Genomic DNA, 57,671 nt, shown 5'->3' on the forward strand with positions numbered 1-57,671 from the left:
CACGTACCGAATAATTGCGTGGAAGAGGTTTGGGCGAAGGAAGAAATCAATGCATATTTCGGAAGGGATTTGTGGCCTGTGTATATTCCCAATGGGCTAGGAGAATCGCCTAATAATGATAAACAAAGCGTTCTTATGTTGGACGGCAAGCTATACTTGGATGAAATTTCTTTGGATTTTTACCATAGTTTTTATGAGGACGGTATGCCTATGATGACAAAAGGCGTGAATGCCGAGAGGGGATTTACTTTGAGTGCATGGAAAAAAGGGATGAGCAGAGACTACATGTGGATTAGTGAGGAACAGCAGCCTAAGACTTCCCTCATTGGAAATACGGAAGTCACCTTTGGGCACAGGGAGATGGAGTATGGACCTTATGATGAAAATACCCATGCGCCGGAGGGAACTTATGATTTATACGTAGCAACCTTCATAATCGATGATGTTCACTACGAGTTTGTCAGTCATCAACTGCCGCTGTCTGAACTGGTGAAGGTGATTACATCTTTTATCTGTGAAACAGAGCAGGTTGTGGTGGAGTAGTGAGAGATTTGACGTCTCGTGCACTGGTGCCGAAAAAGCCCGTTTTAGGTTAGGGGCTGTGCCGATTAGGCGACTTTATATAAGTAAATTGGAAGTGGGTTTTCATTGACTTTTCAGTTAAAAAAAGCTATAATAAAACTGTAATTCGATACAATCTCATGTTCCTTTTTGCGATAGATTCTGATGCGCAAGGAGGCTAAGAGGGAAACAGGTGCAAATCCTGTGCGGTCCCGCCACTGTATTGGAGGAGTTTCTTCTAAGGTGCCACTGGAATATTTCTGGGAAGGCAGAAGAAATGCTGAGTCCTGAGTCAGGAGACCTGCATGAGAGGAATTTCCGGATTCGGCGGTGAACCGAACCTGAAAAAGAACAGCAAATACGGGCTGTGGGTTATCCACAGCCCTTTTTTTAAAGCGTGGATGACCGGCTTTTCATTCTTTTTTCATACAGATTGAGGCAGGTGTCGTCAGCCTGCCTCAACTATTTTTTGAAAGGAACCTAGAAGGTATGAAGGATAAAATTTATATCGCGACATTTTCGGAAAACGCTGTAGAGGTGATTGCCAGATATGGTCTTGGAATAGAGCTTAACGACATTTGTATATCAGAAGCGTTGGACGCCGACCAGGAAGAAAATACTATCAGAGCAATGAGAAAGGAAATCTCTGACTCACAGGCAAAAAATGTAATTATGCACGGACCGTTTACGGAGATTATTCCAGCTTCTATCGACCACAGAGCGGTGGAGCTGGGACTTACCAGGCTTAATGAAGCCTACCGAATGTGCGAAAAATTGGGCGTGAATCGAATGGTTGTGCACAGCGGATATCAGCCGCTTCTATATTTCAAAGAATGGCACCACGAGAAATCTCTTTATTTCTGGAAAAAGTTCTTAGAGGATAAGTCAGAGGATTTTACTATTTATATCGAAAATGTTTTTGAAGATGAACCGTATATGATGAAGCAGCTGTTAGAGGAACTTGACGACCCGCGGGCACGCATTTGTCTTGATGTAGGCCATGCCAATGTCTGCACCCTGCCGGAATACGATATCTTTGACTGGCTTTCCGTGCTGGGACCTTATATCGGGCATTTTCATCTGCATAACAATGATGGAATGGCAGATTCCCATGGACCTGTTCATCAGGGGGCTATGGATATGAAAAAAGTTTTGCAGGAAATAGCAAGGCACTGCGGGCAAGATGTAACCATGACCATTGAAAGCAGGCAGTGTGCGGAAAGTGCTGCATGGCTTTGTCAATATTTTCGTGCATAGAACGTTTGTTTGTGGTAGAATAAAAGAGCATTTAAAATAAGGAGAGTTTACATAGATGAGTTTAGACAGATTGAACGACAAACAGAGACAGGCAGCTATGATGATCGAAGGACCGCTGCTCATTCTGGCTGGCGCCGGATCCGGCAAGACCAGCACCATGACAGAGCGTATCGCTTATATGATAGAGCAGGGGATATCCCCTTATCACCTTCTGGCTGTAACCTTTACCAATAAGGCGGCAGCTGAGATGAGGAGCAGAGTAGAGGATTTAGTAGGCAGCTGCAGGGACATGTGGATCATGACATTCCATTCTATGTGTCTTCGGATTTTGCGGTATCACTGTGAGATCATCGGCTATGATCATAACTTTGTCATCTATGACAGCACAGATCAGAAAACTATCGTCAAGAATATCATCAAGGCACAGAATATCAACGATAAGGAGTTCGGTGCGCCGTATCTTCTCAGCATTATCAGTTCTTTTAAGGAAAAAGCTGTGGACGCAGAGGGTTACCGAAAGACCATGGAGGATAACTTCAAGACGAAGATTATTTATAACGTGTTTAAGGCATACGAGGAGGAACTTAGGAAGAACAACGCCATGGACTTTGACGACCTGCTCTTAAACACAGTCAGACTTTTTGAAGCGGACGAGGCGATTTTGCTCAAGTATCAGAATCGGTTTCGTTATATCATGGTAGATGAATATCAGGATACGAACCATATTCAGTATAAGCTGATAAAGATGCTTGCTGAGGGCCATCACAATCTTTGCGTAGTAGGTGATGACGACCAATGCATCTATCAGTGGAGAGGTGCGGATATCAGGAATATTTTAGACTTTGAAAAGGACTTTCCTGAGGCAAAGGTGGTCAAGCTGGAACAGAACTATCGCTCCGTAGGCAACATTTTGGCGGCAGCCCATTCCGTGATCGAAAACAACCACGGCAGAAAAGGTAAGAAGCTGTGGACCGAAAAGGAAGCTGGAGATAAGATCAAATATTACCGCGCCGACACGGAAAAGGACGAGGCTCGTTTTGTGGCGCAGCAGATCGACCTGATGAAAACCAGAGAGCGGAAGTTCAGTGATTTTGCCATTCTTTACAGAACCAATGCCCAGTCCAGACATTTTGAAGAGGCACTGACTGCAAGAGATATCCCATACAGAGTACTGTCGGGACTGCGTTACTACGATAGAAAAGAAATCAAGGATGTGATGGCATACATGCGCCTTGTGGTAAATCCGTACGACGACCTTTCCTTTAAGCGAGTAGTCAACGAGCCGAAGCGGGGCATGGGAGATAAGTCAGTGGAAAAGGTTGAGGCATTTGCCAAGGTCAGAGGGGAAAGTCTGCTGCAGGCTTTGTCTGATGAAGAGGTGCTTTCCACCCTTCCGGGAAAAGCGTACGCCGGCGTCAAGGCGATGGTAGAATGTATCAACCTTTGCAGAGCCGAGAGGGAGAACCTTAGGGTGTCTGACATTTATGACAACCTCCTTGTAAAAACCGGATACATGAAAGCCCTGGAAGATGCAAATACTGTAGAGGCAGAGGGACGTATCGAAAACTTGATGGAATTTAAATCGGTTATTTACGATTACGAAGATGAAGCCGAGAATCCGACCATCGAAGAGTTTATGGAGAAGATCACTCTGATGGCAGAAGTCGACAACCACGATGAGAGTCAGGATGCAGTAGTGCTCATGACCATGCACAGCGCAAAGGGATTGGAATTTCCGGTCGTATTTTTGCCGGGACTTGAGGACGGTCTTTTTCCGGGGCACAAAGCCTTTGATACGCCGACAGGTATGGAGGAGGAACGCAGGCTTTGCTATGTAGGCATGACCCGTGCAAAGGAAACTCTAATCCTGTGCAGCGCAGCTATGCGAACACTCTACGGACGGACGGACTATACCAGAGAGTCCCAGTTTTTGCGGGAGGTTGATAAGAGACTCCTTGAGGGAGACGCTGTGTATGTCAGAAAGTCAAGAGATAGCGGTCTAGGTGTATCCACCGGATCTATCGACGGTTATGCAGCAAAGGAAAGCCCGAAACCTTACGATGCGCTGCGCTTTGCAAAAGCAGCCACCCGTGCCAATGTAAGCGCTGCGGCAGGCGGTGAAGATTTTGCTATCGGAGACAGAGTGCGCCATGCTAAATTTGGAGAGGGACTCGTCATCGATCAGGATGACAAGACGATGACTGTTATTTTCGATGCTGCTGGACAGAAAAAAATGGCGAAGGGTATCGCTCCGCTAAAGAAAATTTAGGAGATAAAATGACCATGGAAGACAAAAAGTCTTTAATGAAAGAGAAAATAGAGATTTTGAATAGAGCCAGCAAGGCGTACTATCAGGATGCTGAGGAGATGATGTCCAACTTTGAGTACGATAAGCTTTACGATGAGTTGGCAGCTTTGGAGGCGGAAACCGGCATGATTCTGGCAGGCAGTCCTACGCAGAATGTGGGATATGAGGTGCTTTCGGATCTGCCGAAGGAGCGTCATCCGGAGAGAATGCTGTCGCTGGATAAGACAAAGGACAGACAGGCGCTGGCAGAGTGGCTGGCGGGACAGAAGGGGATTTTGTCCTGGAAACTGGATGGACTTACCATTGTACTGACTTACGAGGAAGGAAAGCTGGTTAAGGCGCTGACTCGGGGAAACGGGGATGTTGGCGAAGTGATTACAAACAACGCCCGCGTCTTTGCCAATGTGCCTGTGGAAATTCCGCATAAAGGCAGACTGGTTCTGCGTGGAGAAGCAGTAATCAAGTACAGCGATTTTGAGAAGATCAATGCTTCTATCGGGGATGCCGATGCTAAATATAAAAATCCGAGAAACTTGTGCAGCGGCTCTGTACGTCAGCTGAATAATCGCATTACCGCTGAGCGAAACGTCAATTTCTTCGCTTTTAGTCTGGTGGAAGCTGCAGGCGTAGATTTTGCGGGCAGCCGGCAAAAGCAGATGATGTGGCTTTGTGACCAGGGCTTTGATGTTGTGGAATACAGGATGGTAGACGCAGAAAATGTGGTAGATGCCGTTGGATATTTTGAAGCAGCAGTGGCAGATAACGATCTGCCGTCGGACGGGCTGGTTCTGAGTCTGGATGACATCCATTACAGCCGCAGTCTGGGAACTACTGCAAAGTTTCCAAGGGATTCCATTGCATTTAAGTGGCAGGATCAGGTCGCAGAGACGACTTTAAAGGAGATTGAATGGAGCGCATCAAGAACCGGTCTGATTAATCCGGTGGCAATCTTTGAACCGGTAGAACTGGAAGGAACCACAGTGAGCCGGGCATCGGTTCATAACATCAGCGTGATGCGGGATCTGAAACTGGGACTTGGCGATACCATTACAGTATACAAGGCAAACATGATTATTCCGCAGATTGCAGAGAATCTGACGGGAAGTAATGATATAGAAGTGCCGGAGAATTGTCCGGTCTGCGGAGAGCAAACCACAGTGAAAAACGACAATGGCGTGGAAACCTTGTACTGCACCAACGAGGCATGTCTCGCAAAGCAGATCAAACGGTTTACATTGTTTGTTTCTCGAGACGCGATGAATATAGACGGTTTGTCCGAGGCGACCATCGAAAAACTGATCGCAAAAGGGCTGATTCGTGAGTTAGCGGATCTGTTTGCGCTGGAACAGTATCGGGAACAAATCACAGCAATGGAGGGTTTTGGAGAAAAATCCTTTGAGAATTTGGCATCATCCATAGAAAAAGCGAAGGATACGACGCCAGAACGGCTCCTTTACAGTTTGGGCATTCCGGGCATCGGTGTTGCCAATGCCAAGGTAATTGTCAAAGCCTGTGGTCGCAAGTGGGACAAAGCAGTGGCACTGACCCGTGAAGAACTGATTGAAATTGATGGAATCGGCGAAATTATGGCAGATGCCTATGTATCGTATTTTGACGATGACACGAAGCGAAAGGAAGCGGAAGATGTGCGTGCCATGGTGCGTCTCGATGAGACGGAAGAAGAAACGGCAGATTTTCTGGAAGGAAAGACATTTGTGATTACAGGTTCTTTGCAGCACTATGAGAATCGGGATGCACTGAAAGCAGAAATTCAGCGGGCTGGCGGCAAAGTAGCAGGCTCTGTCAGCGCAAAGACCGCATATTTGATTAATAATGATTTGCAGTCCACTTCCGGAAAAAACAAGAAAGCAAAGGAACTTGGTATTCCTATTATAGATGAAGAAACAATCAAGACTTGGATTGAAACAGGGGTGATAGAAGATGTGTAAGGAAGAAGAGTTGGCGAGGTCGGCTAAAAAAATGACGAGGTGTGTAGAGGCATCGCCGCTGGAAGCAGAGTTAGCATCTGGCGGAACGCAGGCCCTCGCTCCACTGAAAGTCGGCAAGTTGGACAGCGATGTACTGCAGGAAATCGTACTGGACAGGATTACCTACCGCAGACCTGAAGTGAAAACTCGTGCAGGTGTGGGAGAAGATTGTGCCGTTATCGATTTCGGATCATATGATTGTGTAATTTCCACTGATCCAATTACGGCAGCTGTTTCTGAAATTGGCCGTCTGGCTATTCATATTTCCTGCAACGATATTGCCAGTAACGGTATAGAACCCCTTGGCATTACCCTGGCAGTCATGCTGCCTGTAGGAACAACCATTGAAGATGTAGCAACGATCATGAAGCAGGCGGGAGAAGCGGCAGAAGCTTCCGGTGTTGAGATCATCGGCGGTCATACCGAAGTGACGCCGGCGGTGAATCAGCCGGTTATCGTCTCTACTGCTTTTGGCCGGGCGATTTCCGGAAGCTGCCAGTCAGCAGGCGATATGCGTCCGGGCGATTATGTGCTTCTGACAAAATGGGCAGGTCTTGAAGGCACCGGCATTATAGCAGGCGATTTTGAAGCAGAACTTTCCGGCGTATTGACTGATGCAGAGCTTGCCTATGCAAAATCGCTATTAGACGATGTAAGCGTTGTGAAAGAGGGCGCTGCCGCCGGAAAGATTGGAACTGGCGGTATGCACGATGTAACTGAGGGCGGCATTCTGGGAGCAGTCTGGGAGATGTGTCATATCGCAGACCTTGGTGTAGAGCTTTGGGAAGAAGCCATTCCGGTGCAGCCGGTTACAAGAAAAATCGCAGACCACTTTGGAATCAATCCGCTGCGGCTGATTTCCAGCGGCTGTATGATGATCATTGCGGCGCCGGAGAAGAAGGAGGCGCTGCTGGAGGCGATTACAGCGGTAGGTGTGCCGGTTTGCTGTATTGGGCGGATTTGCGCCAAGGAGGCAGGGCTTGTGCTGATTGGAGCAGACGGTGAGCGGTCTGAAATCACGCCGCCAGAGCCGGATGAGTTGTATAAGGTGGTAAAATAGCAAAGCTTTTAACCTATAACGATAAAATCGCGAGAAAATGTATAAGAGAATCGGCAAATCTTAACCGAATATGAAAAAAATAGAGAAAAGTGTATAAGAAAGATTGTGCAGCAGTGTGGATTTTGTAAAAATTGTTTAAATGCAGGGTTGATTTAGAGGATTTTAAGAGTTGAATGCAGGGACTTTGCGCAAACTTGAGAGATTTTTATACATTTTTTCTTGAAAATCAAATTATAGGTTAAGTTTTCTCTGCTGATAAGCGAGGAAAGGGGATCAAGATGTACGAGTTGATACAGATAGGTGAACGGACTTATTACATAGAGTGCCCTGCAAAAATGGGACTCTTCAGGATTAATCAAGAAGAGGTTTGTCTCATTGACAGCGGCAATGATAAGGATGCTGCCAAAAAAGCCCTGCGCATCATCGAGGGGCAGGGTTGGAAGCTGAAGATGGTAATCAATACCCACTTTCATGCAGATCACATTGGTGGAAATCAACTGCTGCAGCAGCGGACCGGCTGCACCGTGTGCAGCCGTGGCAGCGACCGCGCCTTCGTGGCGCGGCCGCTGCTGGAGCCGGCGTTTCTCTTCGGCTCCTGTCCGCCGCACGAACTGCAGAACAAATTTCTGATGGCAAAGGAAAGTGTGGTTACGGAACTGACAGAGGAACTGCTTCCAGAAGGTTTATCTATGATAGAACTTCCTGGACATTCCGATGCGCAGTTTGGACTTAGAACCTGCGATGATGTAGTCTTTCTGGCGGACTGTCTTGTAGGACAGGAAACTTTGGATAAATACCGAATTTCTTATATCTTTGATATGGGAAGATATCTGGAGACATTGGAAATGGTCAAAGGAATTTCTGCCAAAGTCTTTGTGCCAGCCCACGGCGCAGCCTGTGAGGATATCGTACCCCTTGCCCAGGCAAATATTGATAACGCTATGGAAATCATGGACGACATTCTGAATCTTTGTGCTGATAAAGCGCTGATTTTCGATGATATTATGGCAGCCCTCTTTGAGAAATATAACCTTCGCTTTGATTTGGGGCAATATGTACTCAACGGAACTACAGTGAAAGCTATGCTGACCTATCTTCACGAAGAGGAGAAGCTGGAGATTGTAACAGAGGGAAATTATATAAAATGGAAGGCTGTTTACTAAAACGCCGTTCGTGGGCGAGAGATTATCATGTAAGTTTTATGCAGGCAGCATGTGGAAATAGCCAAACTCCTCAGTCTCTCCTAAATACTATTTGACAATCCCGTCCAAAACCCATATAATAATATGTGCGACTAAAACGTACAAACTTTGTAGAGAAAACTGAATCATTGCCCTTTTATAGCTTCGCCTGGTATGGTTTGGGTCCTGCGCAATGGGATGCCGTGAACCTTGTCAGGTCCGGAAGGAAGCAGCAATAAGCGGAAGTTCTTATGTGCCGCAGATAAGCCTTCTCCAACGCCTGCGGAGCTATAAAAGGGCAATTTTTTTATAACATAGGAAATATCCACTGGTCGATATTTCCATATGTTTCGAGAAAAGCACTTTGTGAAGCGTCGCCGCGAGGCAGACGCCATGTGTGCATAGGAATTTATAATTCTGTCATGTACACTTTTCTTATTCGGAAACAGTCAGAGCAGTGTGATGTGCATATATAATAAAAAAGTATCGAAAATATGCACACCGGTGTGCATATTTTCGGCAAAATAGAGAAATTTATGCATATTTGCTCGGATAAAGGCTGAATTTTGTAGCGTATTTCGGTGTAATTCCTTGATTTTGGAAGGGGAATGTGCATATTTTCAGGTATTTTTTGAGAAATATGCATAAGGGAGCGATAACTTGTGCATATTTTAGGGATTTTTTTAAAAAATATGCACAACGAGCCAGAGAGCAGGCACGCTGCGCGGGGCACAACGAGCCGAGCCGAGTCAGGAAGCAGCAGGCACGCTGCGCGGGGCACAACGAGCCGAGCTGAGCCAGGAAGCAGCAGGCACGCCTCCTACCACATTAAGCACCGTTAAAAAACAAGGAGAGGAACTTCATGTACACAGCTTTATATAGGGCGCAGAGACCGGAGGTCTTTTCCGAGGTGATCGGGCAGGACCACATTGTCAGGATCTTAAAGAATCAGATTCAGACCGGAACGGTCAGTCACGCATATTTATTTTGCGGGACCAGAGGGACGGGTAAGACCACGACTGCGCGGATTTTAGCTAAGGCAGTTAATTGTCTTACAGAGGAAGAAAAACCCTGCGGTCACTGTGCAAACTGCATGGCGATTAAAGATGGAACTTTTATGGATGTCATTGAGATTGATGCGGCGTCCAACAATGGGGTGGATAATATTCGAGAACTCAGGGAAAGTGTAAAATATCCGCCGGCAGTGGGACGGAAAAAAGTCTACATTATAGACGAAGTTCATATGCTGTCAACAGGCGCTTTTAATGCACTGCTGAAGACTTTGGAGGAACCGCCGGAAAATGTAATTTTTATTCTTGCAACCACCGACCCGCAGAAACTGCCTCAGACGATTCTGTCAAGATGTATGCGTCTGGATTTTAAAAGAGTACCGGAAAAAGTGCTCATCGACCATATGGGTAGAATTTGCGCAGAGAAGGGAATTGAAATTACAGAGCGGGCGTTGCGACTTCTGGCAGCCAATGCAGATGGCTCTGTCCGTGATGGACTCAGCATCTTAGACCAGTGCCTGTCAGCAGGTGATCGTAAACTTGACAGAGACATTATTCTGGAATTTCTGGGAACGGTTTCCGAAGAATTCTTTATCAATCTGACAGACAAAGTTTCCCTTCATGACGTTGCAGGGGCGCTGGTGATTCTGGATGAAGCGCTGCAGGAAGGTAAGGATGTCAAACAGCTGATGAAAGACTGGATGAGTCACTACCGAAGCCTGTTGATTACAAAATACATTAAGAATGCAGAAGACATGCTGAACATGTCTACAGAAAATATAGAAAAGCTGCGGGCTCAGAGCGGTCAAATCTCTTTGGATGAAATTAACAGCGGAATTGTTACTTTGTCACGAACTATCAATGACGCAAGATATTCCAGCCAGCCGAGGATACTGCTGGAGCTTGCCATCGTAACAATTGCTTCAGGTCTGACGGAGGCAGCGCCTATAGGCAAAAGTGTTCGTCAGGTGCAGCAGGCAAGCGTAAGACCGCAAGGGCAGCCACAGATGGCACAGCCAGCGCCAGTGGGAGCAGCAGCAGCACCGTTGCAGCAGCCTCAGGCGGCATCAGTGCAGGCAGCAGCCTCAGCGCAGGTAGTTTTAGAAGAAAACGGTGCAGGCAATGCACTGCAGCAACAGCCGCAGACCGTGCAAATACCCAATTACGATTTGGATGAAATCTGGGAGCGCATTTTTGAAGAGGGCGAGGATATTAAGGGTAGCTTTAACCTGATTCGTACCGGTGCAGTACTGGCAGAGATAAATGACAGTCAGTTTAAGGTTATCGCACAAAACGCTTTCACCAAACAGTATGTAGAGAGTAATCAGCAGCAGATTTGTCAGCTGATGGAGAAGATTACGGGAAAGAACCTGAAACTGGTCTGCAAGACAGAGGAGCAGAATGAAGAAGTATCACCTCATAGACAGGAAGCGGAACAGCTGGCATCAGAGGTTCGCAGCAAACTGGATTTGGGTGTGGACATCACGATTAAATAAAGAGTAAACCATAGGAGGATAAAGACATGGGAAAAGGAATGAGAGCAGGAAAGAAACCGAAAGTTGGCGGAGGAGCAGGCAATATGCAGAAGCAGCTTGCGCAGATGCAGCAGATGCAGCGCCAGATGGAGCAGATGCAGGCAGAACTTGAAGAAAAGGAAATTACCACAACTTCTGGCGGTGGTGCAGTGAGCGTAACTGTAAACGGAAAGAAAGAAATTGTCAGTCTGAATCTGGATAAAGATATTGTAGATCCTGATGACGTGGAAATGCTGCAGGATTTAGTGATTGCCGCTGTCAACGAGGCAATGCGCCAGATTGACGAGATTTCTAATACTGAAATGAGCAAGCTGACCGGCGGGCTCAACATTCCGGGATTGATGTAATGAGACAGTATCCAAGACCATTGGGAAAACTGGTCAATGAACTGTCCAAATTGCCAGGAATCGGCGGAAAAACAGCACAGCGCCTTGCATTCCATATTCTGTCGTTGACAGATGGAGAGGCGCAGGGGCTGGCGCACTCTATTCTGGAGGCAAAACAGACGATGAAATATTGTTCTGTCTGCGGAAATCTGACCGATCAGGATCCGTGCAGCATTTGTACTGACCAAAACCGCAGACAGGATGTGATTTGCGTAGTGGAAAGTCCGAAAGACGTAATGGCGATGGAGCGTATCAAAGAATTCGACGGGCTTTATCACGTGCTTCATGGAGCAATCTCTCCTATGGATGGCATAGGACCTGAGGATATCAACTTGAAGCAGCTGATTGTAAGGCTGCAGAACAGTCAGGTCAAAGAACTGATTTTGGCAACAAATCCTAATATCGAAGGGGAAGCGACGGCTATGTATATTGCAAGGCTGATTAAACCCTCCGGAATCAAAGTCAGCAGAATTGCTAACGGTATACCTGTAGGCGGCGATTTAGAATATGCTGACGAAGTAACACTTTTGAAAGCTATGGAAGGGCGCAGAACATTATAAAGGGACAGATTTTTGGAATCTGTCTCTTTTTTTGGATTATGAAGGTAAAGGGGCAAAAGGGGCAGACTGGTGCAATGAGACTTCTGCACTGCGCAAAATTGCCGAGCCGACTGTCATCCTTGCACCCGCAGCCCTTCTTCCTTTGCAATCTGCATAAAATAGTTATATTTCTTTGTTGCCGCAAGAAGACTGTAAGCAGCACAGTCGATAGCGGCAGTATCGGTCAATTCATTGAAAAGGTTTGTCGCTGCTTCCATTTCGGAGCGGGCGATTTTGATACAGGACAAAATTTGGTTCTCTTTGTTTTTCAATGGAATCACATCCTTTGTAGTTATTTTATTCTATTTTATTCCACCTGCGCATATTTTATACAACGAGTACATTATTTTAGGCGGAGGATTTACTATGGGCACAGAACTGAGCGTATTTTTGACTTTTGGCGGTACGTTGATTTTAATCTTTTTATTGGGAAAAGCACTGCTTGTTCCAGTGAAAGTAATTTTGCGGCTGCTGGCGAACAGTCTGATGGGTGCTGTTTTAATTATTGTAATAAATTACATTGGAATGAATTTTGGAATTCTCGTCCCTATTAACGTTGTTAATTCTTTAACAGTGGGTGTTTTAGGGGTTCCTGGCGTTGTCACATTGCTTTTGTTATGCAATTAAATGTATATTTTGTGCATATTTATATGTATATTGTATTTTTAGTTGTACAATCTTGACAAAGTTACTTTTCTGTATTAAAGTAGATACATTACGATTTTTATTACAAAAAATTAGAGTTTAAAACTATTTTTTAGAAATGAGAAGAGAGAATGGGAGGAAAATCTTATGACTAAAAAAAGAATGAAAACTATGGACGGCAACACCGCAGCAGCGCAGGTTTCCTACGCTTTTACCGATGTGGCGGCTATTTACCCGATTACACCTTCATCGACAATGTCAGAGGTGGTAGATGAATGGGCAGCATATGGCAAGAAAAATATTTTTGGACAAACTGTCAGAGTTGCGGAAATGCAGTCTGAGGCGGGCGCTGCAGGAACAGTGCACGGCTCTCTTTCATCAGGCGCTTTGACGACTACATATACTTCGTCACAAGGGCTGCTTTTAATGATTCCAAATATGTACAAGATTGCAGGCGAAATGCTGCCGGCAGTATTTCATGTAGCAGCAAGAACTGTTTCCAGTCATGCCCTTTGTATCTTCGGCGATCATTCCGATGTTATGGCAGCAAGACAGACAGGCTTTGCAATGCTGGCTTCAAGTTCTGTGCAGGAGGTTATGGACCTGGGTGCTGTAGCGCACCTTGCGGCAATCAAAGGCAGTCTGCCTTTTGTACACTTCTTTGACGGTTTCAGAACTTCTCACGAGATTCAGAAAATCGAAACCATCGAGTACGATGAACTGCGAAAGTTAATCGATTTAGATGCAGTCGATAAGTTTAGAAAGAGAGCGCTCAACCCGGAACATCCGATGATTCGCGGTACTGCACAGAATCCGGATATCTTCTTTCAGGCAAGAGAAGCTTCCAACAAGTTCTATGATGAGCTGCCGGAAATCGTAGTAGAATACATGGATAAGATCGGCGAGGTAACCGGTCGCAAGTACAAGCCTTTTGACTATGTCGGTGCGCCTGACGCAGAGAACGTAATCGTGGCGATGGGATCTGTCTGCGAAACCATCGAAGAATCCATGGAAAAACTTCTTGCGGACGGTCACAAGGTTGGTCTGATTAAGGTTAGACTTTACCGTCCTTTCGTAAAGAAATATTTTATGGATGTTCTGCCAAAGACTGTTGAGCGAATTGCAGTGCTGGACAGAACCAAGGAACCGGGTGCCATCGGCGAACCTTTGTATCAGGATATTAAGACCATGCTTTACGGCGAAAAGTATGCACCGGAAGTTTACGGCGGCAGATACGGTCTGGGCTCCAAGGATGTAACGCCGGGTATGATTCGTGCGGTCTTTGATAATCTGTATCACAAGCATCCGAAAGACCACTTTACCGTAGGAATCGAAGATGATGTAACCGGGCATTCCCTGGGATATACCGTGGGCATTTCCAGAGAACCGGAAGGCACCATCAAATGCAAATTCTGGGGTCTGGGCTCTGACGGTACAGTCGGCGCTAACAAGACAGCCATTAAGATTATCGGTGATAAGACTGACTTATATGCACAGGGATATTTTGCGTATGACTCCAAAAAGTCCGGCGGCGTAACCATTTCTCATTTGCGTTTTGGTAAAAATCCGATTAAGTCGGCTTACGGCATTAACAGAGCGGATTTCGTTGCCTGTCATAACCAGGCATATCTGAGACAGTACGACATGCTGAAGGATCTGCAGAAGGGCGGCACCTTCCTGCTCAACAGTTTGTGGGCACCGGAGGAAATGGACGAACATTTGCCTGCAAGCGTAAAGCGCGCACTGGCAAAGAAAGAAATCAACTTCTATACCATCGACGCATGGAAAATTAGTGAAGCCATCGGTCTTGGCAGCAGAATCAACATGATCATGCAGGCAGCTTTCTTCAAACTGACGGAAGTAATTCCTGTAGATGATGCGATCAAATATCTGAAAGAAGGTATCGAAAAGACATACAAGAAAAAAGGTCAACAGGTCATCGAGATGAACTGGAAGGCTGTTGATGAAGGTATCAACGCAATTCAGAAGGTCGAGATTCCGGCAAGCTGGCTGGATGCAGAAGATCCGAAAGAAAAGGTTCTGGATCTGCCGGTATTCGTAGAAGAAGTGCTGATTCCGATGAATAAACAGGAAGGCGAAGATCTTCCGGTCAGCACCTTTATCAATCACCCGGATGGCTCTTTCCCTCTGGGCACCAGCAGATACGAAAAACGCGGCGTAGCTGTACATCTGCCGAAGTGGGATATAACAAAATGTATCCAGTGCAATCAGTGCTCCTTTGTCTGCCCGCACTCTGCAATCAGACCTGTGCTGCTCAATGATGAGGAACTGGCAGCAGCGCCAAAAGGTTTTGAGACCATCAAAGCGCAGGGCGCACAGCTTGACGGACTGCACTACAGGATGCAGCTTTCTGCTCTTGACTGTATGGGCTGCGGCAACTGCGCAGACATCTGTCCAGCAAAGGAAAAGGCACTTAAGATGGAAGCTTATGCCGATGTGGTTCACGAAGCAGACAACTGGGATTATGCTATGACCATCAAGAAAAAAGACCTGCCAGTTGAAAAGACCAGCGTAAAAGGCAGTCAGTTCTTCCAGCCTTACTTCGAGTTTTCCGGCGCATGTGCAGGCTGCGGTGAAACGCCTTATCTGAAGGTTATCACACAGCTCTTCGGCGACAGAATGATGATTGCCAATGCGACAGGCTGTTCCTCCATCTGGGGCGCATCTGCGCCGTCCATACCATACTGCACGGATGAAAAGGGACACGGACCTGCGTGGGCAAACTCCCTGTTTGAAGATAATGCAGAATTTGGATACGGTATGGTTCTGGCAACCAAACAGATCCGCGACAAGATTGAAAGCAACATGAAAGCGCTTCTCGAGCTGGATATCGATGACGAAATGAAAGACGCTTTCAAAGACTGGTTAGAATACAAGGACCACGGCGAAGAATCTATTGCAGCCAGCCAGAAGGTTCTGGATGCAATAGAGAATATGAAGACTACCGACGAAGTGCTGAAACAGCTTTGTGACAGAATTTTAAGATACAAGGATTACCTCGTAAAGAAATCTATCTGGGCTATCGGCGGTGACGGCTGGGCTTACGATATCGGCTACGGCGGTCTGGATCACGTACTGGCTTCCGGCGAAAATATCAACGTACTGGTATTCGATACAGAGGTTTACTCCAACACTGGCGGTCAGGCATCCAAGGCGACACCGGCAGCAGCAATTGCAAAATTTGCAGCCTCTGGTAAAAGAATCAAGAAGAAAGACCTCGGCATGATGGCAATGTCCTACGGCTATGTATACGTAGCGCAGGTAGGCATGGGCGCTGACAAAGCCCAGTTCATGAAAGCAATCGCTGAAGCTGAAGCTTACGATGGACCATCTCTGATTATCGCTTATGCGCCTTGTATCAACCACGGCATCAAGAAAGGCATGGGCAAATCTCAGGAGAACATCAAGGACGCTGTAGAATCTGGCTACTGGCATCTCTACAGATACAATCCTGATTTAAAGAAAAAGGGCAGAAATCCGTTTATTCTGGATTCCAAGGCGCCTAGCAAACCGTTCAAAGACTTTATCATGGGTCAGAACAGATATTCTTCCCTGGCGAAGGAATTTCCGCAGAAAGCGGATAAGCTCTTTGAAATGACAGAACAAGACGCTCGTGAAAAATACGAAAACTACAAAAAATTGTCGGAAGAATAATCTCTAAGGCTTTCGATAAAAAGAGAATCGATGACGGCATCAGCCGAATCATCGGTTCTCTCTTTGGTTCAAATCTATTTTACCCCTTTCTGCCAACTTTCGCTGACTGCCGCTGCGATGTATTCTGTAACTTTCGGGTTAAATACATCTGGGATGATATAGTCAGCGGATAGTTCTTCTTCGGGGATAACTGCTGCAAGCGCCTGAACTGCTGCTATGCACATCTCTTCTGTGATTTTTTCCGCACAGGCGTCGAGCGCGCCGCGGAACAGAGCAGGGAAAACCAGCACATTGTTAATTTGATTGGGAAAATCAGAACGGCCTGTACCGACTACGGCAGCGCCGGCTTTTTTTGCTGCATCCGGGTGTATTTCCGGATTTGGATTTGCCATAGCGAAAATAATCGAATCCTCTGCCATGGAAGCTGCCATTTCTTCAGTAACGCAGTTTGGCGCAGAAACACCGATAAAGACATCGCTTCCACTCAGTGCGTCTGCTAGAGTGCCGGACTGGTTTAAAGGGTTCGTAAAGGTCAGCAGTTTTTCTTTTGCGGGATTAAGCGGGCGACTGGCAGAAATAATGCCCTTACTGTCGCAGACTAATATTTGTGAAAATCCAAGCTTTGACAGCATTTCAGCGATTGCGCAGCCTGCAGCACCGGCACCGTTTATGACCACTTTGGGTTTTTCAGGAGTACGGCCGGTAACTTTGAGCGCGTTGAGCAGGGCAGCACAGGTTACAATAGCAGTTCCGTGCTGATCATCGTGAAAGACAGGAATGGAAAGCTCTTCTTTTAATCGCTGTTCGACTTCAAAACACGCGGGTGCAGCGATGTCCTCCAGGTTAATACCTCCGAAACCCGGCGCGATATTTTTGACGGTTGCGATGATTTCCTCCGGATTCTGCGTCGCAAGGCAAATGGGAAACGCGTCCACATCAGCAAAGCGTTTAAACAGTACGGCTTTTCCTTCCATAACGGGAAGTCCGGAAAGGCTTCCGATATTGCCAAGACCTAAAATAGCGGAACCATCCGTTACAACAGCGACAGTGCGGGGTTTTGCCGTGTATTTGGACGCCAGCTTTTCGTCTTCTGCAATTGCAAGGCAGGGTGCGGCAACGCCGGGTGTGTAGTAAACAGAAAGATCTTCTCCGTTCTCTACTGAAACAGTAGGCGTGATTTCAATTTTTCCATGAGCGGCCTCATGAAGGCGCAGTGACTTCTCACCGTAATTCATAGTATTAGCTCCTTTCCGTGTATCGGATTTATTTGCCTATAGTATAGTGCTATCTGCTTTTTTCGTAAAATACCGAAAAAACAGTTTGCCATAATTAAAAATTATGGCAAATCAAATTTTTAGTATTTTACAAATATTAAAAGCAGAGGCCTAATAGAATCGTAAAAGGAATTATCAGACAATTCAAAAGAAAGGTGGAGCAATTATTATGAAAGAAACAAAGAAACGTTTTAAGGTGCCGCATACATATGTAATTCTGTCAATTGTTGTTTTGATTATGACAGTCTGTACGTGGATTTTACCGACGGGTGAATACGATCGTGTAGAGGTTGATGGAAGAACGGTTGTGGATGCAAGCAGCTATCATGCAGTTGATGCTAACCCAATCGGATTCTTTGACTTATTTAAAGAAATCCCGAAAGGCTTTAACGATGGTGCGAATGTTATCTTCTTTATCTTCTGCACTGCCGGTATGTTCAACATCATTATGGCATCAGGTGCTATTGAGAGAGGTATCGGCAAGCTTGCACTGGCAACCAGAGGAAAAGAAAAATTACTGATTCCGGTAGTTATGGCAGTATTTGCTCTGGCAGGTGCTACATTCGGAATAAATGAAGAAACGATTATCTTTGTGCCGGTGGGAATTGCACTTGCAAGGGCACTGGGGTATGATGCCATCGTAGGCATGTCGATTGTTATGCTGGGGGCATCCATCGGATTCAGTTCTGGTATCATGAATGCATTCACTGTAGGTGTAGCTCAGGGTATTGCAGAATTGCCGATTTTCTCTGGATATGGCCTCAGAATAGCAGTTTGGGTTGTGATGTTGATAGTTACAGTGATTTATGTATCTCGCTATGCAAAAAAAGTGAAGGGGAATCCGACTTTGTCTTATGTGCGTGATTTGGAAGTGGAAGAGCATGGACAGAGCATGAATTTGGACACATTAGAAAAAATGAACAAGAGGGACATTCTGATTCTTCTGTGGGTGTCAATCTGCTTTAGCATTATGATTTTTGGTACATTCAATTATGGCTGGTACATGACAGAACTGTTTGCTATGTTTGTCATTATGGGAATCGGTGCCGGAATTTTAGCAGGCTTCGGTCCAAGTAAAATAGCGACAGAATTTGTCAATGGTGCAAAGAGCATTGTTTTCGGCGCGCTGGTCGTAGGTGTTGCCAGAACTATTCTGATGGTCATGAGCGACGGTATGATTATCGACAGCGTATTACATGCGTTGTCAGGTGTGATTGCATATTTGCCAAAGAGCGTTGCTGCGGTAGGAATGCTTTTTGTGCAGGCAATTACCAATTTCTTTATCCCGTCAGGAAGCGGACAGGCAGCAGCGACGATGCCGTTGATGACGCCGCTTGCCGATGTATTGGGACTGACAAGACAGACCGCTGTACTGGCATTTCAGTTTGGCGATGGCTTTACCAACAATATCATTCCGACTTCGTCTGTTTTGATGGGATGTCTTGCTGCAGCGCACATTCCTTATGAGAAATGGGTGAAATATATTGCGCCGCTGATGGGCATTTGGGTTTGCATTTGCGCGGTATTCATGATCATCGCTACAGCGATAAACTATGGTCCGTTTTAAGCGTAGGTGTGAATAAATCTTCGGAGTGCGTACCGATATAGTGATAAAGCTGGGAGGCGCCTTTTGCCAGGCGCTTTCCCTTTTTCTTAATCAGGCAGATCGGCAGCGGAATATTGTCTGAGAGGGGAACAGCGGTAATCTGCGGGTAATGGGCGAAAGCTTCCGGAAACTGCAGGGTTGACGCCAGATTGGCAGCTAGATAATTGCAGATTGTCAGCATTTGATTGGACTTCAGAATATATTTTGGTGTGACGGAATGACGCTCAAAGGTTTGCTGCATCAGTTCGCCAGGATAAAAGAAAATGATTTTTTCATCTGCAAGCTGTTCGATTTTGATTTGCTTTTCTTTTGCTAGGGGATGGTTGATGTTGGTGCAGAAGCAGAGAGATGTATCTTTTAGCACATAATACTCCAGCATCGGATATTCCTGATCGCCAAGAAGACAGATTGTAAAATCCAGGTTGTCATTTTCTATTGCAGTGAGCGCATCATAGGAGGAGAGCTCAGAAATTTCCAGCTCCAGTTGGAACTGCTCTGCGGCAATGATAGGCAGGCGTGGTAAAATCAGCGTGCCAATAGTTGGCGGCACACCGATGCGAATGCTGGTGCGGCGCAGATATCCTAAATCACGCATTTCATCGGTCAGTGAATCGAGGTTTGACAGGATTTCGGAGGAACGGTACAAGAACAGCTTGCCTTCGTTAGTTAGAGAAACATTTTTGTTGGTACGGGTGAATAAAGTGACGCCCAGTTCTTCTTCCAAGTCATGGATGGAACGGGTGATGGCAGGCTGCGAAATATGCAGCTCTTCCGCGGCTTTTGTGATATTGCTGTGTTTGCACACACATTTGAAGTAGTACAGCTGATTGAGTTTCATATTGTTTACCTCCTAAAAGGAGTATATAATAAATTTTGAAAAAAGGAAAGGAAAAAGTATATGTGGAATATGGAACAATTCCGCAAAGAACTTGCGGAAATCGTAAATTTGGACAGCAGCAGCGAGAATTTGCAGGATATTGCCGTGATAGGCAGAATGCTCGCGAACCGATTGAGAGACGAAGGCTATCTGGTGGAAACCTTCGATGAGGATACACGCATTGAGGCAAGGACACATTCGGAGAAGGATTTTGATGTGATGTTTGTCGGTCACATGGACACAGTATTTCCGAAAGGAACTGCAGCAGAAAGACCGTACAGAGAAGAAGGTAATCTGGCTTATGGACCGGGCGTTGCTGATATGAAAGCGGGGCTGATTTTAGCCATACATCTGGCGCAGCGCCTTCGGGAGGAAAGACCGGAACTTCGAATCTGCTTTGCATTTAACAGTGATGAGGAAATCGGTTCAGGGCGTTCTAAGACTTGGCTGCAGGGACTGGCAAAACATACCCGATATGCCTTTGTTTTTGAGCCGGGAAGATTAAACAACGGCTTTGTCAGAAGCAGAAAAGGCGGCGCAGATTTGGAAGTGTCTTTTCAGGGGATTGCTGCCCATGCCGGGGTTGCGCCGGAAAAAGGGGCCAATGCCCTTGTGGAAATGGCACGCTGGATTACAGAACTGACGGCGCTGCAGGATTTTGACGCAGGTACATCGATTACAGCGGGAATTGCGTCCGGCGGCACGGCAGTTAATGTAGTAGCTGAACATGCACAGGTAAAGCTTGACATTCGTTTTAAGAACCCTGGAGAGATTGAGCGGATTCGCGAGACGGTTTCTCGTTTGCAGCAGAATCCTGTGGTTTCCGGTGTGAGTGCGGGGGTGGTGTTTAAAGATGTGGTAATGCCGATGAATCCGTCGGAGGTAACAGAGCATCTAATGCAGAAGATGAACCAGGCAGCGTCCGGTTTGGGGCAGAGTATTTGCTGGATAGATACCGGCGGCGTATCAGATGCTAATCACATCGCAAGTTTGGGTGTGCCGACTCTTTGTGGATGCGGACCTGTGGGTAACGATATGCACAGCAGCGGAGAGTATTTGGAACTGGACACCATCGAAAAAAGACTGGAACTGATGTATCGACTGATTGTACAACTATAAATATCCTAATTAAAAAAATGCCGCGTCGGTTTTCAACCATGCGGCATCTTTGTGGTCTATATTATGAGAAAATACCCATTTTAAAGAAGGTATCGATTTGTCCCAGAAGAACCAGAACCATCAGCAGCGGCGCTGCGAATTTGATGCAGAAATCGAAGAATTTCTGGGTTCTGAACTTGTTGCCGTTCAGGGTCACTTCTTTGTCTACCAGTTCTGTCGGCAGGATGATTGCCATGTAGCATGCGCCCAGCGGCATGAGAATACCCTCGGATACTAAGTCGAAGGAATCAAGCCAGGTGCTCTGACCAAAAATCTGCGGGAATCCATTGCCGCCAAGTCCATCCAGCGCTACGAAAACGCCTTCCAGACCTACGATAATACCCATAATAGTTACAACCAGTTTTCTGTCAATCGGTTTGCCTTTTTCTGCGCGCTTGTCCATGACGGTGGAGCTGACAGCTTCCAGCAGAGCGATGGAAGAGGTGATAGCTGCGATGAATACCAGACCGTAGAAGATGAATCCGAAGATTGGACCAATTCCTCCCATTGCAGAGAATACAGTCTGCAGTGTTACAAAGAGCAGACCAGGACCGCCTTTAGGATCAAGACCGGAAGCGAATACTGCTGGCATGATGGCAAGTCCTGCCATGATGGCGATGATCGTATCTGCAAGTGGAATAATCAGTGCGCTGCGTTCCAGACTGGCGTCCTTTGTCATATAAGAACCGTAAGTAACAGTGATGCCCATGCCCAGCGACAGGGAGAAGAACATCTGACCGCCTGCTGCGGCAAGAACATTGATAAAGCCTGCGCCCTGGAATACGTCCCAGTTTGGTTTAAACATAAATTCCAGACCTGCAGCTGCGCCCGGCATGGTAACGCTTCTTGCGATAACAATGAGCAGACATACGAATAGCGCCGGCATAGCCACTTTGGTAAACTTCTCAATACCGCTGGAAACGCCGCCGCGAACGATAAAGATAGTCAGCGCGACGAAGATAATGGTGTAAACAGAACTTTGCACCATATCGGTGGAAAATGTACCGAAAAATTCACCGCTATCTGTGGATCCAACGCCAAAGCCTGCACCAAAGAGATCTCCGATATTGGCAATCGCGTATTTCAGACAGTAGCCGCCCAGCATGCAGTAAAAGCCCAGAATCAGCAGCGGAGAAATCCATCCGAACCATCCGATAAACGCATATTTTTTACTTAATGCTTCGTAAGCGCCGACAACACCTTTGCCGGAGTTTCTTCCCAGAGAAAGCTCACCAAGGCAGATTACGTAGCCTACCAGTACGACTAAGATTAGATACAGGATGAGGAAAGCAAATCCTCCACTGATTCCCATCTTGTACGGGAATCCCCATAAGTTGCCAAGACCAACAGCGGAGCCGATTGCGGCCATTAGAAAGCCGAAATTGCTCGCCCATTGACCTTTACCTTGTTGTTGTGTCATGAGATAAAGTCCTCCTAATTGATAATTGCAAATATATAGTTTGTCCTACCATTATATCTGGCTGTAGTGAAGTTGTCAATCATAACATAAAGCCTTTTGGAAATTTGTTATATGACATAAAAAACTGAATAAAATTGGATTCCTTTTAATGTATGAAAATAGACGAAAGAAAGCAGAAACCGGGATTGAGAAGAATCCCGGTTTCTGCGTCGTTTATGCAAATCGTGCATATGTATGTGGTCTTATTAGAATAAATCTGTGAAGTCGAAGAATCCGTCTAGAGATACGATAATCAAAATACCGCAGATGATTGGATCCAGCCATTTTAGACAGAAATGTACGAAACCTTTTGTTTTGAAGTCGGAACCTTCTGAAACTTCCTCGTCGAGGAATCTCAGTCTGGTCCAGCCAAGCATGACTGCCATACCGGTAGCACCGATTGGCATCAGCAGACCTTCTGCAAACAAATCGAAGAAGTCCAGCCATACCTTATCAGCTTCAGGCCCAAGGAGTGCAGCCAGCGGATTCCACCAACCGGAAGAACCAAGACCATCACCGGTTACGATTAAGTTACCAGCAAGAGCAATTACTGCAGTCAGGGCAACGCATTTTGCTCTTCCGCCCATCTTGCCTTTTCTTTCCTGTGCGTCTACCATAGCCTGGATACCGCCTTCCATCATACCGATGGAGGAAGACAGTGCTGCGAAGAATACCAGCAGGAAGAAGATTACGCTGAAGATAGGACCGATTGCGCCCATGTTCTGGAATACAGTTACCATAGTGGAGAACAGAAGCCCAGGACCTGCACCCGGTTCCAGACCGTATGCGAATACTGCAGGGAAGATGCAGACGCCAGCCATAACCGCAACCAGAGTATCTGCAACAGCTACGATTGCTGCGTTCTTTTCTAGGTTTTCACTCTTGTTCAGTTTAGCACCATATGCAATCAGACAACCGGATGCCAGTGACAGTGAGAAGAAGCACTGATTTCCTGCAGCGCCCAGAACACCAATCCAGCCAGTGCCTTTAAATGCGCTCATATCAGGCTTGAAGATGAAAGCGAGACCTTCGCCTGCGCCTGGCAGAGTAACTGCTCTGATAATGATGATAATCATGCATACAATCAGGGCAGGAATGGCTACCTTACAGAATTTCTCAATACCGGATGTACCCAGATAAACGATAAGTACAGTCAGTGCCCAGAAAGCTACCATGTAGAGAATTGCCGGCATACCGCTGGAAATGAAACCGCTGAAGTATTCACCGGCATTAGCGGTACCAAGATCGCCGGCACCCACTAACCAGCCGATGGATGCAACCAGATATTTGGTGATGTATCCGCCGAATGTGCAGTAGAATGCAACCAGGAAATAAGGTACGATTGTTTCAATGATACCAAAAATCTTGAAACTCTTGTTTGTGTTTTCAAAGCCCTCAATTGCAGCTTTGCCTGTTTTACGACCGATGGCAAATTCACCCATCAGCAGCGGATAACCTACGACTACCAGGAAGAACAGATAACAGAGCAGGAATACAAATCCACCCATGTTACCCATCTTAAACGGGAAGGACCAAAGGTTACCCAGACCTACAGCCGATCCGATGGAAGCCATCAGGAATCCAAAGTTACTGTTAAAGCCTTTGTTGTTCTTGTTGTCCATTGAACTACCTCCTAATTAGGATAAAATAAATGCATAAAAATAACTTATACAGCTTCATTATATGTGAAAGATGGGTAAAAAGTCAACATGTATACACATCTGAACAAAGAAAAATCTGATAATTGAAAAAACACCACCAAAAAAGAAAGGTTTTTTGGTTCGGTGACACAAAAATGCACAATCTGGCATATATTACATGTAATATGACTTTAGGACAAGAAGGTTTGATATGGGAAACAGAAATTTTCTGATTGGTAACTATTGAGATTTAGATAGATTTCACGTATACTAATTAGAAAGCTTTTTATAGGAGGTATACTTGTGGCAATAGAGAAAGTGAGAGAATATTTTGGGCAATATGGACTAGAAGATAGAATTCAGGAGTTTGACGTTTCTAGTGCAACTGTGGAATTGGCGGCTCATGCGGTAGGTGTTTCGGGCGCAAGAATTTGTAAAACGCTGTCTTTCAAAAGTGAAGACGGCTGTATTCTGATTCAGATGGCGGGAGATTCGAAGGTAGATAACCGGAAGTTTAAGGACTATTTTGGATTTAAGGCAAAAATGCTGTCTGCTGAAGAAGTGGAATTCTATACAGGACATGCCGTTGGCGGCGTTTGTGCTTTTGCTGTCGAAAATCCCAAAGTGCGGATTTTTTGTGATGTGTCTATGAAACGATTTGAGACGGTGTTTCCTGCCTGCGGCAGTGCAAACAGTGCCATCGAACTGACTTGCGATGAGATTTTCGGGTTTTCCAAGTCAGAAGCGTGGATTGATGTAAGCAAACTGCCAGAGGAGGAGTAAACTGCATGGAACTGACAAAAAAACAGAGAACAAAAAAAGAATTACGAAGAATTCTTTTCTGTACGGCAGGGGCACTCCTTTACGCTTTTAATCTGAGAAGCTTTGTTCGAACCGGGGGATTGTTTCCTGGAGGCTTTGCGGGAATTACGATTCTGCTTCAGCAGATTGCGGATACATTTCTGGGACTGTCCATTCCGTATACGGTACTGTATATTCCGCTGAATTTGGTTCCTATTTATATAGGTATTAAGTATCTGGGAAAACGATTTACATTTTATTCCGTTTATGTGATTGTATTGAGCAGTTTCATGACGGATATTCTGTCAGCTGTGACAATTACTTATGATGTACTTCTGATCTGCATTTTCGGAGGCATTCTAAACGGTGTAGCAATCAGTCTGGCGCTTTACGTGGGGGCCAGTGCAGGTGGTACCGATTTCATATCCATTTACTTCTCTCAGAAGAAAGGCATTGACGCGTGGAACTATATCTTTATGGGCAATGTGTGTATTCTTGTTGCGGCAGGCATTCTTTTCGGTTTTGATAAAGCATTGTACTCAATTATTTTTCAGTTTTGCTCTACGCAGGTTATACAGATGCTGTACAAAAGATATCAGAAGCATACGCTGCTGATTATCACGGAGCAGCCCAATGTAATTTACGGTAGGATCAAGGCGATTACCAACCATGACGCAACCCATTTTAAGGGAATTGGGTGTTATCAGGGAACAGAACGGAATATGCTGTATTCTGTGGTTTCCAGTGAAGAGGTAAACAAAGTTCTTGCAGCGATTATGGATGCTGATCCGGGCGCGTTTGTTAACGTGATTAAGACGGAACAAATTGGCGGCTGGTTCTATAACAGACCTAACGACTAACATATATTTAAATACAAAAAAGGGATGCATGACTGCACCATTTTCCTTAAACGGTATCCGCACCATTTATGAACCAATAAGGTCTTATGGTGCGGATTTTTACGTTCCACTTTGAGATGGCTTCCTTTAGAGCAAATTGAAAGAAAAACGAACATTTGTTTGCAAAGGCGATGAGTTTATGGTATAATAAACTCATTCTTGCAAAGAATTTTTTATTAGATTAAGATTAAGAAGGAACTCTTTTGGGTAAACAGATTAAATTGCTGTTTTTTACAGTAGTTCCAAAGATATTCAAGACAAAGACTGATTCATAGGGGAGGAACTTTCATGAGTCAATTCAAATTAGTATCAGAATATAATGCTATGGGTGACCAGCCACAGGCAATAGATAAGCTGGTCAGCGGGATTCTGGACGGAAAGAAGCACCAGACACTCATGGGCGTCACCGGTTCCGGAAAGACCTTTACCATGGCGAACATCATAGAAAAGGTACAGAAGCCGACCCTTGTTATTTCTCATAACAAGACGCTGGCAGCTCAGCTTCACGGTGAGTTTAAGGAGTTTTTTCCAGAGAACGCGGTAGAGTATTTTGTGTCCTACTACGATTACTATCAGCCGGAGGCGTATGTGCCGTCTACCGATACCTATATTGAGAAGGATTCCGATATCAACGACGAAATAGAAAAGCTGCGCCACTCGGCAACAGCAGCTTTGGCCGAGCGGCGCGATGTCATCATCGTGGCATCTGTTTCCTGCATTTATGGACTGGGAAGCCCTTTTGATTATGAAAATCAGATGATTTCATTGCGGCCGGGGATGGAGAAGCCCCGCAATGAAATTTTGCGCAAACTGATAGACATCCAGTATGCCCGAAACGATTTGGAATTTGAGAGAGGCACCTTCCGCGTGCGGGGAGATATCATCGATATCTTTCCGGCAGGGTCCGATAAGGCAGTTCGCATAGAACTCTTCGGTGACGAGGTGGAGAGTATTAAAGAGATGAATCCGCTGACAGGAGAAATTCTGGGACTTAGGAACCACATCGCAATTTACCCGGCATCCCATTATGTTACCTCCAAGGAGAACATGGAGCGGGCGCTGGTTACCATAGAAGACGAGCTGGAGCAGAGAGTGCGCTGGTTTAAGGATCGGGGCAAACTGCTGGAAGCCCAGCGAATTGAGCAGAGAACCAGATACGATATGGAAATGCTCAGAGAAATCGGCACCTGCAAGGGAATCGAAAACTATTCCCGTCATATCAATGGCCTTGCGCCGGGCACCAGACCGTATACTTTGATAGACTATTTTCCCGATGATTTTCTGCTGATGATAGACGAGTCTCATGTCATGCTGCCGCAGCTTCGTGCCATGTATGCAGGGGATCGATCGCGGAAATCATCGTTAGTAGAGTACGGATTCAGACTGCCGTCAGCGCTGGATAACAGACCGCTGCAGTTTGAAGAATGGCAGGGACTTGTCAATCAGGCAGTGTATGTCAGCGCCACGCCGGCACCTTATGAAAAGGAAATGGCCGGCGGCATTACAGCAGAGCAGATTATCAGACCGACAGGTCTTTTGGACCCGCCGATTGAAGTGCGAAAGACCGAAGGACAGATTGACGACCTGATTGGCGAACTGAAACAGACTGCTGCCAGGGGAGAACGTGCCTTTGTCACCACTTTGACCAAGAAGATGGCAGAGAGCCTGACAACCTATTTGACCAATGCTGGAATCAGAGTCAGATACCTTCATTCGGAGGTGGATACTTTGGAACGCCTTGAGATTATCAGGGATTTACGCCTCGGAGAGTTTGACGTGCTGGTTGGCATCAATCTGCTGAGAGAGGGACTGGATATTCCGGAGGTATCGCTGGTGGCAATTTTGGATGCCGACAAGGAAGGTTTCCTCAGAACGGAGACTTCACTGATTCAGACCATCGGCCGTGCCGCTCGTAACGTAGATGGCAAGGTTGTTATGTATGCAGATTATATCAGCAAAGCTATGAAGGCGGCAATCGACGAGACGCAGCGAAGAAGAGGCATTCAGGCGAGGTATAACGAGGAACACGGAATTACGCCGAAGAGTGTACAGAAATCAGTCCGCGCGGTCATTGAGGCAACCAAACCAGCAGAGGATGAGGGCAGATATAAGGGCAAGAAGCCGATAGAAATGACCCAGAAGGAACTGAAGGATTACGTAAAGGAATTAGAAAAAGAAATGAAGGATGCTGCGCAGAACTTGCAGTTTGAACGTGCGGCGCAGCTGCGTGACCAGATATTTGAATATAAGAGCCGGCTGTCATAAGGTTGGCGTGATTTGCGGCGCAACCGTCGGTATAGACTAGACGTAACATAGAGATAATTTTACAGAAACGGAGTTAGATATATGGCAAATGAAATTATTGTAAAAGGTGCCAACGAGAATAATCTGAAACACATCGATGTAAAAATCCCGAGAGATAAGATGGTGGTTTTGACCGGTCTTTCCGGTTCAGGAAAATCTTCGCTGGCATTTGATACGATTTATGCAGAGGGACAGAGACGATATGTGGAGAGTCTTTCTTCCTATGCGAGACAGTTTCTGGGACAGATGGATAAACCGGATGTAGAGCTGATTGAAGGGCTTTCACCTGCGATTTCCATCGACCAGAAGACCACCAGCAAGAATCCCCGCTCCACAGTGGGAACGGTGACAGAAATCCACGATTACCTGAGACTGCTTTATGCGAGAATCGGACAGCCGCACTGCCCGGTCTGCGGACAGCCTATCACCAGTCAGTCTGTGGATCAGATGGTGGATACGATTATGGAATTCCCGGAAGGCACCAAACTGATGATTATGGCGCCGGTTGTCAGGCAGCGTAAGGGCGAGCACGAGAAGATTCTGGAGCGAATTCGCAAAGAGGGATTTACCAGAGTCAGAATCGATGGGGAAATCAGGCTAATTAATGAAGAAGAAATCAAGCTGGACAAAAAGTTCAAGCATACCATAGAAATTGTCGTCGACCGTATCATCATCAAAGACGGACAGGAAAGCCGTATTTCGGAAGCAGTTGAATTGGCAATGCATCAGGGTGACGGTCTGGTTGTGGTGCAGTTTGTGGACAAGGATTATTCTGTAGAGAAGACCTTCTCTACCAAGCTGGCGTGTCCGGAACACGGTGTCAGCATTGAGGAACTGGAACCGAGAATGTTCTCTTTTAACAGTCCCTTCGGGGCGTGTCCGTCCTGCAACGGGCTGGGATTTACCCAGAAAATTGATCCGGAGTTGATTATCCAGACGGACAAGAGCATTATCAAAGGAGCCCTCGGCAATATTTTTGCGTCCATGGAATTTTCTGGGTTTTACAGACAGATGATTGATGCTTTGGCAAGAGACCACGGTGTGGATTTGAATACCCCTTATGAGGAACTACCTGAGAAGTTCAAGAAAGAACTGCTCTATGGCACAGGTACGCGCCACCTGAAATACACTTATGTCAGCAGAAGCAGCGGAAGCAAATCCGAAAGAGATCATCCTTTTGAAGGGGTAATCAACAACTTAGAGCGGCGTTATCGTGAAACTAATTCTGATTTCATGAAAGAGCGTATGGCAAAATATATGACAGTGCGGGATTGTCCCGACTGTAAAGGAAAGAGGCTGAAACCGGAGGTTCTTGCAGTTACTGTAGGAGGAAAGAATCTGGCAGAGCTTTCCGACCTTTCTATTCGTGAAGCTTACGAATTTATTGATCAGCTGCAGCTGACCGAAAAGGAAGCAATCATCGGCAGACAGATTATCAAGGAAATCAAAGAAAGACTGAATTTCCTGATTAACGTAGGACTGGATTACTTGACCCTTTCACGGGCAGCGGGGACCCTTTCCGGCGGTGAATCCCAACGAATCCGTCTTGCGACGCAGATTGGTTCCAGCCTTATGGGTGTGCTTTATATTCTGGATGAGCCTAGTATCGGGCTGCATCAAAAAGATAATGAAAAGCTGCTGGCAACATTGCGGGAGCTGACTGATTTAGGAAATACCCTGCTGGTCGTGGAACACGATGAGGATACTATGTACGCCGCGGATCACATCATCGATATCGGACCTGCGGCAGGCGTTTACGGCGGTGAACTGGTGGCGCAGGGAACAGTCGAGGATATCATGGCGTGTCCTGACTCCATTACGGGGCAGTATCTATCCGGCAAAAAATCCATCGCTGTACCGAAGTCAAGAAGGGAAGGAAACGGTAAGTGTATCACCATCAAAGGTGCTGAAGAAAACAACTTAAAGAAAGTAAACGTGGACATACCCCTTGGGAAATTCGTCTGCGTCACTGGGGTTTCCGGTTCAGGCAAGAGCAGCCTTGTCAACCAGATTCTGTATAAAGGCGCGGCAAAGCTGATTAACAGAACAAAGGACGAAGCTGGCAAGTTTAAGAATATGACCGGACTTGAACACATCGACAAGGTCATCAACATTGACCAGTCTCCAATCGGAAGAACTCCTCGTTCCAATCCGGCGACATATACCGGCATGTTCACCCACATCAGAGACCTCTTTGCAAGCCTTCCGGAATCCAAAATCCGCGGTTTTGAAAAAGGCAGATTCAGCTTCAATGTAAAAGGCGGCAGATGTGAGGCGTGCAGCGGTGACGGTATTATCAAGATAGAAATGCACTTCCTGCCTGATGTTTATGTACCTTGCGAAGTGTGCAAAGGGAAGAGATATAACAGAGAAACATTGGAAGTGAAATATAAAGGCAAGAGCATTTTTGACGTGCTGGATATGAGCGTATCCGAGGCTTTGGACTTTTTCAAAAACCTTCCTACTATCAAACGACAGCTGGATACTCTCAACGAGGTGGGACTCGATTATGTCAAACTGGGACAGCCATCAACCCAGCTTTCCGGCGGTGAAGCGCAGAGAATCAAGCTGGCGTCGGAACTTTCCAAGAGGAGTACGGGAAAAACACTGTATATTTTAGACGAGCCAACTACAGGGCTTCATTTTGCTGATGTAGATAAACTGATTGCAGTGCTTGATAAGCTGGTGGACGCAGGCAATACTGTGGTTGTCATTGAGCATAATTTGGATGTCATCAAGAGGGCGGACCATGTAATCGACTTAGGACCGGATGGTGGAAACCGTGGAGGCACCATAGTTGCTACAGGAACTCCGGAGGAGATTGCAGCGTGCAAAAAATCTTATACTGGAGAGTTCTTGAAGAAAATTCTGAAATAGTGTATAATACTAAATTGTACCTTTCGATACGTGCCTGTGGCGGGCAGAGAAAGGCATAGATATGATTTGGATTGTATACTAAAGGAGATTATCCCAATGATGAAAAATGAAAACCTGACGATGCTGACGGATTTCTATGAAATCACTATGGCAAATGGATATTTTCAGTCAGGTAATGTAGAAGAAGATATCGCTTATTTTGATATGTTCTTTAGAAAAGTGCCCGATGGCGGCGGCTATGCAGTGATGGCGGGAGTGGAACAACTCATTGACTATTTGAGAGATTTGCATTTTACAGAAGAAGACATTGTCTATTTAAGAGAGAAAGGAATTTTTTGTGAAGATTTTCTGGATTATCTGAAAGACTTTAAATTTTCCTGTGATGTCTGGGCGGTACCGGAGGGAACACCAATTTTTCCCCATGAACCGATTTTGACGGTGAGAGGGCCTGTAATTCAGGCGCAGTTCATTGAAACAATGGTGCTTTTAATCATTAATCACCAGAGTTTGATTGCAACCAAGGCAAATCGTATCGTCAGAGCGGCACAGGGAAGACCTGTCATGGAGTTTGGGACGAGAAGAGCCCATGGCACTGCAGCAGCGGTCTACGGCGCTCGTGCGGCATATATCGGAGGCTGTGCAGGAACAGCATGTGCCATCGCAGACAGAGATTTTGGCATTACAGCCCTTGGGACTATGGCTCACAGCTGGGTCCAGATGTTCCCGTCCGAATACGAGGCATTTAAAAAGTATGCCGAAATTTATCCAGAAAATTGTACCTTGTTGGTGGATACCTATAATGTGCTGAAGTCCGGCGTGCCTAATGCAATCAAGGTGTTCAAGGAAGCACAGCCAAAGAAGATGGGCATTCGTATCGACAGCGGCGATGTGGCTTACCTGACAAAGAAGGCCAGGAAAATGCTGGACGAAGCCGGTCTTACGGATTGTACTATTACGGTATCTAATTCGCTGGACGAGTACATCATTAGGGATGTCATTATGGAGGGCGCACAGATTGATTCCTTTGGCGTGGGTGAACGACTGATTACAGCCAAGTCAGAACCGGTCTTTGGCGGTGTATATAAACTGGCGGCTTTGGAACAGGAAGGAAAAATCATTCCTAAGATTAAAATTTCTGAGAATGTGGAGAAGATTACGAATCCTGGCTTTAAGTCTCTGTTCCGACTCTTCGACAAGGAGACAGGAAAAGCTTTGGCAGACGTTTTAACTGTAGATGGTGAAGAAATTCCTGAAGTAGACGGATATGAAATCTTTGATCCAAATGCAGTATGGAAAAAGAAAAAACTTTATAATTTCTACGTAAAAAATCTTAGAGTACAGCTCTTTGACAAGGGGGAATGTGTATATGAAAACCCATCTATCGAAGAGATTAGAACGTATTGCTCACAGCAAATAGAGACGCTTTGGAGTGAGACACTGCGTTTTGAAAATCCACAAACATATTATGTGGATTTATCCCAGAATCTGTGGAATATGAAGAACCAGCTTCTGGAAGAACATACTGTGCGGTAGACTGTAGAATCGGACAATAAATTTTTTAAAGACCAGCATATTTTTGCTGGTCTTTTGGTATATTCCATAGTAAAATAAATAAAAGTAAGCTTTTGGATAGAGAGGATCTTGTATGCGACATGTTATTGTCTTTCTTTATATATTTGCAATTCTGATAGGCGCCTGCGGGCTGACCATACAGTGGCTGGCAGGAAAAGGAGATAAAGAAAAGCAGTTTGCTTCCATGAAACCCTTTGTAATCATGCTCCTGTTCATGAATGTTTATGACTTTGTGATTTACTACTGTGATAACATTATACACATAGAAACTTCCTTGCTGATTAGTATCGGCGATTGTTTCATTGCAGTTCTGGTATATCTGTGGCTCCGGGTCAGCAACAGTATTACCGGCGTAGAGGAAGAGAGCCGGTTTACGGGTTTTGCGTCGGTCTACGTGTTTTTTTATGGAATTATCTGGATGGCGGCGATCATTCTGTTTAGAGAAATTTACTGGATTAGACTGATTATTGATGTGCCTCTCATTGGTCTTCTGATTGTGGGCAGTATCAGCAGCATTTTAAACAGTGTTCGCAGCAAAGCGCCTAAACGATTTATCGCCTATAAGATCGTTATTACGTTTTTTATGACGGTAAACTATATCAGCTATTTCATCAGTGAAAGCGGCTGGATTGACGGTGATAAAGAGGTGGTTATGAATATAACCATCTACTATTGGCTGGTAATCAACGCAGCAAATATGGTACTGCAGTACAAGAGGGATTTCAGAAGTTCTTATACGTCTGAGGCGCCGGTAGTAATGGAACTTTCTGAGGCGCTTGCCAATGTGCAGAACAAATATGAATTGACTAAAAGAGAGATTGAAATTCTCGAAGAAATTTACAGCGGCAAGACCAACACACAGATTGCCGAAGCTCTGTTTATTTCAGAAAGCACCGTAAAGGCGCATGTCTACAACTTATTTAGAAAGCTTGGTGTTAAGAGCAGAGTAGAAGCGGTGTGCATAGTAAGAGAAGAAAAAGAACCGAAAGCATAAAAGAGGCTGTCTCAGACAGCCTCTTTTTCTACATTTTACATTTTTCCTGATGCGTTAAGCATATCTCTGATTTTGTGCTGTACCATTCTAGTGATAGCGTCTCTTCCTGGTCCCAGATATTTTCTTGGATCGAATTCTCCTGGATTTTCTGCGAGAACTCTTCTGATTTCAGCGGTCATGGCAAGACGCAGGTCGGTGTCTACATTGACTTTGCAGATACCGTACTTAACGGCTTCGTGGATCATATCCTCAGGAACGCCCTGAGCACCCGGAATTTCTCCTCCATACTGATTGCATCTATCGACAAATTCTTTCAGGACAGAGGAGGCACCGTGAAGCACCAGTGGAGTATTTGGAATCAGTGAATGAATTTTCTTCAATCTTTCGTAATCCAGATAAGGTTCTCCCTTGAATTTGTATGCGCCGTGACTGGTGCCGATGGCGATGGCGAGAGAGTCTACGCCGGTCTTTTCTACGAATTCTGCAGCTTCATCCGGGTCTGTAAAGGTTGCAGAACGAGCGTCAACCTTGATATTGTCCTCCACTCCTGCCAGTTTGCCTAGCTCAGCTTCTACCACAACACCGTGTGCATGAGCATATTCTACCACCTGTTTGGTCAGAGCGATGTTTTCTTCCAAAGGATATTTGGAGCCGTCAATCATAACAGAAGTAAATCCGTCGTCGACGCACTTCTTGCAGATTTCAAAATCTTCACCGTGGTCCAGATGCAGTGCAACATCTACACCGGTATCATCGATGGCAGCCTCCACCAGTTTGGTTAAGTAAGATGGTTTTGCATATTTTCTGGCACCTGCAGAGACCTGCAGAATCAGCGGTGCCTGTTCTATCTGGGCCGCAGCGACAATACCCTGAATGATTTCCATATTGTTTACATTGAAAGCACCAATTGCATAGTCACTGTTAATTGCTTTTGCGAACATTTCTTTTGTTGTTACTAAAGCCATGTCATACCTCCTTAAAATGTATATGTCTATTATACACTAAAGCGGTAATTTTTCAACGATTTCCATCATTTTTTTCATATCAGGAAGGCTGCCTTGCCCGCTGACCTGGGCAAAACCGCGGAGTTTTTCGATGGTATGTATCATGGAATGAGCATTGTCCAGCATGGATTCCAGCTCCAGGGTATTCATAACCGGTGGTCTGAAACCGGTTCCAGTATTTTTGGATTTTAAAAGAAACAGCACAGCCAGAATGGGAATAGGGTTGTTTGCCATATGTCACCTCCGTAATTTCTATATCATATTATGAAATACCGGCGCATTTGGTGCATATAGTGTAGTAGAAAGGAGTGTATTCATGCAATTAGACGATAAGACCATTTTAGATTTGGCAGGACAGCTGGGAATTTCCGCTGATAAGAAAACCACTGTAGCTAAGGCTAAATCCTACGAACAGAAAAGCGACGCTGAACTTGTATCAGAAATTATGAAAATCAAGAATCAGCTCGAAGCAGCTAATATTCCTTATGAGAAACAGATGGCAGCGGTACAGAGCTTAATGCCCATGATGAATGGACAGCAAAAAGCTCGATTGACAAGAATCATCGAGCTTTTGAAAAAGTAAAGTTTACTGTGTAACCATTCTGGCAATGTCTGTCTGGGTACTGCCGGCAGGGAATGTAAAGGTTGTTGCCTTGATGTTCTCAGGTTTGTACCCTGCAGCATTGCAGACTGACGAATACTCGTCATAAGATGCGAAGAGTTCTGCATCGATAAGACTTTGCACTGCTTCGGTAGCTGTGCCGCCCCGGACCGTGACAGTAATGTCCTTTGTCAGTACGCCGGCTGTCCAGATTTCGTTGGCCTGCTGGGAATTCTCGGGACTGTCGACAGCCTCTGGTTCTGTAGTATCAAGGGTGCCGGTTTCTTCAGCGAGGGTCCTCGGATAATCCATGATGATCTCCATGCGCCACACGATGAGGAGTGCAGCTATAATTAAAATCGCAAGTGCAATAAGAATATCGTTTTTGTCGTAGAAAAAATCTTTTAGTTTTTTCATCAAGATTCTCCTTTCGTCTTTTTCTATATATAATTTAACATACTTTTCGCAAAAGAACAAATACATTTTGCTTTAGAGCGGGGAATGTTGTATAATAAAGGGTATGATTAGGATTGAAATAGGCAAAAACGAGCAGGAACAGCGTTTGGACAAGTTCCTTAGAAAATATTTGGAAAATGCGCCGCTGAGTTTTATCTACAAGGCTATTCGAAAGGATGTCAAGGTCAACGGAAAGCGAGGAAAAGAAGATACCGTGCTGCATTTTGGCGATGAGATATTGCTGTACATCAGCGATGCGGATATGGAGAAGTTCCAAAAGCGCAGAAGGGTGAACCGGACGCGAAGGCAGTTCGGTATTGCTTATGAGGATGACAATCTTTTAGCGGCAGTAAAACCCCTTGGTCTTCTAACTCATGGAGACAGCAGCGAGAAAAAGAATCATCTGGCGAACCAGGTGGTGGATTATCTCATCGACAAAGAGGAGTTCAATCCCAGGCTGGAGAAGACTTTTACGCCGGCTCCAGTCAACAGACTGGACAGAAATACAACTGGTCTGGTGCTCTTTGGAAAAAACGCCATGTCGCTGCAGACGCTAAATCAGATGGTTCGTGAAAAAGATAAAATCCGCAAGATGTATCTGACTGTTGTCGGAGGAAGAATGGAAAAGCCTCTTCACCTGATGGACAGGATGGTTAAGAATGAAGAGAAAAACCGCATTGCTGTAGTACCGATAACAGAGAGCGGCAAAGAAATGGAAACCATCGCTGTGCCGCTGCAGTATGGAACCTTTTGCGGCAGAGAGTGCACTTTGGCGGAGGTCGAAATCATTACAGGCAGAACGCACCAAATCAGAGCCCATCTGGCAGCAGCCGGCTATCCTGTGCTGGGCGATTCCAAGTACGGAGACAAAATGATAAATGCAGCAGCAGGCAGAAAATTTGGACTGTCTTGTCAGCTGCTTCATGCGTACAGGCTGAAATTTGAAAACTGTCCGGATAGCCTTTCTTATCTGAGTGGCAAAGAATTCACGGCGGAACTTCCGGAAAGCTTTATGAGAATAAAAAAGCATATTTTTGAACAAGATGAATAGAGGGGAATCACAAAACATGAAAGAGTGGATCAAGGATATTTTATTCGCAGTAGTTATTGCTGTAATTGTAATACAATTTGTTAAACCGACCATTGTCAAGCAAAGCTCCATGGAACCGAATTTTTATGAGGATGACTATCTCTTTGTGAGCAAGCAGTCCTACACTCTGTTTGGTGAGCCGCAGCGCGGGGATGTGGTTGTGGTGCATTCTTCACTGGTACAGGAAAACGGTGAGGAGAAAATGCTCATCAAGCGTATTATCGGGCTGCCGGGAGAGACCATCGATATCATTGATGGAGAGGTGTATATCAACGACAAGAAATTGGAAGAGGACTATCTAAAAGAAGATTTTACTTCGGGCGAGGTGAAACGTCTGGTGATTCCTGAGGGCAAGATTTTCTGCATGGGTGATAATCGAAGAGTCAGCATTGACAGCAGGGACGAAGATGTAGGATGTATTGAGATAGACGACGTCATTGGAAAGGTGGTACTGCGTGTCTATCCGTTCAGCGAATTTGGGATTATTCAAAATCCGTACGATAAATAATATGCAGGAGAGGGAAATCATGGGAAAAAGCAGAAGAGAAAGAAAGAGACAGCGAGAACGTGAAAACCGAATAGACTGGCTGAAATCGGTGCTGTCAGCAAGTGCGGCGGCGCTGATTGTAGTGCAGTTTGTGATCCCTACAGCGGTTTATGGCAGATCTATGGAGCCGGGATTTGAGCATAGAGATTATCTGCTGATTCATAAACAGGCCTATGTAGGGGAGGCGGAGCCTGAAAGAGGTGATGTTATCGTGTTTCAGTCAAAGCTTAGAGATAATAACAGAGGAACTTTGAAAAAACTCATTAAGAGAGTCATCGGCGTGCCAGGTGATATTGTAGAGATTCGAGAAGGAAAAGTGTACATAAATGGAGAGGAACTGAAAGAGCGCTATATTAAAGATGGTGTTACTAACGGAGATGTGGGACCTGTTGTCGTACCGGAAGGCAATTATTTCTGCATGGGGGATAACAGACTGCACAGCACTGACAGCCGTTTTTTGGAAGTCGGATTTGTTGAGAAAGACAAAATCGTAGGAAAGGTGGTATTCAGACTTTATCCATTTAGTAAATTTGGAATGATTGGGAGTACACAGTAAATGAAAAAATCAGTCGTCTTTCTGCTCGCCGTTATATTAGGTACAGGTGCAGGGCTTTTAGTATCTCTAGCTTTTCAGATTACGGAGGTTACGGACCACAGCATGCTTCCAGCCTATGAGAACGGAGATCAGGTGCTGGTTAGCAGGCTTGCGTTTGCGGGGAAAAAAGGACCGCAGCAGGGCGATGTGATTCTGATGAAGAACAAAATTTATGCGGTGTCCGGCGAAAACACTGTCATGTTGAAACGCGTTATTGGTGTAGAGGGTGATCGGATTCTGATTACGGAGGGGCAGGTCTATGTAAATAATCAGAAGCTGGACGAAGAATATGTGTTTACGCAGGGTATCAGCGGCGATATGGAAGAGATACAGATTCCCGCAGGGAAGATTTTTGTGATGGGAGATAATAGAGCAGCCAGTACAGACAGCAGACATGAATCTGTGGGGCTGGTTGATGAAGAGGATTTACTGGGAAAGGTAATTTTAAAATGGTAAAAAGACAGAAGAAGATGGTGGCAAACAACAAAAAAGCGCGCCATGATTATTTTATAGAAGAGGTTTACGAAGCGGGTATCGTGCTGACCGGCACAGAGATTAAGTCCATTCGTGCAGGAAAGGTCAGTATCAAGGAAAGCTATGCAAAAATTGAAAAGGGTGAGATGATTGTCTACGGCATGAACATCAGTCCCTATGAGCAGGGTAATCGTTTTAATACAGAACCTTTGCGCCCGAAAAAACTTCTCTTACATAAGCAGGAAATCAGAAAGCTGATTGGATATACAACGCTGAAAGGTCTGACTTTGGTTCCGCTGAATTTATATATCAACGAAGATGGACGGGCGAAGATGGAGCTGGCGGTAGCGCGCGGCAAGAAAAATTATGATAAGCGTGACGACATGGCAAAGAAAGACGCGGCTCGTAAAATCGACCATGCCATGAAGCAGAGGTGGTAGTATGCCAAGTTTCACCAAGCAAGCGATTAAAATGTCTTTTATGAAGCTGCTCAGCGAGCAGCCGCTAAATAAAATCAGCGTTCGCAGTATCGTAGAGGAGTGCGGTATCAATCGAAATTCTTTTTATTATCACTTCCAGGATATTCCTGCTCTGATGGAAGAAATCATTGTGGAACTGGCTGATGGGCTGGTAAAAAAATATCCAAAGATTGAGTCCCTGGAGGACTGTATCAGCGAGGCTTTTGACTTTGCCCTGCATAACAAAAAAGCGGTCTTACATATTTTCAATTCTATGAATCGAGACCTCTTTGAGCGGTATTTGATGAAATCCTGCGAGTATATTGTCAGAACTTATTTGGATACGGTTTTTGGAGAGAGCCTTGTCAGTGCTGAAGACCGGGAAATTGCCATTCGTTTTTTCCGTTTTGAACTGTTTGGAGCTGGTCTTGATTGGCTTTCCCGAAGTATGCCAGAGGATTCTATTGAAGAAATTCATCATTTGATTCACCTATGTCATGGATTGTCCGATGAGATGATCAGGAGATGTAATCAAGCAGAAATTTAGTCACATTAGACCCCGTTGCCTAATTTTTAGGCAGGGGTTTTTCTTTTGCCCATTTTTAACCAGAAGAAAATCTGGTAAGTTAAATACAGAAAGAAAAAGCGCTGTGGATGTTTGATATGAGATGGAAGGATGGATAGTGATGCGTTCAGTTGCACCGATGAAAACAGCGAAAATCGGATACATTGTCATTTCCCTTGGTCTATGCGTGCTGGGGATTTTGCTGATTACAGCACCGGTATTGTCTAAAGCGCTGCTGGGCAGCTGCTGCGGCATACTGTTTCTGCTGTTTGGCGCAGTCAAACTGGTTGGATACTTTTCAAAGGACCTGTACCGGCTGGCATTTCAGCACGATTTGACACTGGGCATTCTGCTTCTGATTCTTGGCGGTGTGATACTGGTACGACCTGAAAGTCTGATGTTATTCATCTGTATCACCTTTGGCATATTTATGGTGATAGATGGACTTCTGAAAATACAGGTTGCCGGTCAGTCGAGAACTTTTGGCATAGGAAAGTGGTGGCTGATCTTTGCAAGTGCGATAGTTACAGAGGCTCTTGGACTTGTCCTGCTGCTGCGTCCGGGTGAGGGTACGGATTTGCTGATGATTCTACTGGGCATAGGCATGCTTTCGGAGGGGATTTTGAATCTTAGCACAGTTATTACAGCGGTAAAAATTATCAGACATCAATGGCCGGATATGATAGAAAACGTGTATTGCGAGGAAAAGGAGGACTGACAGAAAATGCGTTTTTCAAGGGCGGTGGTCAAACACCGGATTACGATTTTAATTGTTGCGATTGTTTTAATGGTTCCTTCCCTGTTTGGAATGCTGGGAACGAGAATCAATTATGACATGCTGGATTATTTGCCGGAGGATATGGACACGGTAATTGGTCAGGAAGAGCTTTTGAGCGACTTCGGAAAGGGTGCTTTCTCCCTGATTGTAGTGGAAGATATGGAGGATAAAGATGTAGCGGTTCTTTGTGAAAAGCTTGAAGAGGTGGATCATGTAGAAAGTGTCCTGTGGTACTCCACGCTGGCGGATATTTCCATACCGATGGAAATGGTGCCGGATAAACTCTTCGATGAATTTAATGAGGGAGATGCAACTCTGATGGCGGTCTTCTTTGACAGTGCTACCAGTGCTGACTCAACCATTGATGCAATTGCTGATGTGCGCAGCGTCTGCGGCGAGCAGTGTTTTGTATCGGGCATGTCGGCGTTGGTAACGGACTTAAAAAATTTGTGTGAACAGGAAGAACCGATTTATGTAGGGCTTGCAGTGCTTTTTGCAACGGCAGCCATGGTGCTGCTTTTGGACGGCTGGCTGGTGCCTTTCGTATTTCTTGTCTCGATTGGCATGATGATTCTGCTCAATTTAGGAACGAACTATTTTTTTGGAGAAATTTCATATATAACAAAGGCTCTTTCGGCGGTTCTGCAGCTAGCGGTTACCATGGACTATTCCATCTTCCTGTGGCACAGCTACAGTGAGCAGAGGGCGCTTTATGACGACCACAAGGAGGCCATGGCTGTCGCAATCAGAAAGACCCTGGCAAGTGTTGTTGGAAGCTCTATTACTACAGTGGCAGGCTTTGCGGCACTGTGCTTCATGAGCTTCACTCTGGGTAAAGACTTGGGCATTGTCATGGCAAAAGGTGTCATCTTCGGCGTTATCGGCTGTGTGACTGTATTGCCGTCCTTAATCCTTGTACTGGATAAACCCCTTTATAAGACAAAGCATAAATCGCTTATTCCCGATATGGGAAAACTGGCAAAACGTGTGACAAAAGTCTTTCCGGTGCTTCTTGCAGTCTTTATTGTTGCAGCGCTGCCAGCGATTTACGGGTACAGCAAAACCAATGACGAGGTTTACTATGACATGGGGAAATGTCTGCCGGATGATATGGAATACGTCATTGCAAATTCTAAGCTTTCGGAAGAATTTAATATCGCTTCAACCCATATGGTGCTTGTGGACGCAGATCTGCCTTCTAAAGAAGTTCGCGCTATGATGAAGGAAATGGAAAAGGTTGAGGGTGTAAAATATGTCCTTGGCATGGAATCAGTCCTTGGCAGTATGGTGCCTGAGGAGATTTTACCAGAGGGAGTCAAGGGAATTTTAGAAAGTGATAAAAGTGAACTGCTACTGGTCAATTCGGAATATGACGTTGCCAGTGATGAAGTGAATGATCAGATTGACAGTCTGAATAAAGTGCTGAAAAGCTACGACGAAGAGGGTATGCTCATCGGAGAGGCTCCTTGCATGAAAGATATGATAGAGACCACCAACCACGATTTTCAGGTGGTAAATGCGGTATCGATTATTGCAATCTTTCTCATTATTGCGCTGGTCGAGGGAAGTATTTCCCTTCCGTTTATCCTGATTGCGGTTATTGAACTCGCAATTTTTATCAATCTCGGAATTCCTCACTTCCTGGGACAGTCGCTTCCGTTTATTGCGCCGATTTGCATCAGTACCATTCAGCTAGGGGCGACGGTGGACTACGCAATTCTGATGACGACCAGATACAAAACGGAGCGGCTTTCCGGGAAAGATAAGAGAGAAAGTGTTACGACTGCTCTTGCAGCTTCTATCCCATCTATACTCGTATCGGGAACAGGGCTCTTTGCTGCGACCTTTGGAGTGGCAATTTACTCGGATATCGACATCATCAGCTCCATGTGTATGCTGATGGCAAGAGGTGCGGTAGTCAGCATGATATGTGTTATCTTCCTGCTGCCGGCGCTGCTTATGCTCTGTGATAGATTGGTCTGTGCAACGACCAGGGGAATGAAACATGTAGTTAGAACAAATTCGGAGGTGTCAAATCTATGAACAATAAATTAAAAAAATGCTTAGTGGTGGTTTTGTGCATTGCTCTTACTGTGGGCAGCGGTGTGACTATGGCATACGCCGATGATGGGGAAGACGCGAATCAGAAAGAAGAAACGGTTTACGTTCTTGCGGAAAGCGACGGTTCCGTGCAGAAAATCATCGTCAGCGACTGGTTGAAAAACCTGACAGGAAGCCAATCTCTCTACGACAAGTCAGCTTTGACAGATATTGAAAATCTGAAAGGTGATGAGGAGTGTAAGAACGAAGGAAAGTCAGGAAAAATTTGGAATGCTGAGGGAAAAGATATCTATTACAGGGGCAGTATAAAAAAAGAACTGCCGATTAACATGGAGATTTCCTATAAGCTGGACGGAAAAGACATCGAGCCAGAAGAACTGGTCGGAAAAAGCGGCGAAGTGACCATTCGCTTTGACTATGAAAACAATCTGTATGAGATGGCAAAAGTCGGCGGCAGAACGGAGAAAATCTATGTGCCTTTTGCGGTACTGACCGGTATGGTTATGGACAATGACGTTTTCAGCAATGTGGAAGTTTCCAGCGGAAAGGTGATTAACGACGGGGAACGTACCGTTGTGGCAGGCATGGCGCTTCCGGGACTTGCAGACAATCTCAATGTAGATTCTTCTGACCTGGAGCTTCCGGATTATGTCGAAGTGACCGCTGATGTGGACAAATTTGAAATGACTAATACGGTAACCGTAGCGGACAGCAGCATTTTTGCTGACTTAGATACAGGAAAGATAGGTTCGGCAGATGAACTGGCAGGTGCCCTTAATCAGCTGACAAATGCTATGAAACAGCTGCTGAACGGTTCATCACAGCTTTACGACGGACTGGATACGCTGTTAGATAAATCGGGACAGCTGGCGCTGGGAGTTCATGAGCTGGCTGCAGGCGGAAAAAGCCTGAAGGCTGGCGCAACAACTTTACAAAACGGGGTGCAGGAACTTTCTGGGGGTATTACAGGATTAAAGGATGGATTGACAACATTAGACGGCAACAGTGCAGCTATCACTGCAGGTGCAAAGCAGGTATTTGAGTCTATGCTCGCAACAGCAGACGCACAGCTTGCAGCAGCAGGGGCAGCGCTTCCAAAATTGACCATTGAGAATTACAGTCAGGTGCTGGAAGGAGCAGCAGCGGCTGCTCCCGACGCCGGTTCTGCGCCAATTCTTGCACTGAAAGCGCAGCTGGATAGTTATAACCAGTTCTACCTAGGCTTGCTGCAGTATACGCAGGGCGTAGCGTCTGCAAAGGCCGGCGCTGAGCAGCTGAATACAGGGGCAGCGCAGCTTACGAAAGGCACAAAGAGTCTGTACGACGGTGTCAACGCACTGAATACAGGTATTAGGACTTTAGATAAAAATATGCCTGCCTTGGTAGATGGTGTAACGGAGCTTCGCGGCGGCGCTAAAAAACTGAACAATGGGCTGAAAGAATTTGATAAAGAGGGAATTCAGAAGCTGGCAGGAGCTGCCGGCGGAAATATCGGAGACTTACTCGATCGAATGAAGGCTACCGTAAACGCTTCCAAAGCTTATCAGTCTTTCTCAGGCATTTCTGACGACATGGACGGACAGGTGAGATTCATATACCGTACCGAAGCGTTGGAAGAGAAATAAATATAGGGAAAAAGAAACCAGCTGGCGGATTGCGCCAGCTGGTTTCTTAGCATATATATTGATAACGTTTATTTGCTCATCAAAATATTATCCAGTGTTTCCAAGAGGGTTTCAATATCAATTGGTTTTGCGATGTGATCGTTCATGCCGCAGCGCAATGCCTCTTGCTTATCTTCTTCGAAAGCATTTGCAGTCATAGCGATAATTGGAATGGAGGCAAGCTCCCTGTTTTCCAGCTTTCGTATTTTCTTGGCAGCCTGATAGCCGTTCATCACTGGCATCTGAATATCCATCAGCACCAGCTGATAATATCCAGGCTGGGAAGATTTTAGCATTTCTACAGCAATTTGACCGTTTTCAGCAACCTCTGCAGTAAGACCGGCTTCTTCTAAAATAGCTACTGCAATCTCCTGGTTCAGCTCATTATCTTCTACAAGAAGAATATGTCCGCTGCGCAGGATTTCTTTTGAGTCAAGAATGTCATCGGTAGCCTGCTCTTTCTTCACAATGGAGTGGAGACAGCCTCTGAGTTCTGACAGGAACAGCGGCTTGCTGCAGAATGCGGTAACGCCGGCTTCTCTTGCCTCTTCTTCAATATCGGACCAGTCATAAGCGGTGAGAACAATAATCGGAACTTCCTTTCCGGTTTCCTGACGGATTCTCCTGGCGACTTCAATACCATTCATGTCAGGCAGCAGCCAGTCGATGATGTAGACAAAGTAATGATCATTTCTTGAAACTGACTGACGGGTGCGCAGCACTGCTTCTTTTCCTGACATAGTCCATTCTGCCCGCAGTCCAATCTGCTGCAGCATGCAGGAAACGCTGTCACAGGTGTTGTAATCATCGTCTACGACCAGTGCACGTAACCCGTTGAGCTCTTCGATTGCAACCGGTTCTTTTCTGCCGGCCTCATCCAGTCGCAGGGTCAGACAAACGGTGACTTCTGTACCAACGCCATGTTCGCTCTGGACGTCGATGGTACCGTTCATCATATCGACGATATTTTTCGTGATCGCCATGCCAAGTCCGGTGCCCTGAATGCCGCTGCTGGTAGAATTCCGTTCCCGTTCGAACGGTTCGAAGATATGGGCGACAAATTCTTTTTTCATGCCAATTCCCGTATCTTTGATGTGGAATTCAAAATTAGCAAAGCCCGGCGAAGCACCTGGTTTTTCGATGACTTTCAAGCTGACCATGCCGCCTGCACCGGTGTATTTGATAGAATTGCTCAGAAGGTTTAGGAGTACCTGATTGAGCCGCAGCCGGTCACAGCAGATCTGCTCGTTTTGGATGTCGATGGCGTCCAGATACAAGTCAAGCTGTTTGGCATTGATATCCGCCTGGATGATATTGTGCAGTTCGTGAAGGATTTCCGGCAGACTGCAAGGCTGTTCTTCCAGATGAATTTTGCCGCTTTCGATTCGGCTCATATCCAGTACATCGTTGATCAGACTCAGCAGATGATTGCCGCTGGTCATGATTTTTTTCAGATATTCTGCCACCTGCTCTTTACGGTCGATGTGGGTGATTGCCAGTGCTGTAAAACCGATGATTGCGTTCATCGGCGTACGGATATCGTGGGACATGTTGGAGAGGAAGGTGCTCTTGGCTTTGTTGGCACGGTTTGCCTGCGAAAGGGCATCTTCCAGCAGTGCCTTTTTCTCTCTTTCGTCCCGCATTTCCTCATCCAGACAGCGGAATCCCAGTACGATGCTGTGGGTCTTGTCCCAGTCTCCAGCCCGTACTGCTTTCATCTGGAAATAGCGGATTTCGCCGCAGCAGGTGGTACGGTAGTTGATATAGCACATATCTTTTTCGGAAAGTTCCTGTTCCAGATGGGCTTTCGAAGCGGTTTTTCGGAACGCTTCTTTATCTTCTTCGTGAATGCTTGTGGCTGCATACTGTTCGAGGCAGGTTTCCAGAGACAGCGCATCATGAAAGATGGCAGGCATGATGCCATTTTTACATTCGCCCATACGCAGGACTTTGCCTTCGCCAGTGTCTAAATCGAAGAAGCAGACCAGCACATACTCGATACTGAGGGCATGCACCAGTTCCATCTGCCGACGCTGATCTTCCAGGCGCTCTCGCTCTTCTTGCAGTCTCTGTGCAGTACGGTCTAACAGATATCTCTGATAATAACGTTCACCATTTTCTTCGATGAGTTTGATATTGCCGGTTACATAGAGAATTTCGCCGTCTGCATGCTGCACACGATAATCGACACTGACGTTGTCGCCTTCCTTTTTAAGGGACTGAATGGATTTCCGCAGTCGCTTTCTATCTTCTTCGAAAACAGTGGAAGCCACCAGGTCAAAGCCGTCTGCAAGGAGTGCCTGCTCGTCGGGATAGCCTAGAATGCGCAGCGCAGCCTGATTGATGCTGAGAATCCTGGAACCGTCCAGGCTGTGGCACATGATGCCGCAGTCCATGGTAGTAAACAGCATCTCCAGAGTTTGATTCTGCTGAATCAGTTCATCGGCGTAAGCCCGCTCCTGGGTGATGTCGATACCGATGCCCATGGTGCCCATAACAGTGCCGTCCAGATTGTATAATGGTGATTTATATGTAGTTAGAATTTTGGTTTCACCACTGCTGAGAATGGTCTCTTCGGAAACGCAGGTTTCTTTGGTTTCCATGACGATGCGCTCCGATTCGATGCAGGCAGGATCGTCATGTTCTACGTCCCAGATATAAGCATGACCGCGACCTTCCACCTGCGCTTTGGTCTTGTTGACGGTTTGACAGAAACTGTCGTTGACTTTTTTGTGAATGCCGTCTTTGTCCTTATACCAGATTAAATCCGGTGTGCTGTTGATGGTGGTTTCTAGGTACTGGCTGGTCTGCCAGGCGTCTTTCTGCGCTTTGTAGTCCTGATACCATTTTTGGATGCGGAACATTAATAACGCGTCGGAAGCGGATTGCGACCAGATATCGGTCAGTGCTGAAACGCAATCTGTGAACGCTTCCACGTCTGTATCCTCTGCCGTAAGCAGGATGAGCTGCGCCTCCGGCTTTTTCCACGTCAGCAGCTGTGACAACTGCGCTTGTAAATCTGCTGTCGGCAGACTTGCGAAAATGACATCAGCTTGTGATGCTGAGACTTTTTCGACCCGATCACTTTCGAGAAATGCATGGGAAAACTGTGAAAAAGGGGTCAGTGCCCTGAGCTGTTTCAATACCCGATGCCGGTCGCCGATGCAGTAGAATCGTATATGACAATGGTACATAAAACGAATATCCTCCCTAATTTGTGGCTTGCGATTCTGTGATGGCATGATTGCATACCTATTCTAAATTTTACTGCGCTTGCGGGGTAATGTCAATGTTTTAAGAGGATTTGAAATGGAAAATAGTAGCCGCAATCGTATTTTGGGGAATTTTTTCGTTATTTACAGAAAAACGGAAAAAATACGTTTTATATACAGAAAAAATACGCTTCTCAGATACAATCTTAAAATAGGAGGAGCACAAGAGAACGATGAATAGAACATTCTATTATAACGGAACAATGATTACGATGGATTCTGACCATCCCATGGCTGCAAACTTTCTGGTTGAAGATGGTGTGATTCAGGCAGTGGATGTGGACGAGGAGGACATTGGTTTTACAAGGCAGGATGAAATGACGGAATGGGTTGATTTGCAAGGCCGCGTGGTAACACCCGGGTTTCATGACAGTCATATGCATCTGGTGGAGTATGGGTATAATCAGCGGTATTGTGTGGACTTATCGGAAGCCGTTTCTGCAGAAGATGTGGTGCGGCGTATGCGAGCATTCATTGCAGAACAGCAGATTCCTGCAGGAAGCTGGATCATCGGAAGCCGTTGGAATCAAGAACATTTTCCGGACAAACGACTGCTTAGCCGGGAAGATTTAGACCGCGTTTCAGACTGTCATTATGTCTTTGCCAAGCGGGTCTGCATTCATATTGCGGCGGTAAACAGCAAAGTTTTGGAATTGGCAGGAATTGACCATAATACCTATCTGGACAATCAGAATATCGGCAGATATCCTGACGGTATGCCAGATGGGAGAATTTATGAGGATGCGATTGCTGACATGGTACTGGTGCATAAACCGGCGCTTTCCGTCAAAGAAATTGAACAGATGATTGAAGAGACGTTAAGGGAAATCAAGGCAAGGGGCTTTACGGCGGTGCAGTGTGATGACATGAAAGCGTTTTCGGATTTTACGTCGAAAGAGAGAATTTTACGTGCCTATGATAACCTGCGAAAGCAGCAGCGCCTGCCTGTACGCGTGTTTGCGCAGATTCAGGTATCTTCCCTGGAAGAATTCCGGCAGTTGCAAAAGATTCTTGTAGAGATTGCTGATGACCAGTGGTTCTCCTGGAAACGATTAAAACTGATCTTGGATGGCTCTTTGGGTGCTGAGACGGCAGCATTAACCGTACCTTACAGAAATCGCAGGCAGCGGGGACTTCTCAATTTCAGCGATGCAGAGTTAGAGTTGCTGGTTCGGGAAAGTTATGAAAGCGGGATGCAGCTGTTATGTCACTGTATCGGTGATAGAGCAATGGAACAGGCCATACGTGTGATCACGCCTTTCCAAAACAAGTATGGAACAGATTGCCGCCCTAGACTGGTGCATTGCCAAATTGCGACGGAGCCTCTTTTAGACCGAATGGCGCAAGCGGGGATTTTGGCAGACATTCAGCCGGCGTTTGTACCGACCGATTATGCAGTGGCGGAGCAGAAACTGGATCTTCGTCAAGCATATGCGCTTTATGCATGGCGCACCATGTTAGAAAAAGGTATGATGATTAGTGGCAGTTCGGACTGCCCGGTGGAGCGCTGCGATGCGCTTTACGGGATGCAGGCAGCTGTTACCAGGATGGATTTGCAGGGGAGACCGACTGGCGGATTTTTACCGGAAGAAAGGCTGTCGCCTTATGAGGCATTGGCGCTTTATACAAAGGCGCCTGCCTATACAGTAAAAATGGAAGGACAGATGGGGCGCATTGCGCCAGGCTACTTCGGTGATTTTACTGTACTGGATGGAAATCCGCTTCTGGTTCCTCCGCAGCAGATCCATAGTATTTCTATCGTAGAAACCCACTGCGGCGCGTAGTGGAGAAAGGAATCAAATATGAAGAAAGTATTTATCAATGCCAACGGATACACCATGGATGCAGCAGAGCACCGCTTTGAAGCCGTTGCGGTAGAAGACGGGCTGATTACGTGTGTTGGTACTAATGAGGCGGTGCAGGAAGCAGCGGGGACCGCATGCCAGATCATCGATCTGCAAGGAAAGACGGTACTGCCAGGATTTAACGACAGCCATCTGCACCTTTTGAGTTATGGGTATAGCCTGGAAGTCGCAGATTTAAATGACTGCCGGAGCCTGGATGAATTGAAAGACCGTTTGCGCCGCTATATCAAGGAGAATGGAATTAAACCCGGCCAGTGGGTAGAAGGCCGCGGATGGGATCAAAATCAGTTTGATACTAAGAAAATGCCGACAAGAGAGGACTTAGACGAGGAATTCGGCGCATATTTTTTGGTATTGACCAGAACCTGTGCACAAATTTGTGTCGTAACCACCAACGTGCTGGAACTTGGCGGTCTGCTGCACAAACCACAGCAGATTGAGGGCGGTATGATTCTGACAGACGCCCATGAAGTGGCAACAGGCGTGCTGACTGGACTGGCAACGGAAATCATTTACAGAATGATTCCAACGTTGGGGGTAGAGCGCATTAAAAAGTGTATTCTTGCGGCGTGCAATCGTTATGTTTCAGCGGGAATGACTTCTGCGCAGACCGATGATTTTGAACTGCTTCGTGCTGGCCATTTTACAGAAATTTTGCAGGCATACGAAGAACTTGACAGAGAAGGGCTGCTGCCGATTCGCGTCAATCTAATGCTGCACCTTGCCACGTTAGAAGAACTTTCTGATTTTCTGGCACTTGGGTATCGCACAGGAGACGGAAGCCCGTATTTTCGGATTGGACCGTTTAAGACGATTACAGACGGGTCGTTGGGAGGAAGAACTGCTGCCTTGCGGGCACCATACAGCGATAATCCGGAAGGAATGGAAGAAAATACGGGTGAAATGTATATCAGTCAGCAGGAACTGGAAGCACTAACGCAAATGGCTTTTGACCATGGTCTGCAGCTAGTTTCAGACGGCATCGGAGATAGAGCCATGCGAAGCGTACTGGATGCATTCATTAAGATTATAGAAAAGCATCCAGAAGAAGATTTGCGCTTTGGTATTGACCATTGCCAGATTACCACAGAAGGGATTATTGAAGATTTTGCCAAATACCATATCATCGGCGGTCTTGAACTGATCTTTTTGGCTTCTGACATCGCCATTGTAGAGGAGCGGGTCGGAGCAAAGCGGGCAAGTATGTCCTATAACTGGAATCGGTTTAAAACGCAGGGCGTAACGATTGCAGCAGGTTCGGATAGTCCTGTAGAGGAATACAGTCCGCTCCACGGCATTTATGCGGCAGTTACCCGCTGTACCTATGATAAAACACCGAAGGGTGGTTATCATGCGGAACAGAAACTCAGTGTACACGATGCCATTCATGCCTTTACGACAGGACCTGCATATGCGACATTTGAAGAGGACTGCAAGGGAACGATAGAGGTTGGAAAGTATGCGGATTTTGTTGTCCTAGCGCAGGATTTGTATGAAACTGCGCCGCTGGATCTGGCAGAAGTACAGGTCGCGATGACAGTCGTAGGTGGAAAGGTTGTTTATGAAAAATAATCCAGATTATATTTTATATAACGGCAATTTTATTTCAATGGAAAGACCGGATAAGCAGTACTGTGCCATTGGGATTACGGGTGAGACGATTACGGAGGTATGGGAAAAGCCATGCAGGATGCCGAAACGGTTTTTTGGTACGAAGATGCTGGATTTGGAAGGCAGAACGGTTTTACCTGGATTCATTGACAGCAATGTCCATATGGTACAGGGCGGTTTGATGCAGTACTGTGTGGAAATTAAAGCGGATACCAGAGAAGCCTTTCTACAGCAGCTGCAACAGAAGGTGCAGGCATTTGAAGCGGGAGAACTGATTTGGTGTATTGGCTATAATGAGGATACTGTGGAATTGAATCGATGGGATTTGGATCAAATTACTTCCATACATCCTGTTGTGGTCAGCAAGACAGAATTCCATAAAACGATTTTAAATACTTCTGCTTATAATTTACTTAAAATTCCCTATAGTATTTCTGGCATTCAGCGGGATGAAAAAGGGATGCCCACAGGGGTTTTGCAGGGAGAGGCCAGCGGATTTGCAAGACGGAAATTATACACCTGTTTTGTAACGGATGACATCCGAAGACTTGCCCTCGCAGATATGGAGCGAAAAGCGTTCCGCTGCGGCATTACAACGGTCAATGCTATGGAAGGTGGCGCCTTTTTTTCAAATCAGGATATCCGCATGGTGCAGCGGTTTGCAGAGCACAGCAGGCTGGAAATTTTTCTGTTTCCGCAGACCATGGATGTGGCAACGGTACAGGCGGCAAAACTGCCGCGGATTGGAGGCAATATATATCTGGACGGTTCTATTGGATCTCAGACGGCGGCACTGTATGAACCTTATATAGATGGTGAGCACCAAGGGGTACTGTATTATTCACAGGAAGATGTAAATCAGTTTGTGCTGGAAGCCCATACTGCCGGCCTGCAGATTGCATTGTCGTGCATCGGACCAAGGGCGATTGAACAAGCGTTGGCAGCTTTTGCCGCGGCATTTGAAATAGCAGGCAGAAAAAATTTGCGTCACAGGCTGGAACTTTTTGTTCTGCCGACAGAAGCACAAATCACCTGGGCGATTTCTATGGGGCTGATTTTGTCTATGCGAGCCAATTATGACAGGCAGTGGGGCGGTGCGGAAGGTAAATATGCTGCACTGCTTGGAGATCGATGGAAGGGAACCAATCCCATCGGCGCTGTGGTGGCGCAGGGAGGTATTGTGGCGGGTGGTTCTGAATATGCAGTTACACCGTTGAACCCTTTAAAATCAATTGGTTCTTGCCTGCTGCATCACAATGCAGTACAGCAGCTTTCCCTTTATGATGCGCTGCGGACCTATACTGCAAACGGTGCCTATGCCAACATGGCAGAAGACAGAATTGGAAGTCTTGGCATCGGTATGCAGGCAGATCTTGTCGTACTGGATCAAAATCTGTGCACCCTTTCTCCTGCAGAAATTGAAACCCTTCGCGTGGAAATGACCATTAAAAAAGGGGAAATTGTATATGCGCGGGAGGATGTATTATGGAAATAAAAGTTTACCTTTTGCAGAGACCGCACATTGAAATCGATGGACGAGAGGCGCTTGCCAAATTGAATCACAAAGCGCTTGCGATGATTTTTTATCTGGCGGCCAGGAAAGGGCAGATGGTTTCTAAAGAACTGCTCAGTGAAATTTTTTGGCCAGAACTGCCAGAAGAAAATGCTCGCTCTAATTTGCGGCAGAGCCTTTCTTATATTAGAAAAATCTGTGCAGAAGAATGGGGTGGACAAGAGGAGGCATCGATCATTTTTTCGGAGCGGAACATGTGCAGTCTTAATGCATCTTTAGGCGTTTTCGTGGACGTGGCAGAATTTCGCAAAGCGCTGAAAGCAGCGTCTGTTTGTGACAGCAGGCAGGAGAAAATTCGGCATTTGCAGCATGCAGTGAATGTACATGGCGGCAGCTTTTTAGACGGTATATCGGTGCGTGGAAGTGTGGCTTTTGAAGAGTGGGTTATGATGGAGCGGGAATCGGTAAATCAGGCATTTATTGATGTATCGAAGCAACTGGCGTTTCTGTATCGGGAAAATGGACAGTTCGCCCAGGGGATTTCCTGCCTGAAAAAACTGCTGCTGATGGATCCGCTGCTGGAGGAAGTCCATTTGCAGCTGATGGAACTGTACTGCCAGAACCAGGAGCGGGCAAAAGCAATCTGCCAGTACAAAGAGTGTGTGCGCATTCTTGGTGAAGAGTTAAATATTGGTCCTATGGAAGAGACGCGGGCTCTCTACAGAAAGATTCTTGAAGATGCGCCGGTGGAAATGGGACACATTACGATAGTAGAAGAGAAAGATGATTTATGTGAGCTGCAGCTTTATACTGCATCTGCACAGCCAATAGACTTTGAAGGGATTTATCGTATGCTGGAGCCAATCATCGAGGAGGATGTGAAAGTGCCAACTTATCTCAAACCAGGGCTGGCCATGTTGTTTCCTCAATATTCGGAATGGCTTGCAGCACAGAATTTGTCGGAATCGTATCTTTTTTACTGCATTAAAAAACTGCTGCAGGAGATCAGTCTCAAAGGGAAAGTGGAGATTCAGGTGTCCCATCCTAAGAGACTGGATCAAAAGTCAGCGCAGCTGTTACAGTATCTGATTGGCAATCTGCATATGGCAGATGTTGATATTCATATGTTTAAGGAGGAATAACATGTCTGAAAAACAAGAAAAAGCAGGACTGAGAAAGGAACTGGGACTATTTCACAGCGTATCGATTGTCAGTGGAATTATGATTGGTTCAGGTATTTTTTATGTCAGTACATATGTGCTGAGCAGAGCAGGATTATCCGCAGGATTTTCCATTTTAGCATGGGTTGTTGCCGGCTTTATGTCGCTGATGGCGGCATTATGTTATGCGGAGCTGGGTACTTCCATGCCGCAGGCAGGAGGTACCTACAACTATATTTCTAAAGCTTATGGACCAGGAATCGGATTTTCTATGGGAATTACGGACTTTTTTATCTCACAGTCTGGTTCGATCAGTGCCCTTGCAGTAGGATTTTCTACTTATTTTAGTATTCTGGTGCCATTGACGGAGTGGCAGATTAAGGCAATGGCGATTGGGATTATCATCATGCTGTCACTGATCAATATGTCTGGTGTGAAAAAAGGTGGAAATGTGCAGGGAATCTTCATGATTGCAAAGCTGGTGCCGATTGCGATTATTATCGTATGCGGTCTTATGATGGGCAGCATGAATAATCCGATGGAGATTGTACCGGGAGAAGGTTTGAATCCAATGAGCGCTTTTGCGCTGTCCATTGTAGCGGCGTTATGGGCATATGACGGTTGGAGCTCGGTCTATATCGTAGCAGAGGAACTGAAGAACCCTCAAAAAGATCTTCCGAAAGCAGTAACAATCGGGGTTTTAGGTGTGACCCTTGTCTACGTTTTGTTCAATTTTGCATTACTGAAAATTTTACCGATTGATCAAATTGTTGCGACTGAGGCACCAGGAACCATGGCTGCAGAGGCACTCTTTGGCAAGCCAGGCGCAGTTTTAGTCACCATCGGTGCACTGATTGCAATCTTTGGTTCCTGTAATGGTTGCATTTTGGCGTATCCGAGAGAATACTATGCAATGGCTAGGGACAAGCGATTTTTCGATGTCTTTGCGAAAGTCCATCCGAAAACTGGTACGCCTGTCAATGCACAGATTGCGACCATGATTGTATCTTCTGTATTAATTCTGTTTGGTACGTTTGAGCAATTGACTGCCCTTGTGGCTTTCTGTGCATGGATTTATTACACGCTGGGTGTATCTTCGGTCTATGTGTTTAGAAAGAGAAATCCGCAGATGGAAAGACCATATAAGGTTTGGGGCTATCCCGTGCTGCCCGCAGTGACCATTCTGCTGTCGCTGGTGGTACTGGTAACAACCCTTTGGGAAGATCCAATGAATTCCGTCATCGGTGTCGTAATTCCGATTGCGGGGTATATTCTCTATCACGCTTATTTTAAGAAAAAAGAGCAAGCGGAGAACTAAGGTATCGTATGCACATCTGCTAGTATGTGCGCATGATAATCTGCAGGAGCTGAGGAAAGAATTTTTCCAGGCTCCTGTTTTTCTTTGTGCTGGATGCTGTAGCGCGCAATGTGTCAAAAATTACTGGTTGAAAACAGTACAAAAGTAATGTAAAATGAATACAGTAACAAATATGGGGGTGTAAAGGTTTCGACGGGGGTGTAGAAGCCATATGAGTAACTTACTATATTTAGAATTTAGCGTTTTCAATAGATTCAAAGGTCAAATTTCTTTACAATTTGACGAAAGTAGAGAACAAATAGAGGAAAAATAGAGAACACGCTTACTAAGAGACATATCCATTATGTCTCTTTTTTAATGCAAAAAGGAGAATAAACGCATGAGGTTTCAGGTAGAGATAACGCAGAAGATGATGGCAGTTGTAGAGATAAGTGCACCAGATGAGCATGCTGCTTTAAGGCGCGTGAATGAAATGATTTGTAGAGATAAAATTTCTCAGGACGCATTTCATATGGAAGAAGCAATCGCTGTAGTGAAACAACCGAATAATATTCTGATGTTTACGAATCCAAAAAGTAAAGCATGTCCCATGATGGGACGGGGAGGAAAACTATGGGAAAAGTAATAGCAATAGCAAATCAAAAAGGTGGAGTTGGAAAGACTACGACCGCTGCAGCATTAGGAGATATGCTGTATAAAATGGGTTCAAAGGTACTGCTAATTGATATGGATGGTCAGGCTAATTTGACATATAACATGGGAATTGAGCGACCAGACAAATTGTTGTCTACCGTTACAGATTTAATAATCGCTAAGGCCAACGAGCAGGCAATAGATTACAGCACAGCTGAAATTACTTTAAAGCCAGGACTGAGTCTCTTTCCTGCAAATATTGTGTTATCGGGACTGGAAATGTCATTGATTAATGTTTTTCAGCGAGAGCAGATATTGAAATTGATCATTGACGATGTCAGAAGCCGATACGATTATATCATTATCGATACATCGCCGTCACTTGGGTTGCTGACAATTAACAGCTTGGTTGCTGCAGATGAAATAGTGATTCCAGTACAGGCACAGGTTTTTGCAGTTAAAGGCATGGAACAATTATTTAGGTCAATATCTCTTGCAAAAAGAATTAATCCAGTATTACAGATTGCAGGGATTCTGCTTACGATGGTGGATGGACGCAGCAGAAGTCAAAAAGATACTATATTGCAGATTGATACAGCGTTTGCAGATACTTTACCTAAATTTGAGACAATGATACCTCTGCAGATTAATGGTTCCAGAGCACCGAAAGAGCAGGAGGCAATCACATCCTTTGATCCGGATGGTGCGGCTTCCAAAGCTTATTGCAATTGGTTGACAGAGTATATAGGTGTTACTCAGTATGATAATTTACAGGGTAAGCGAATTGAGATTGGAGATATTCTTCAAATGGGTGATAATCAATATTTAGTTCATTATGGTTACTATGACAGACGGACGAGAGATGGAAAAGTAATAAGAACCTTGGGCACATATGTTGAACTGCTTACGAATGAGATGTCTCACAATGGGACAGATGTCATTTGCCAGTCAATGGGCAGCTTCATGCGACGCAATAGATACAAGGAGGGTGATTAGTAATGGGAGAGAGAAAAATCAATTTTACACCGTTGGAAGAGATGTTTGGTTTGTCCTCCGATATTGAATTTGTAGATGGTGGGAATAGCTTATTAAAGCAGAAAGATGTTAGTGTTGAGATTGATAAAATGCTGGATTGGCATACTGAGATAGATATTCCCGGTGTAAAAATCCACCCGTTCAATCGTCTCTCTGAAGCCAAACAACTGGAACTCTGCAAAAGCATTGAGAAGAATGGAATAATATCACCTATTATTCTGAGACCTGATGCGAGGATAGGTTACTATGAAGTGATTGCAGGTCATAATCGTAGAGACGCAATGCGTAGACTTGGCATAAACAGTCTCAGTACGCAGTTGGGACAAATCCGGATTGTAGATGATTGTGATGATATAAAAGCGGCTTATTGGATGCTAGACTCCAATATTCAGAGAGAAGAACAGCTGCCAAGTGAGCGAGCTGATGCGTATAGTACCAAGTATGCACTGATAAAAATGGAAGCAAGACGGAATTCTGAGACTTTGTCCCACGATGGGACCGAGAGAACAGATGAAGTGGCTGCCAGAATTATGGGTATCAGCAGAACAACACTGCAGAGATATTTGGCACTGAAGAAACTCATCCCCGATATTATGAAAATGGTTGATGATAAAAAATTAACGATTCCGGTTGCTGAACTGGTTGCGCCTCTGAGTATGGAGCAGCAAACAGCACTTTTCGAGGCTATACAGGAAACGACGAAATGTCCGGGACTTGCTTTGATTAAGCAAATCAGAGAGCGCTGCAATGAGCAGTTTCTTTCGGCGGCAGATCTCTGCGAATTGATTAACCCGGCGAAACCAATGAACAGGCTTAACCTGACTCCAGTTTTCAAGTCAACGGCAAAGGCATTTGCGGATGTTGATGTTCCGGATGATGTAGAGCAGGATGCTTTGGAGCAGGTCATAACAGAGGCGATTAGAGCTTATTTAGAACGGATTTCTACCGGTAACCAAAAAAAGCAATGAAATTTTTGGGGTTACCAGTTTGATTCAGTAAAAAATTGGTAATTAAACATAATTGTCGCCTATGATAAGATTTTTTTGTTACCAGTAACAGATTTAAGGGGAAAAAGTAGAGTGTATACTGGTAACGTTGTTGGAATATTGGAATATATGTTAGCGTTAGAATGGGATAAGGGGATACAGTGGAAGGAATATGGCATGGAGTTATGGACAGAGGGGACTTGCCAGAGGCTCTCTCGCTGGCGGACCATACATGGCTCGCCAGGGATGTGAGCCGTCCCTGCTATGTGAGCGATGATTGGATGGTGATGGGAATGGATGCCTACACGGAAAGAGCTGC

Annotated in this window: 48 protein-coding genes, 1 other RNA gene and 1 riboswitch (2 of these 50 cut by a window edge); of the genes, 40 read left to right on the plus strand and 9 right to left on the minus strand. The window is 45.6% G+C overall.

Annotated features, from left to right (window positions below; genetic code table 11):
* The 11 genes from D1151_RS06650 to recR all read left to right on the plus strand — a co-directional run.
* Positions 1–543, plus strand: partial view of a hypothetical protein gene (locus D1151_RS06650; RefSeq protein ID WP_161908375.1) — the 3' portion only. 276 nt of this gene lie to the left of the window's left edge; only the last 543 of its 819 coding nucleotides appear in the window; its start codon lies off the left edge, out of view; the stop codon is at positions 541–543.
* Between the two features lie 141 nt (positions 544–684).
* Positions 685–885: riboswitch (cobalamin riboswitch) on the plus strand.
* Positions 867–998, plus strand: coding sequence for a hypothetical protein (locus tag D1151_RS17045; RefSeq protein ID WP_275557584.1), 132 nt, complete (start codon positions 867–869; stop codon positions 996–998). Its footprint overlaps the riboswitch before it by 19 nt.
* Before the next feature lie 52 nt (positions 999–1,050).
* Complete coding sequence (locus D1151_RS06655) at positions 1,051–1,818, plus strand: sugar phosphate isomerase/epimerase (RefSeq protein WP_161908376.1); 768 nt, start codon at positions 1,051–1,053, stop codon at positions 1,816–1,818.
* A 55-nt stretch (positions 1,819–1,873) separates the two neighbouring features.
* Positions 1,874–4,087, plus strand: coding sequence for an ATP-dependent helicase (locus tag D1151_RS06660; RefSeq protein ID WP_160201927.1), 2,214 nt, complete (start codon positions 1,874–1,876; stop codon positions 4,085–4,087).
* Between the two features lie 14 nt (positions 4,088–4,101).
* Complete coding sequence (gene ligA, locus D1151_RS06665; RefSeq protein WP_161908377.1) at positions 4,102–6,075, plus strand: NAD-dependent DNA ligase LigA; 1,974 nt, start codon at positions 4,102–4,104, stop codon at positions 6,073–6,075.
* Complete coding sequence (locus tag D1151_RS06670) at positions 6,068–7,174, plus strand: AIR synthase family protein (RefSeq protein WP_243151171.1); 1,107 nt, start codon at positions 6,068–6,070, stop codon at positions 7,172–7,174. The genes ligA and D1151_RS06670 overlap by 8 nt, the downstream gene beginning before the upstream one ends.
* Positions 7,175–7,452: 278 nt before the next feature.
* Positions 7,453–8,337, plus strand: coding sequence for an MBL fold metallo-hydrolase (locus D1151_RS06675; RefSeq protein ID WP_161908378.1), 885 nt, complete (start codon positions 7,453–7,455; stop codon positions 8,335–8,337).
* A 116-nt stretch (positions 8,338–8,453) separates the two neighbouring features.
* Positions 8,454–8,665: signal recognition particle sRNA large type (gene ffs, locus D1151_RS06680), an RNA gene on the plus strand.
* A 552-nt stretch (positions 8,666–9,217) separates the two neighbouring features.
* A complete protein-coding gene (gene dnaX, locus D1151_RS06685) occupies positions 9,218–10,861 on the plus strand; it encodes a DNA polymerase III subunit gamma/tau (RefSeq protein WP_161908379.1) in 1,644 nt (547 codons plus the stop codon).
* Positions 10,862–10,887: 26 nt separating this feature from the next.
* Positions 10,888–11,247, plus strand: a complete 360-nt coding sequence (locus D1151_RS06690; protein ID WP_160202032.1) for a YbaB/EbfC family nucleoid-associated protein — start codon at positions 10,888–10,890, stop codon at positions 11,245–11,247.
* On the plus strand, positions 11,247–11,846 hold the full coding sequence (gene recR, locus D1151_RS06695) for a recombination mediator RecR (RefSeq protein WP_160202033.1): 600 nt from the start codon (positions 11,247–11,249) through the stop codon (positions 11,844–11,846). Before D1151_RS06690 ends, recR begins: the two co-directional genes overlap by 1 nt.
* A gap of 113 nt (positions 11,847–11,959) precedes the next feature.
* Here the strand turns inward: recR and D1151_RS06700 are convergent, their stop codons facing one another.
* A complete protein-coding gene (locus D1151_RS06700; RefSeq protein ID WP_160202034.1) occupies positions 11,960–12,157 on the minus strand; it encodes a DUF2508 family protein in 198 nt (65 codons plus the stop codon).
* Between the two features lie 94 nt (positions 12,158–12,251).
* Between D1151_RS06700 and D1151_RS06705 the strand changes: the two genes are divergently transcribed.
* Positions 12,252–12,512, plus strand: a complete 261-nt coding sequence (locus D1151_RS06705; protein ID WP_160202035.1) for a pro-sigmaK processing inhibitor BofA family protein — start codon at positions 12,252–12,254, stop codon at positions 12,510–12,512.
* 165 nt (positions 12,513–12,677) lie between these two features.
* Positions 12,678–16,205: a pyruvate:ferredoxin (flavodoxin) oxidoreductase gene (nifJ, locus tag D1151_RS06710; RefSeq protein WP_161908380.1), complete on the plus strand. Its 3,528-nt coding sequence runs from the start codon at positions 12,678–12,680 to the stop codon at positions 16,203–16,205.
* A gap of 74 nt (positions 16,206–16,279) precedes the next feature.
* Here nifJ and D1151_RS06715 read toward each other — a convergent pair whose 3' ends face one another.
* Complete coding sequence (locus D1151_RS06715) at positions 16,280–17,440, minus strand: NADP-dependent malic enzyme (protein ID WP_160202037.1); 1,161 nt, start codon at positions 17,438–17,440, stop codon at positions 16,280–16,282.
* A gap of 208 nt (positions 17,441–17,648) precedes the next feature.
* On the opposite strand from D1151_RS06715, the gene D1151_RS06720 reads away from it, so the two are divergent.
* Positions 17,649–19,046 carry a YfcC family protein gene (locus D1151_RS06720; RefSeq protein WP_161908381.1) on the plus strand — a complete coding sequence of 466 codons (1,398 nt, stop codon included), beginning with the start codon at positions 17,649–17,651 and terminating at the stop codon, positions 19,044–19,046.
* On the opposite strand, the gene D1151_RS06725 is transcribed toward D1151_RS06720, so the two are convergent.
* On the minus strand, positions 19,018–19,923 hold the full coding sequence (locus tag D1151_RS06725) for a LysR family transcriptional regulator (protein ID WP_160202039.1): 906 nt from the start codon (positions 19,921–19,923) through the stop codon (positions 19,018–19,020). The genes D1151_RS06720 and D1151_RS06725 overlap by 29 nt on opposite strands.
* Positions 19,924–19,983: 60 nt before the next feature.
* Here D1151_RS06725 and D1151_RS06730 point away from each other — a divergent pair, with 60 nt between their 5' ends.
* Complete coding sequence (locus D1151_RS06730; protein WP_161908382.1) at positions 19,984–21,081, plus strand: M20 family metallopeptidase; 1,098 nt, start codon at positions 19,984–19,986, stop codon at positions 21,079–21,081.
* A gap of 61 nt (positions 21,082–21,142) precedes the next feature.
* Here D1151_RS06730 and D1151_RS06735 read toward each other — a convergent pair whose 3' ends face one another.
* Both D1151_RS06735 and D1151_RS06740 read right to left on the minus strand, forming a co-directional pair.
* Positions 21,143–22,540 carry a sodium-dependent transporter gene (locus tag D1151_RS06735; RefSeq protein WP_160202041.1) on the minus strand — a complete coding sequence of 466 codons (1,398 nt, stop codon included), beginning with the start codon at positions 22,538–22,540 and terminating at the stop codon, positions 21,143–21,145.
* Between the two features lie 245 nt (positions 22,541–22,785).
* Complete coding sequence (locus tag D1151_RS06740) at positions 22,786–24,201, minus strand: sodium-dependent transporter (protein ID WP_160202042.1); 1,416 nt, start codon at positions 24,199–24,201, stop codon at positions 22,786–22,788.
* A 321-nt stretch (positions 24,202–24,522) separates the two neighbouring features.
* Between D1151_RS06740 and D1151_RS06745 the strand changes: the two genes are divergently transcribed.
* From D1151_RS06745 to D1151_RS17050, 6 genes are all read left to right on the plus strand, one after another.
* Positions 24,523–25,002, plus strand: a complete 480-nt coding sequence (locus tag D1151_RS06745; protein ID WP_160202043.1) for a YbaK/EbsC family protein — start codon at positions 24,523–24,525, stop codon at positions 25,000–25,002.
* 5 nt (positions 25,003–25,007) lie between these two features.
* A complete protein-coding gene (locus tag D1151_RS06750; protein WP_160202044.1) occupies positions 25,008–25,880 on the plus strand; it encodes a YitT family protein in 873 nt (290 codons plus the stop codon).
* 327 nt (positions 25,881–26,207) lie between these two features.
* Positions 26,208–28,184, plus strand: a complete 1,977-nt coding sequence (gene uvrB / locus D1151_RS06755; RefSeq protein ID WP_161908383.1) for an excinuclease ABC subunit UvrB — start codon at positions 26,208–26,210, stop codon at positions 28,182–28,184.
* An 81-nt stretch (positions 28,185–28,265) separates the two neighbouring features.
* Entirely contained in the window at positions 28,266–31,100 is a 2,835-nt protein-coding gene (gene uvrA, locus D1151_RS06760; RefSeq protein ID WP_161908384.1) for an excinuclease ABC subunit UvrA, read from the plus strand.
* Between the two features lie 96 nt (positions 31,101–31,196).
* Positions 31,197–32,633, plus strand: coding sequence for a nicotinate phosphoribosyltransferase (locus D1151_RS06765; RefSeq protein ID WP_330588304.1), 1,437 nt, complete (start codon positions 31,197–31,199; stop codon positions 32,631–32,633).
* 112 nt (positions 32,634–32,745) lie between these two features.
* Positions 32,746–33,666: a response regulator transcription factor gene (locus D1151_RS17050; RefSeq protein WP_275557582.1), complete on the plus strand. Its 921-nt coding sequence runs from the start codon at positions 32,746–32,748 to the stop codon at positions 33,664–33,666.
* Positions 33,667–33,701: 35 nt separating this feature from the next.
* Here the strand turns inward: D1151_RS17050 and fba are convergent, their stop codons facing one another.
* On the minus strand, positions 33,702–34,631 hold the full coding sequence (gene fba / locus D1151_RS06775) for a class II fructose-1,6-bisphosphate aldolase (protein WP_160202047.1): 930 nt from the start codon (positions 34,629–34,631) through the stop codon (positions 33,702–33,704).
* Between the two features lie 36 nt (positions 34,632–34,667).
* Entirely contained in the window at positions 34,668–34,904 is a 237-nt protein-coding gene (locus D1151_RS06780; RefSeq protein WP_160202048.1) for a hypothetical protein, read from the minus strand.
* An 82-nt stretch (positions 34,905–34,986) separates the two neighbouring features.
* On the opposite strand from D1151_RS06780, the gene D1151_RS06785 reads away from it, so the two are divergent.
* Positions 34,987–35,253, plus strand: a complete 267-nt coding sequence (locus tag D1151_RS06785) for a hypothetical protein (RefSeq protein WP_160202049.1) — start codon at positions 34,987–34,989, stop codon at positions 35,251–35,253.
* A 3-nt stretch (positions 35,254–35,256) separates the two neighbouring features.
* On the opposite strand, the gene D1151_RS06790 is transcribed toward D1151_RS06785, so the two are convergent.
* The gene (locus D1151_RS06790) at positions 35,257–35,688 is read right to left on the minus strand and encodes a hypothetical protein (RefSeq protein ID WP_160202050.1); all 432 of its coding nucleotides are present in this window, start codon (positions 35,686–35,688) and stop codon (positions 35,257–35,259) included.
* Between the two features lie 103 nt (positions 35,689–35,791).
* Between D1151_RS06790 and D1151_RS06795 the strand changes: the two genes are divergently transcribed.
* From D1151_RS06795 to D1151_RS06835, 9 genes are all read left to right on the plus strand, one after another.
* Entirely contained in the window at positions 35,792–36,778 is a 987-nt protein-coding gene (locus tag D1151_RS06795) for an RluA family pseudouridine synthase (protein ID WP_161908385.1), read from the plus strand.
* A 16-nt stretch (positions 36,779–36,794) separates the two neighbouring features.
* Complete coding sequence (gene lepB / locus D1151_RS06800; protein WP_243151058.1) at positions 36,795–37,325, plus strand: signal peptidase I; 531 nt, start codon at positions 36,795–36,797, stop codon at positions 37,323–37,325.
* Positions 37,326–37,344: 19 nt separating this feature from the next.
* Positions 37,345–37,920: a signal peptidase I gene (gene lepB, locus D1151_RS06805; protein WP_161908386.1), complete on the plus strand. Its 576-nt coding sequence runs from the start codon at positions 37,345–37,347 to the stop codon at positions 37,918–37,920.
* Complete coding sequence (lepB, locus tag D1151_RS06810; protein ID WP_160202054.1) at positions 37,921–38,415, plus strand: signal peptidase I; 495 nt, start codon at positions 37,921–37,923, stop codon at positions 38,413–38,415.
* Positions 38,409–38,873 (plus strand): SsrA-binding protein SmpB, encoded by a 465-nt coding sequence (gene smpB / locus D1151_RS06815; RefSeq protein WP_160202055.1) that lies wholly within the window; start codon positions 38,409–38,411, stop codon positions 38,871–38,873. The genes lepB (D1151_RS06810) and smpB overlap by 7 nt, the downstream gene beginning before the upstream one ends.
* Before the next feature lies 1 nt (position 38,874).
* Complete coding sequence (locus tag D1151_RS06820) at positions 38,875–39,438, plus strand: TetR/AcrR family transcriptional regulator C-terminal domain-containing protein (protein WP_160202056.1); 564 nt, start codon at positions 38,875–38,877, stop codon at positions 39,436–39,438.
* A 139-nt stretch (positions 39,439–39,577) separates the two neighbouring features.
* Complete coding sequence (locus D1151_RS06825; protein WP_202620390.1) at positions 39,578–40,174, plus strand: HdeD family acid-resistance protein; 597 nt, start codon at positions 39,578–39,580, stop codon at positions 40,172–40,174.
* A 6-nt stretch (positions 40,175–40,180) separates the two neighbouring features.
* Entirely contained in the window at positions 40,181–42,277 is a 2,097-nt protein-coding gene (locus D1151_RS06830; RefSeq protein WP_160202058.1) for an RND family transporter, read from the plus strand.
* Positions 42,274–43,920 (plus strand): hypothetical protein, encoded by a 1,647-nt coding sequence (locus D1151_RS06835; RefSeq protein ID WP_161908387.1) that lies wholly within the window; start codon positions 42,274–42,276, stop codon positions 43,918–43,920. The genes D1151_RS06830 and D1151_RS06835 overlap by 4 nt, the downstream gene beginning before the upstream one ends.
* Before the next feature lie 68 nt (positions 43,921–43,988).
* Here D1151_RS06835 and D1151_RS06840 read toward each other — a convergent pair whose 3' ends face one another.
* Complete coding sequence (locus tag D1151_RS06840; protein WP_161908388.1) at positions 43,989–47,153, minus strand: PAS domain-containing hybrid sensor histidine kinase/response regulator; 3,165 nt, start codon at positions 47,151–47,153, stop codon at positions 43,989–43,991.
* Between the two features lie 251 nt (positions 47,154–47,404).
* Between D1151_RS06840 and D1151_RS06845 the strand changes: the two genes are divergently transcribed.
* The 9 genes from D1151_RS06845 to D1151_RS06885 all read left to right on the plus strand — a co-directional run.
* The gene (locus tag D1151_RS06845) at positions 47,405–49,015 is read left to right on the plus strand and encodes an amidohydrolase (protein ID WP_160202061.1); all 1,611 of its coding nucleotides are present in this window, start codon (positions 47,405–47,407) and stop codon (positions 49,013–49,015) included.
* Between the two features lie 18 nt (positions 49,016–49,033).
* A complete protein-coding gene (locus D1151_RS06850; protein WP_161908389.1) occupies positions 49,034–50,668 on the plus strand; it encodes an amidohydrolase in 1,635 nt (544 codons plus the stop codon).
* A complete protein-coding gene (locus D1151_RS06855) occupies positions 50,658–52,202 on the plus strand; it encodes an amidohydrolase (protein WP_161908390.1) in 1,545 nt (514 codons plus the stop codon). Before D1151_RS06850 ends, D1151_RS06855 begins: the two co-directional genes overlap by 11 nt.
* Positions 52,193–53,362 (plus strand): BTAD domain-containing putative transcriptional regulator, encoded by a 1,170-nt coding sequence (locus tag D1151_RS06860; protein ID WP_160202064.1) that lies wholly within the window; start codon positions 52,193–52,195, stop codon positions 53,360–53,362. Before D1151_RS06855 ends, D1151_RS06860 begins: the two co-directional genes overlap by 10 nt.
* Position 53,363: 1 nt before the next feature.
* On the plus strand, positions 53,364–54,698 hold the full coding sequence (locus D1151_RS06865) for an APC family permease (RefSeq protein ID WP_160202065.1): 1,335 nt from the start codon (positions 53,364–53,366) through the stop codon (positions 54,696–54,698).
* Positions 54,699–55,077: 379 nt separating this feature from the next.
* Positions 55,078–55,323: a hypothetical protein gene (locus D1151_RS06870; protein WP_161908391.1), complete on the plus strand. Its 246-nt coding sequence runs from the start codon at positions 55,078–55,080 to the stop codon at positions 55,321–55,323.
* On the plus strand, positions 55,311–56,327 hold the full coding sequence (locus D1151_RS06875) for a ParA family protein (RefSeq protein ID WP_161908392.1): 1,017 nt from the start codon (positions 55,311–55,313) through the stop codon (positions 56,325–56,327). The genes D1151_RS06870 and D1151_RS06875 overlap by 13 nt, the downstream gene beginning before the upstream one ends.
* Positions 56,328–56,329: 2 nt before the next feature.
* The gene (locus D1151_RS06880) at positions 56,330–57,334 is read left to right on the plus strand and encodes a ParB N-terminal domain-containing protein (protein ID WP_161908393.1); all 1,005 of its coding nucleotides are present in this window, start codon (positions 56,330–56,332) and stop codon (positions 57,332–57,334) included.
* A 179-nt stretch (positions 57,335–57,513) separates the two neighbouring features.
* Positions 57,514–57,671 carry the 5' portion of a hypothetical protein gene (locus tag D1151_RS06885; protein WP_161908394.1) on the plus strand. 16 nt of this gene lie beyond the right edge of the window, so only the first 158 of its 174 coding nucleotides appear in the window; the start codon lies at positions 57,514–57,516; its stop codon lies beyond the right edge, outside the window.

It is taken from the genome of Emergencia sp. 1XD21-10 (genome assembly GCF_009936045.1).
GTDB lineage: Bacteria > Bacillota > Clostridia > Peptostreptococcales > Anaerovoracaceae > Senimuribacter > Senimuribacter intestinalis.

Excerpts from the sequence above, each read along its gene's own strand:
- lepB (WP_161908386.1), top strand. The coding sequence starts at position 37,345 with ATGGGAAAAAGCAGAAGAGAAAGAAAGAGACAGCGAGAACGTGAAAAC.
- D1151_RS06660 (WP_160201927.1), top strand. The coding sequence starts at position 1,874 with ATGAGTTTAGACAGATTGAACGACAAACAGAGACAGGCAGCTATGATG.
- D1151_RS06720 (WP_161908381.1), top strand. The coding sequence starts at position 17,649 with ATGAAAGAAACAAAGAAACGTTTTAAGGTGCCGCATACATATGTAATT.
- D1151_RS06675 (WP_161908378.1), top strand. The coding sequence starts at position 7,453 with ATGTACGAGTTGATACAGATAGGTGAACGGACTTATTACATAGAGTGC.
- D1151_RS06765 (WP_330588304.1), top strand. The coding sequence starts at position 31,197 with ATGATGAAAAATGAAAACCTGACGATGCTGACGGATTTCTATGAAATC.
- D1151_RS06860 (WP_160202064.1), top strand. The coding sequence starts at position 52,193 with ATGGAAATAAAAGTTTACCTTTTGCAGAGACCGCACATTGAAATCGAT.
- D1151_RS17045 (WP_275557584.1), top strand. The coding sequence starts at position 867 with ATGAGAGGAATTTCCGGATTCGGCGGTGAACCGAACCTGAAAAAGAAC.
- smpB (WP_160202055.1), top strand. The coding sequence starts at position 38,409 with ATGGTAAAAAGACAGAAGAAGATGGTGGCAAACAACAAAAAAGCGCGC.
- lepB (WP_160202054.1), top strand. The coding sequence starts at position 37,921 with ATGAAAAAATCAGTCGTCTTTCTGCTCGCCGTTATATTAGGTACAGGT.
- D1151_RS06655 (WP_161908376.1), top strand. The coding sequence starts at position 1,051 with ATGAAGGATAAAATTTATATCGCGACATTTTCGGAAAACGCTGTAGAG.
- nifJ (WP_161908380.1), top strand. The coding sequence starts at position 12,678 with ATGACTAAAAAAAGAATGAAAACTATGGACGGCAACACCGCAGCAGCG.
- fba (WP_160202047.1), bottom strand. The coding sequence starts at position 34,631 with ATGGCTTTAGTAACAACAAAAGAAATGTTCGCAAAAGCAATTAACAGT.
- D1151_RS06875 (WP_161908392.1), top strand. The coding sequence starts at position 55,311 with ATGGGAAAAGTAATAGCAATAGCAAATCAAAAAGGTGGAGTTGGAAAG.
- D1151_RS06715 (WP_160202037.1), bottom strand. The coding sequence starts at position 17,440 with ATGAATTACGGTGAGAAGTCACTGCGCCTTCATGAGGCCGCTCATGGA.
- D1151_RS06845 (WP_160202061.1), top strand. The coding sequence starts at position 47,405 with ATGAATAGAACATTCTATTATAACGGAACAATGATTACGATGGATTCT.
- D1151_RS06840 (WP_161908388.1), bottom strand. The coding sequence starts at position 47,153 with ATGTACCATTGTCATATACGATTCTACTGCATCGGCGACCGGCATCGG.
- D1151_RS06730 (WP_161908382.1), top strand. The coding sequence starts at position 19,984 with ATGTGGAATATGGAACAATTCCGCAAAGAACTTGCGGAAATCGTAAAT.
- D1151_RS06835 (WP_161908387.1), top strand. The coding sequence starts at position 42,274 with ATGAACAATAAATTAAAAAAATGCTTAGTGGTGGTTTTGTGCATTGCT.
- D1151_RS17050 (WP_275557582.1), top strand. The coding sequence starts at position 32,746 with ATGCGACATGTTATTGTCTTTCTTTATATATTTGCAATTCTGATAGGC.
- D1151_RS06825 (WP_202620390.1), top strand. The coding sequence starts at position 39,578 with ATGCGTTCAGTTGCACCGATGAAAACAGCGAAAATCGGATACATTGTC.
- D1151_RS06725 (WP_160202039.1), bottom strand. The coding sequence starts at position 19,923 with ATGAAACTCAATCAGCTGTACTACTTCAAATGTGTGTGCAAACACAGC.
- D1151_RS06785 (WP_160202049.1), top strand. The coding sequence starts at position 34,987 with ATGCAATTAGACGATAAGACCATTTTAGATTTGGCAGGACAGCTGGGA.
- recR (WP_160202033.1), top strand. The coding sequence starts at position 11,247 with ATGAGACAGTATCCAAGACCATTGGGAAAACTGGTCAATGAACTGTCC.
- D1151_RS06690 (WP_160202032.1), top strand. The coding sequence starts at position 10,888 with ATGGGAAAAGGAATGAGAGCAGGAAAGAAACCGAAAGTTGGCGGAGGA.
- lepB (WP_243151058.1), top strand. The coding sequence starts at position 36,795 with ATGAAAGAGTGGATCAAGGATATTTTATTCGCAGTAGTTATTGCTGTA.
- ligA (WP_161908377.1), top strand. The coding sequence starts at position 4,102 with ATGGAAGACAAAAAGTCTTTAATGAAAGAGAAAATAGAGATTTTGAAT.
- D1151_RS06880 (WP_161908393.1), top strand. The coding sequence starts at position 56,330 with ATGGGAGAGAGAAAAATCAATTTTACACCGTTGGAAGAGATGTTTGGT.
- D1151_RS06750 (WP_160202044.1), top strand. The coding sequence starts at position 25,008 with ATGGAACTGACAAAAAAACAGAGAACAAAAAAAGAATTACGAAGAATT.
- D1151_RS06850 (WP_161908389.1), top strand. The coding sequence starts at position 49,034 with ATGAAGAAAGTATTTATCAATGCCAACGGATACACCATGGATGCAGCA.
- uvrB (WP_161908383.1), top strand. The coding sequence starts at position 26,208 with ATGAGTCAATTCAAATTAGTATCAGAATATAATGCTATGGGTGACCAG.
- D1151_RS06795 (WP_161908385.1), top strand. The coding sequence starts at position 35,792 with ATGATTAGGATTGAAATAGGCAAAAACGAGCAGGAACAGCGTTTGGAC.
- D1151_RS06735 (WP_160202041.1), bottom strand. The coding sequence starts at position 22,540 with ATGACACAACAACAAGGTAAAGGTCAATGGGCGAGCAATTTCGGCTTT.
- D1151_RS06855 (WP_161908390.1), top strand. The coding sequence starts at position 50,658 with ATGAAAAATAATCCAGATTATATTTTATATAACGGCAATTTTATTTCA.
- D1151_RS06820 (WP_160202056.1), top strand. The coding sequence starts at position 38,875 with ATGCCAAGTTTCACCAAGCAAGCGATTAAAATGTCTTTTATGAAGCTG.
- D1151_RS06790 (WP_160202050.1), bottom strand. The coding sequence starts at position 35,688 with ATGAAAAAACTAAAAGATTTTTTCTACGACAAAAACGATATTCTTATT.
- D1151_RS06780 (WP_160202048.1), bottom strand. The coding sequence starts at position 34,904 with ATGGCAAACAACCCTATTCCCATTCTGGCTGTGCTGTTTCTTTTAAAA.
- D1151_RS06740 (WP_160202042.1), bottom strand. The coding sequence starts at position 24,201 with ATGGACAACAAGAACAACAAAGGCTTTAACAGTAACTTTGGATTCCTG.
- dnaX (WP_161908379.1), top strand. The coding sequence starts at position 9,218 with ATGTACACAGCTTTATATAGGGCGCAGAGACCGGAGGTCTTTTCCGAG.
- D1151_RS06865 (WP_160202065.1), top strand. The coding sequence starts at position 53,364 with ATGTCTGAAAAACAAGAAAAAGCAGGACTGAGAAAGGAACTGGGACTA.
- D1151_RS06705 (WP_160202035.1), top strand. The coding sequence starts at position 12,252 with ATGGGCACAGAACTGAGCGTATTTTTGACTTTTGGCGGTACGTTGATT.
- D1151_RS06670 (WP_243151171.1), top strand. The coding sequence starts at position 6,068 with ATGTGTAAGGAAGAAGAGTTGGCGAGGTCGGCTAAAAAAATGACGAGG.
- D1151_RS06830 (WP_160202058.1), top strand. The coding sequence starts at position 40,181 with ATGCGTTTTTCAAGGGCGGTGGTCAAACACCGGATTACGATTTTAATT.
- uvrA (WP_161908384.1), top strand. The coding sequence starts at position 28,266 with ATGGCAAATGAAATTATTGTAAAAGGTGCCAACGAGAATAATCTGAAA.
- D1151_RS06870 (WP_161908391.1), top strand. The coding sequence starts at position 55,078 with ATGAGGTTTCAGGTAGAGATAACGCAGAAGATGATGGCAGTTGTAGAG.